The sequence below is a fragment of the Vibrio sp. CDRSL-10 TSBA genome, assembly GCA_039696685.1.
Taxonomy (GTDB): domain Bacteria; phylum Pseudomonadota; class Gammaproteobacteria; order Enterobacterales; family Vibrionaceae; genus Vibrio.
In genome coordinates, this window is the sequence record CP155565.1 from 1 (window position 1) to 57,671 (window position 57,671).

49 protein-coding genes and 13 pseudogenes (1 of these 62 running past the window's edge) are annotated in these 57,671 nt (G+C 48.7%); 29 read left to right on the forward strand and 33 right to left on the reverse strand.

Features of this window, described 5'->3' with window-relative positions; all coding sequences use genetic code 11:
• Entirely contained in the window at positions 1-1,008 is a 1,008-nt protein-coding gene (locus tag ABDK09_00005) for a substrate-binding domain-containing protein (protein XAW87902.1), read from the forward strand.
• A 4-nt stretch (positions 1,009-1,012) separates the two neighbouring features.
• Here the strand turns inward: ABDK09_00005 and ABDK09_00010 are convergent, their stop codons facing one another.
• Both ABDK09_00010 and ABDK09_00015 read right to left on the reverse strand, forming a co-directional pair.
• Positions 1,013-1,225, reverse strand: a complete 213-nt coding sequence (locus ABDK09_00010; GenBank protein XAW87903.1) for a hypothetical protein — start codon at positions 1,223-1,225, stop codon at positions 1,013-1,015.
• Positions 1,226-1,244: 19 nt separating this feature from the next.
• Positions 1,245-1,916 carry a LysR family transcriptional regulator gene (locus ABDK09_00015; GenBank protein ID XAW87904.1) on the reverse strand — a complete coding sequence of 224 codons (672 nt, stop codon included), beginning with the start codon at positions 1,914-1,916 and terminating at the stop codon, positions 1,245-1,247.
• Between the two features lie 108 nt (positions 1,917-2,024).
• Between ABDK09_00015 and xapA the strand changes: the two genes are divergently transcribed.
• Entirely contained in the window at positions 2,025-2,858 is an 834-nt protein-coding gene (gene xapA, locus ABDK09_00020) for a xanthosine phosphorylase (protein ID XAW87905.1), read from the forward strand.
• Between the two features lie 115 nt (positions 2,859-2,973).
• On the opposite strand, the pseudogene glpQ reads toward xapA, so the two are convergent.
• The 3 genes and pseudogenes from glpQ to ABDK09_00035 all read right to left on the reverse strand — a co-directional run bounded on the left by glpQ (position 2,974) and on the right by ABDK09_00035 (position 6,310).
• Positions 2,974-4,036 (reverse strand): annotated as a pseudogene (gene glpQ, locus ABDK09_00025) (glycerophosphodiester phosphodiesterase).
• Positions 4,037-4,184: 148 nt separating this feature from the next.
• Positions 4,185-5,556: pseudogene (glpT, locus tag ABDK09_00030) on the reverse strand (glycerol-3-phosphate transporter).
• 409 nt (positions 5,557-5,965) lie between these two features.
• Positions 5,966-6,310 (reverse strand): DUF3316 domain-containing protein, encoded by a 345-nt coding sequence (locus ABDK09_00035; protein XAW87906.1) that lies wholly within the window; start codon positions 6,308-6,310, stop codon positions 5,966-5,968.
• Between the two features lie 320 nt (positions 6,311-6,630).
• On the opposite strand from ABDK09_00035, the gene ABDK09_00040 reads away from it, so the two are divergent.
• The 3 genes from ABDK09_00040 (at position 6,631) to ABDK09_00050 (ending at position 8,587) form a co-directional block, all read left to right on the forward strand.
• Positions 6,631-6,846: a DUF3820 family protein gene (locus ABDK09_00040; GenBank protein ID XAW87907.1), complete on the forward strand. Its 216-nt coding sequence runs from the start codon at positions 6,631-6,633 to the stop codon at positions 6,844-6,846.
• A 39-nt stretch (positions 6,847-6,885) separates the two neighbouring features.
• On the forward strand, positions 6,886-7,131 hold the full coding sequence (locus ABDK09_00045; GenBank protein XAW87908.1) for a hypothetical protein: 246 nt from the start codon (positions 6,886-6,888) through the stop codon (positions 7,129-7,131).
• A 205-nt stretch (positions 7,132-7,336) separates the two neighbouring features.
• Positions 7,337-8,587, forward strand: coding sequence for a DEAD/DEAH box helicase (locus ABDK09_00050; GenBank protein ID XAW87909.1), 1,251 nt, complete (start codon positions 7,337-7,339; stop codon positions 8,585-8,587).
• 149 nt (positions 8,588-8,736) lie between these two features.
• Here the strand turns inward: ABDK09_00050 and ABDK09_00055 are convergent, their stop codons facing one another.
• From ABDK09_00055 to ABDK09_00100, 10 genes are all read right to left on the reverse strand, one after another.
• Positions 8,737-9,150: a VF530 family DNA-binding protein gene (locus tag ABDK09_00055; protein XAW87910.1), complete on the reverse strand. Its 414-nt coding sequence runs from the start codon at positions 9,148-9,150 to the stop codon at positions 8,737-8,739.
• A gap of 245 nt (positions 9,151-9,395) precedes the next feature.
• Positions 9,396-9,707 (reverse strand): hypothetical protein, encoded by a 312-nt coding sequence (locus tag ABDK09_00060; GenBank protein XAW87911.1) that lies wholly within the window; start codon positions 9,705-9,707, stop codon positions 9,396-9,398.
• Between the two features lie 58 nt (positions 9,708-9,765).
• On the reverse strand, positions 9,766-10,863 hold the full coding sequence (locus ABDK09_00065) for a subtype B tannase (protein ID XAW87912.1): 1,098 nt from the start codon (positions 10,861-10,863) through the stop codon (positions 9,766-9,768).
• Positions 10,864-11,025: 162 nt separating this feature from the next.
• Complete coding sequence (locus tag ABDK09_00070; protein ID XAW87913.1) at positions 11,026-11,886, reverse strand: NAD(P)-dependent oxidoreductase; 861 nt, start codon at positions 11,884-11,886, stop codon at positions 11,026-11,028.
• A gap of 130 nt (positions 11,887-12,016) precedes the next feature.
• Positions 12,017-12,409, reverse strand: coding sequence for a LysR substrate-binding domain-containing protein (locus tag ABDK09_00075; protein ID XAW87914.1), 393 nt, complete (start codon positions 12,407-12,409; stop codon positions 12,017-12,019).
• Entirely contained in the window at positions 12,372-12,920 is a 549-nt protein-coding gene (locus ABDK09_00080) for a LysR family transcriptional regulator (GenBank protein XAW87915.1), read from the reverse strand. The genes ABDK09_00075 and ABDK09_00080 overlap by 38 nt, the downstream gene beginning before the upstream one ends.
• 105 nt (positions 12,921-13,025) lie before the next feature.
• Positions 13,026-13,532, reverse strand: a complete 507-nt coding sequence (locus tag ABDK09_00085; GenBank protein ID XAW87916.1) for an SRPBCC domain-containing protein — start codon at positions 13,530-13,532, stop codon at positions 13,026-13,028.
• Positions 13,533-13,652: 120 nt separating this feature from the next.
• Positions 13,653-14,126: a zinc-binding dehydrogenase gene (locus ABDK09_00090; protein ID XAW88485.1), complete on the reverse strand. Its 474-nt coding sequence runs from the start codon at positions 14,124-14,126 to the stop codon at positions 13,653-13,655.
• A gap of 44 nt (positions 14,127-14,170) precedes the next feature.
• Entirely contained in the window at positions 14,171-14,539 is a 369-nt protein-coding gene (locus ABDK09_00095; protein XAW87917.1) for an alcohol dehydrogenase catalytic domain-containing protein, read from the reverse strand.
• 27 nt (positions 14,540-14,566) lie between these two features.
• A complete protein-coding gene (locus tag ABDK09_00100; protein ID XAW87918.1) occupies positions 14,567-15,076 on the reverse strand; it encodes a lactoylglutathione lyase family protein in 510 nt (169 codons plus the stop codon).
• A gap of 107 nt (positions 15,077-15,183) precedes the next feature.
• On the opposite strand from ABDK09_00100, the gene ABDK09_00105 reads away from it, so the two are divergent.
• The 11 genes and pseudogenes from ABDK09_00105 (at position 15,184) to ABDK09_00155 (ending at position 23,535) form a co-directional block, all read left to right on the forward strand.
• Complete coding sequence (locus tag ABDK09_00105; protein XAW87919.1) at positions 15,184-15,789, forward strand: LysR family transcriptional regulator; 606 nt, start codon at positions 15,184-15,186, stop codon at positions 15,787-15,789.
• Between the two features lie 363 nt (positions 15,790-16,152).
• Entirely contained in the window at positions 16,153-16,395 is a 243-nt protein-coding gene (locus tag ABDK09_00110) for a LysR family transcriptional regulator (GenBank protein ID XAW87920.1), read from the forward strand.
• Entirely contained in the window at positions 16,364-17,062 is a 699-nt protein-coding gene (locus tag ABDK09_00115; GenBank protein XAW87921.1) for a LysR substrate-binding domain-containing protein, read from the forward strand. Before ABDK09_00110 ends, ABDK09_00115 begins: the two co-directional genes overlap by 32 nt.
• Before the next feature lie 531 nt (positions 17,063-17,593).
• Positions 17,594-17,917: pseudogene (locus tag ABDK09_00120) on the forward strand (MFS transporter).
• Positions 17,918-17,969: 52 nt separating this feature from the next.
• Positions 17,970-19,016 carry an MFS transporter gene (locus ABDK09_00125; GenBank protein XAW87922.1) on the forward strand — a complete coding sequence of 349 codons (1,047 nt, stop codon included), beginning with the start codon at positions 17,970-17,972 and terminating at the stop codon, positions 19,014-19,016.
• 130 nt (positions 19,017-19,146) lie between these two features.
• Positions 19,147-19,929: a hypothetical protein gene (locus ABDK09_00130; GenBank protein ID XAW87923.1), complete on the forward strand. Its 783-nt coding sequence runs from the start codon at positions 19,147-19,149 to the stop codon at positions 19,927-19,929.
• Positions 19,916-20,254, forward strand: coding sequence for a hypothetical protein (locus ABDK09_00135; protein XAW87924.1), 339 nt, complete (start codon positions 19,916-19,918; stop codon positions 20,252-20,254). The genes ABDK09_00130 and ABDK09_00135 overlap by 14 nt, the downstream gene beginning before the upstream one ends.
• Positions 20,255-20,337: 83 nt before the next feature.
• A complete protein-coding gene (locus ABDK09_00140; GenBank protein ID XAW87925.1) occupies positions 20,338-21,030 on the forward strand; it encodes a type 1 glutamine amidotransferase domain-containing protein in 693 nt (230 codons plus the stop codon).
• An 82-nt stretch (positions 21,031-21,112) separates the two neighbouring features.
• Entirely contained in the window at positions 21,113-21,580 is a 468-nt protein-coding gene (locus ABDK09_00145; protein XAW87926.1) for a DMT family transporter, read from the forward strand.
• A 130-nt stretch (positions 21,581-21,710) separates the two neighbouring features.
• A complete protein-coding gene (locus ABDK09_00150) occupies positions 21,711-22,487 on the forward strand; it encodes an MBL fold metallo-hydrolase (protein ID XAW87927.1) in 777 nt (258 codons plus the stop codon).
• A gap of 238 nt (positions 22,488-22,725) precedes the next feature.
• On the forward strand, positions 22,726-23,535 hold the full coding sequence (locus ABDK09_00155) for a helix-turn-helix domain-containing protein (protein ID XAW87928.1): 810 nt from the start codon (positions 22,726-22,728) through the stop codon (positions 23,533-23,535).
• A 517-nt stretch (positions 23,536-24,052) separates the two neighbouring features.
• Here ABDK09_00155 and ABDK09_00160 read toward each other — a convergent pair.
• Positions 24,053-24,965: pseudogene (locus ABDK09_00160) on the reverse strand (DMT family transporter).
• A 213-nt stretch (positions 24,966-25,178) separates the two neighbouring features.
• On the opposite strand from ABDK09_00160, the gene ABDK09_00165 reads away from it, so the two are divergent.
• The gene (locus ABDK09_00165; GenBank protein ID XAW87929.1) at positions 25,179-25,967 is read left to right on the forward strand and encodes a helix-turn-helix transcriptional regulator; all 789 of its coding nucleotides are present in this window, start codon (positions 25,179-25,181) and stop codon (positions 25,965-25,967) included.
• Between the two features lie 117 nt (positions 25,968-26,084).
• Here the strand turns inward: ABDK09_00165 and ABDK09_00170 are convergent.
• Positions 26,085-27,003: pseudogene (locus tag ABDK09_00170) on the reverse strand (M14 family metallocarboxypeptidase).
• A gap of 182 nt (positions 27,004-27,185) precedes the next feature.
• Here ABDK09_00170 and ABDK09_00175 point away from each other — a divergent pair.
• Positions 27,186-28,094, forward strand: coding sequence for a DUF808 domain-containing protein (locus tag ABDK09_00175; GenBank protein XAW87930.1), 909 nt, complete (start codon positions 27,186-27,188; stop codon positions 28,092-28,094).
• A gap of 90 nt (positions 28,095-28,184) precedes the next feature.
• Positions 28,185-29,318 (forward strand): 23S rRNA (uracil(747)-C(5))-methyltransferase RlmC, encoded by a 1,134-nt coding sequence (gene rlmC, locus ABDK09_00180; GenBank protein ID XAW87931.1) that lies wholly within the window; start codon positions 28,185-28,187, stop codon positions 29,316-29,318.
• Positions 29,319-29,404: 86 nt separating this feature from the next.
• Here rlmC and pyrC read toward each other — a convergent pair whose 3' ends face one another.
• Entirely contained in the window at positions 29,405-30,433 is a 1,029-nt protein-coding gene (pyrC, locus tag ABDK09_00185) for a dihydroorotase (protein ID XAW87932.1), read from the reverse strand.
• A 308-nt stretch (positions 30,434-30,741) separates the two neighbouring features.
• Between pyrC and ABDK09_00190 the strand changes: the two are divergent.
• Positions 30,742-32,563: pseudogene (locus ABDK09_00190) on the forward strand (hybrid-cluster NAD(P)-dependent oxidoreductase).
• A 197-nt stretch (positions 32,564-32,760) separates the two neighbouring features.
• Here ABDK09_00190 and ABDK09_00195 read toward each other — a convergent pair.
• Positions 32,761-33,387, reverse strand: a complete 627-nt coding sequence (locus ABDK09_00195; protein ID XAW87933.1) for an AraC family transcriptional regulator — start codon at positions 33,385-33,387, stop codon at positions 32,761-32,763.
• Between the two features lie 243 nt (positions 33,388-33,630).
• Here ABDK09_00195 and ABDK09_00200 point away from each other — a divergent pair.
• Positions 33,631-34,738 (forward strand): annotated as a pseudogene (locus ABDK09_00200) (1-acyl-sn-glycerol-3-phosphate acyltransferase).
• 67 nt (positions 34,739-34,805) lie between these two features.
• Here the strand turns inward: ABDK09_00200 and ABDK09_00205 are convergent.
• Together ABDK09_00205 and ABDK09_00210 are read right to left on the reverse strand one after the other, a co-directional pair.
• Positions 34,806-35,405: a hypothetical protein gene (locus ABDK09_00205; protein ID XAW88486.1), complete on the reverse strand. Its 600-nt coding sequence runs from the start codon at positions 35,403-35,405 to the stop codon at positions 34,806-34,808.
• Positions 35,406-35,636: 231 nt separating this feature from the next.
• On the reverse strand, positions 35,637-35,939 hold the full coding sequence (locus ABDK09_00210; GenBank protein ID XAW87934.1) for a YfcZ/YiiS family protein: 303 nt from the start codon (positions 35,937-35,939) through the stop codon (positions 35,637-35,639).
• Between the two features lie 588 nt (positions 35,940-36,527).
• Between ABDK09_00210 and ABDK09_00215 the strand changes: the two genes are divergently transcribed.
• Entirely contained in the window at positions 36,528-36,989 is a 462-nt protein-coding gene (locus tag ABDK09_00215; GenBank protein ID XAW87935.1) for a TetR/AcrR family transcriptional regulator, read from the forward strand.
• A gap of 147 nt (positions 36,990-37,136) precedes the next feature.
• On the opposite strand, the gene ABDK09_00220 is transcribed toward ABDK09_00215, so the two are convergent.
• From ABDK09_00220 to ABDK09_00230, 3 genes and pseudogenes are all read right to left on the reverse strand, one after another.
• The gene (locus ABDK09_00220) at positions 37,137-37,922 is read right to left on the reverse strand and encodes a heme ABC transporter ATP-binding protein (GenBank protein ID XAW87936.1); all 786 of its coding nucleotides are present in this window, start codon (positions 37,920-37,922) and stop codon (positions 37,137-37,139) included.
• Positions 37,919-38,951 (reverse strand): annotated as a pseudogene (locus tag ABDK09_00225) (iron ABC transporter permease). Before ABDK09_00225 ends, ABDK09_00220 begins: the two are co-directional and overlap by 4 nt.
• A gap of 7 nt (positions 38,952-38,958) precedes the next feature.
• Positions 38,959-39,813, reverse strand: coding sequence for a helical backbone metal receptor (locus tag ABDK09_00230; protein ID XAW87937.1), 855 nt, complete (start codon positions 39,811-39,813; stop codon positions 38,959-38,961).
• A gap of 371 nt (positions 39,814-40,184) precedes the next feature.
• Between ABDK09_00230 and hutX the strand changes: the two genes are divergently transcribed.
• From hutX to ABDK09_00245, 3 genes and pseudogenes are all read left to right on the forward strand, one after another.
• Positions 40,185-40,682 carry a heme utilization cystosolic carrier protein HutX gene (hutX, locus tag ABDK09_00235; protein XAW88487.1) on the forward strand — a complete coding sequence of 166 codons (498 nt, stop codon included), beginning with the start codon at positions 40,185-40,187 and terminating at the stop codon, positions 40,680-40,682.
• 17 nt (positions 40,683-40,699) lie between these two features.
• Positions 40,700-41,231 (forward strand): annotated as a pseudogene (gene hutZ, locus ABDK09_00240) (heme utilization protein HutZ).
• Positions 41,232-41,657: 426 nt separating this feature from the next.
• Positions 41,658-43,783: pseudogene (locus ABDK09_00245) on the forward strand (methyl-accepting chemotaxis protein).
• Positions 43,784-43,876: 93 nt separating this feature from the next.
• Here ABDK09_00245 and yjeH read toward each other — a convergent pair.
• Positions 43,877-45,143: pseudogene (gene yjeH / locus ABDK09_00250) on the reverse strand (L-methionine/branched-chain amino acid transporter).
• A 308-nt stretch (positions 45,144-45,451) separates the two neighbouring features.
• Here yjeH and ABDK09_00255 point away from each other — a divergent pair.
• Complete coding sequence (locus tag ABDK09_00255) at positions 45,452-45,910, forward strand: Lrp/AsnC family transcriptional regulator (GenBank protein ID XAW87938.1); 459 nt, start codon at positions 45,452-45,454, stop codon at positions 45,908-45,910.
• Positions 45,911-46,025: 115 nt separating this feature from the next.
• Positions 46,026-46,664: a LysE family translocator gene (locus tag ABDK09_00260; protein ID XAW87939.1), complete on the forward strand. Its 639-nt coding sequence runs from the start codon at positions 46,026-46,028 to the stop codon at positions 46,662-46,664.
• Between the two features lie 13 nt (positions 46,665-46,677).
• Here ABDK09_00260 and ABDK09_00265 read toward each other — a convergent pair whose 3' ends face one another.
• The 8 genes and pseudogenes from ABDK09_00265 to ABDK09_00300 form a co-directional block, all read right to left on the reverse strand.
• Entirely contained in the window at positions 46,678-46,890 is a 213-nt protein-coding gene (locus ABDK09_00265; protein ID XAW87940.1) for a hypothetical protein, read from the reverse strand.
• Between the two features lie 104 nt (positions 46,891-46,994).
• Positions 46,995-48,591: pseudogene (locus ABDK09_00270) on the reverse strand (EAL domain-containing protein).
• Positions 48,592-49,000: 409 nt separating this feature from the next.
• Positions 49,001-49,570, reverse strand: a complete 570-nt coding sequence (locus ABDK09_00275) for a hypothetical protein (protein XAW87941.1) — start codon at positions 49,568-49,570, stop codon at positions 49,001-49,003.
• 16 nt (positions 49,571-49,586) lie between these two features.
• Positions 49,587-52,169 (reverse strand): DUF748 domain-containing protein, encoded by a 2,583-nt coding sequence (locus ABDK09_00280; GenBank protein ID XAW87942.1) that lies wholly within the window; start codon positions 52,167-52,169, stop codon positions 49,587-49,589.
• Between the two features lie 295 nt (positions 52,170-52,464).
• Positions 52,465-53,902 (reverse strand): annotated as a pseudogene (locus ABDK09_00285) (glyceraldehyde-3-phosphate dehydrogenase).
• A gap of 355 nt (positions 53,903-54,257) precedes the next feature.
• Entirely contained in the window at positions 54,258-54,476 is a 219-nt protein-coding gene (locus ABDK09_00290) for a hypothetical protein (protein XAW87943.1), read from the reverse strand.
• Complete coding sequence (locus ABDK09_00295; GenBank protein ID XAW87944.1) at positions 54,442-55,305, reverse strand: sulfate ABC transporter permease; 864 nt, start codon at positions 55,303-55,305, stop codon at positions 54,442-54,444. Before ABDK09_00295 ends, ABDK09_00290 begins: the two co-directional genes overlap by 35 nt.
• Positions 55,302-55,742 carry a hypothetical protein gene (locus ABDK09_00300; GenBank protein ID XAW87945.1) on the reverse strand — a complete coding sequence of 147 codons (441 nt, stop codon included), beginning with the start codon at positions 55,740-55,742 and terminating at the stop codon, positions 55,302-55,304. The genes ABDK09_00295 and ABDK09_00300 overlap by 4 nt, the downstream gene beginning before the upstream one ends.
• A 177-nt stretch (positions 55,743-55,919) precedes the next feature.
• Here ABDK09_00300 and ABDK09_00305 point away from each other — a divergent pair, with 177 nt between their 5' ends.
• Together ABDK09_00305 and ABDK09_00310 are read left to right on the forward strand one after the other, a co-directional pair.
• Entirely contained in the window at positions 55,920-57,128 is a 1,209-nt protein-coding gene (locus ABDK09_00305; protein XAW87946.1) for a histidine kinase dimerization/phospho-acceptor domain-containing protein, read from the forward strand.
• A protein-coding gene (locus tag ABDK09_00310) for an ATP-binding protein (GenBank protein ID XAW87947.1) crosses the window boundary here: on the forward strand, positions 57,118-57,671 show its 5' portion. Its footprint extends 739 nt past the window's final position; the window shows 554 of its 1,293 coding nt (coding positions 1-554); the start codon lies at positions 57,118-57,120; its stop codon lies beyond the right edge, outside the window. Before ABDK09_00305 ends, ABDK09_00310 begins: the two co-directional genes overlap by 11 nt.

Consider the following 57,671-nt stretch of genomic DNA (forward strand, 5'->3'; position numbering starts at 1 on the left):
ATGGCAACCATGAAAGATATTGCGCGACTGGCCGGTGTTTCGACATCGACCGTCAGCCATGTCATCAATAAAACCCGCTTTGTCAGCGATGAGATTGCCGAGCGGGTTAACCGGGCAGCCCAAGAGCTCAATTATGCGCCGTCGGCGCTTGCCCGCAGCCTGAAAATGAACCGTACCAAAACTATAGGCATGCTGGTGACGACCTCGACCAACCCGTTTTTTGGCGAGGTGGTAAAAGGGGTGGAGCGCAGTTGTTATCATCAGGGATATAACCTGATTTTGTGTAATACCGAAGGTGATCCGGAGCGGATGCATGCCTCGATTAACACCTTGCTGCAAAAGCGGGTAGATGGCGTCATCCTGATGTGTCCGACCCTGATCGGGCAGCGTATCGACATGTTCGAACGTTACCCTGATATTCCGGTTGTGGTGATGGACTGGGGGCCAATGCTGTTTGCTGCGGATAAAATTCAGGACAACTCGTTTCAGGGCGGCTATATGGCGACCCGGCATTTGGTTGAGTGCGGCCACAAACAGATCGGTTGTATCACCGGGCCGCTGATTGGCCAGCAGGCGCAGCAGCGTTATGAAGGCTACAAACGTGCCGTGCTCGAAGCGGGGCTGATTATCAATCCGGACTGGATCGTAGAGTCTGACTTTGAGTGTGAAGGCGGCTATGCTGCGTTTAACACCATGCAGAAACGCGGACCGTTACCGAGTGCGATCTTCGTCTCGAACGACATGATGGCAATGGGTGTCATTAACGCCGCCAGCGAACATGGCGTGATGATACCGCAGGATGTCTCTCTGATTGGTTACGATGACATCCACATCGCAAAATTTATGACACCGCCTTTGACCACTATCCATCAGCCTAAGTACCGCTTAGGCAAAGCCGCGGTTGAAACCTTACTCGATAAACTCGCGCACCAGGATCGCACTCCTCAGGCCGTGCAGCTTGAGCCGGAGCTGGTGGTGCGCAGCAGTATTAAACAGTTAAACAGTTAAACAGTTAAAGCTTTAACGCCTGACTAAGCTCACTCAGAATGCGTCGGGTCAGCGGGTGAGACTGCGGTGCGGACAGGGCGCAGATATCGGCACTAATCGGCTCCTGGAGCGGCACAAACCGCACATGAGGCCAGCTCAGGTTGGCATAACTGGCGGGTACAATGGACAGCAAACCGCGAGTGGAAATCACGGCCAGCAGAGTATTAGGCTCAACCACTTGCTGCAATATCTTCAGATCAAACCCGGCACTCAGGCAGTGCTGGCGAATCCATTGGGTAGAGGCAGAGTTTCTCTTGTTTCAGCATGACAAATTCTTGCTGGCGCAGCTGCCTGAGGGTGAGAGTAGGTTGGTTAGCCAGCGAGTGACTGGCCGGGATGGAGACCACCATCTTTTCATCGTACAGGGTATCGCTATTGAGCGGGGCGGTATTAATACTGTCGGCATAGCGTACCAGGCCGATATCGAGCTGATGCTGGTGCAGCGCCTGCTTTTGCTTTTCCGGCGGCATCTCCAGTAGGTTAATCGTCACTTGCGGGTTGGCCTGTTGCAACTGGTGCAGTGCATCGCCGAAGCCAGCCCAGAAAATCGAGCTCATCAGGCCGATGTTAACGGTCTGCTTTTCCTGGCGGTTGGACTGCATTACCCGGCTGAGTGAACTTTCCAGCACATCAAAAATTCGTTCACACTCCTGCTGCAGTTGCTGGCCCGCCCGGGTCAGGGCCACATTGCGCGTGTCACGCTCAAATAACGTCACATCCAGGATGTTTTCCAGCTCTTTGATCTGTGCGCTGAGCGGAGATTTGGTGATATTGAGTTGTTGTGCCGCCTGACTGAACTGCTGGCACTGCGCGACCTGGTAGAAGTAACGTAACATTTTCAATGTGATACGGGGATCGAGTTCGGTCATAAGGCATCTAATTGTGCTGGTAAAGAGCATAATTGTGCCAAATTTTGAGATTTTGTCAGTACGGTTATTGGGATAAAGTGAACCAAACAACACAATGAGGTGATGATCATGTCCTGTGATCCGGTAAACCAAGCACTGGAAACCATATACGCGCACAAAGCAGACTTTAAACCACAAGCCGCCTTTATTCTCGGCTCAGGCCTGGGCGTGATCGCCGATGAGCTGGAAGATAAAGTGGTGATTCCTTACGAGCAACTGCCGGGCTTTCCGGTCAGTACCGTAGAAGGCCATTCCGGTGAACTGGTGATGGGGACGCTGTTTGGTATTGAAGTGGTGTGCATGAAAGGGCGTGGCCACTATTACGAACATCAGAGCATGAAAGTGATGACCAATCCGGTTCGCACCTTCAAGCGCTTGGGCTGTGAGTTTATGCTGGTGACTAACGCGGCGGGTTCACTGCGTCCGGAGCGTATTGATGTGGGTTCGCTGGTGGTGTTTAACGATCACATTAACACCATGCCGGAATCACCCATGACCGGACCCAATGATGACGCTTACGGCCCGAGATTCTTCAGCCTGGCGAATGCCTACGATAAGACGCTGCGTGAAGAAGCTCTGAAAGTAGCCCGGGATCAGAACATCCACCTCAATGAAGGCGTGTTTGTCTCTTACACCGGCCCGAACTTTGAAACTGCGGCCGAGATCCGCATGATGCAAATAATCGGCGGTGATGTGGTTGGTATGTCTGTGGTGCCGGAAGTGATTTCTGCCGCCCATTGCGGCCTGCCGGTACTGGCGGTGTGTGCGATTACCAACATGGCAGAGGGCCTGGGTGATGTTGAGCTGTCACATGAACAGACACTGCGCTGCGCCAAACTGGCGGAGAAAGATTTTATCCAGTTGATTAAATCCTTTATCCGCAACCATTTTGCTGTGGCCTGAGTTTATAACCGGTCAAGCGATGAAAAAGGGACGCGTATGCGTCCCTTTCTCTATCTATATCCCTTTCTCTATCTATGTGGTGCCCCTTTGGGGAAGAGGTTGCATAAACGCACAGCTACATGGAGTTGTGGTGTAAAAACGAGACCGCTTTGTCAGGAAAATCGGTGAATACCCCATCCACTTTGACCTGATTGATAAACACATCAAGCATGTCATTAAAGTCGGTCGCGTAAGGCGCAATGCGGCCCGGATCTGCGCGGAAAGTGTAAGGATGCACCACCAGGCCCGCTTGTTTGGCGTATTTCATCAGTGGTTTAATCATCAGATGATCACGGGTTGATTTCTCATCAACCAGCATAGGTTTCCAGGGGCCGATGCCATCGGCATACTGCGCGACTTTCTCCATTCCGTCTGCGGCAAACATCCAGTTATAGTCGTACGGCTTGGCTTGCCCGTTTCTGATAAACCATGGTTTCGTTCCAGTCGGTATAGGCCATGAGCTGAACCAGGTTGAGATCCATGTTCATTTGCGGCAGTAATTCATCATTGATGCGTTTCAGCTCGTTGGCATCAAAGCATTGCAGATAGATTTTGTCGTCCTTACTGTCATAGCCGTATTGCTTAAGCGTCGTTAACACCGCTTTAGAAATATCTTTGCCCTCGTGGCGATGAAACCAGGGCGCTTTGATTTCAGGGTAAATACCAATGTCATACCCCAGGCTCTTGTTAAGGCCCTGAATCAGCTCAATCTCTTCGGCCAGCGTCGGCACACGGAAATCAGACTGCCACATCGGAAAGCGCTGCGGGAATCCGGCGATTTTATTGCCGTCCTCATCCAGCTTGAACCCTTCAGTAACACGCAGGCTTTTGATTTCGGCGAGGGTAAAGTCGATGGCGTAATAGCGCCCATCGCTGCGGGCGCGGTCTGGGAAGCGTTCGGCAACATCGGTGACCCGGTCAAGATAGTGATCGTGCAGTACGACAAGTTGATCGTCTTTGGTCATGACGACATCTTGTTCGATGTAATCCGGCTTCATCGCGTAAGCCATCGCTTTGGCCGCTAAGGTATGCTCCGGCAGGTATCCGGATGCGCCGCGGTGGGCAATGACCAGAGGGTTGGCAAACGCAGCGCTGCTGCAAGCCAAGGCAAGCAGAGACAAACTGATGGTTTTAAACATAAATAAATTCCTGTAACTCAATCAATGTCACGTGACCGGTTGTTGAATAACGGGTCCGTTGAGGAGAGTACTCCAACATAAGCAGGTTGAAAGATAATGACACTCCGCTGAGGATGCGCAGAGTGTCACATCAATTCGTGTTGCCGGATTAACCCGTTACGTGCTCAGCCTGCCGGGCCTGTTTGGCTTTATGATGCGCATGCTCGCCAACCAGCGCATAAATTAAGCATACGATAGCTGCGATACACGAGCCGACCAGAATGGTGAATCCGCCGTCCCAGCCGAAATGATCCACGGTATAACCAAGGATCGCATTGGCTGCCACTGCGCCGCCGAGATAACCAAACAAACCCGTCAGGCCAGCGGCAGTGCCGGCTGCTTTCTTTGGTGCCAGTTCCAGTGCATACAGACCGATGAGCATCACCGGACCATAAATTAAGAAGCCAATGGCGATCAGGGCTGCCATGTCCACCGCCGGATGGCCGGCCGGGTTAAACCAGTACACCAGCACGGCTGCCAGGACCAGGATCATAAACAGAATACCCGCTGGTGCGCGGCGACCTTTAAACACCTTATCGGAAATCCAGCCACACAGCAGGGTGCCGGGAATGCCGGCCCACTCATATAAGAAATAGGCCCAGGAAGATTTATCCACCGAGAAATCTTTTGCTTCTTTGAGGTATACCGGTGCCCAGTCCAGAAACGCCATAACGAATCAGGTAAACAAAGGCGTTGGCAATCGCGATAGACCACAGCAACTTATTGGCAAACACGTACTTAAAGAAGATCTCTTTGGCGCTCATCTCCTTTTCGTGTGACGTATCGTAATCGTCCGGATAATCATTTTTATATTCTTCAATCGGCGGTAAGCCGCACGATTGCGGAGTATCGCGCAGGGTGAACCAGATAAAGACCGCGACCAGAGTGGCAAAGAAAGCGGGAACATAAAAAGCAGTGCGCCAGTCGTCATTAAACAGCCACAGGCCGAGCAGGAAAATAGGGCCGATTAAGCCGCCACCGACGTTATGGGCAACGTTCCAGACGGATACGGTCTCTCCGCGCTCTTTGCGTGACCACCAGTGCACCATGGTGCGTCCGCAGGCCGGCCATCCCATACCCTGGAACCAGCCATTAAGAAACAGCAGAACAAACATGGCGCTGATACTGCCGGTTGCCCAAGGCATGAAACCGAAGCAGAACATCACTAACGCTGAACAGAGTAGCCCGGCACTGAGAAAGTAGCGGGGGTTGGACCGGTCAGACACACTGCCCATTAAAAATTTAGACAACCCATAAGCGATGGAGACCGCGGCGAGTGCGACACCGAGGTCGCCACGGCTGAAGCCCTGCTCAATCAGATACGGCATGGCCAGGCTGAAGTTTTTACGCACCAGGTAGTAGCCGGCATAACCGACGAAAATACCAATAAAAAGTTGCCAGCGTAAGCGTGTATACGTGCTGTTGATTTTGCTGTCAGGCAGCCGCTCGATATGAGCATCGGGTTTGAATAATCCAAACATTGTGACCTCGTTCATGCGATGGTAATGGTAAAAGTTCGAACGCTAAAAATGTTTCGTTCGAAAGAGGTCGGATTGTTGTTCGAATATTGTTACATTTCTGTGATAAAGGTTTGATATGAATTTATTTGGACATAAAAACAAATAGGAGAGTTACAAAGTTGTTGAATAGCTTCCAACTTTCTCTGTTAGCTGTGGTGATTTATCCGCCATGTTCGTTTCCGAAGGTTTTTGTGGCTGCTTCGCTAAGGGTATGAGTTTTCACCACGGTTACAAGTTTTCACCAAGGGTATGAGTTTTCGTCAAAGGCATAAGATCAGGCCGGACACAGGTTTGTTTTCGCATAAATAAAAAACAGAGGGTAAAGTTCCCCTTTACCCTCTGCTCGCAGACGTTTCTGACAACGGTGAGATTAGCTCTGACCTTCACGCACCGTGTATTGGTAGTCGACATCAACCAGTGCACGGTATTGAACATGGCCATCTTTGGGCGCAAATGGTTCCACTTTGACTTCTGCATCGGTCACTTTCAAACTTTCTGTTGCAATCTGGGCGTCAAAGATATTCAGTTCCTGCGCCAGTTCGTCGCCCGGCAGCTGATTGAGGTGATCGACCATTTGAAAGCCAGCGTCATACGCCAACTGTTGCGACTGATACGCACCAGTGGCGATGGTGGTTTCTTTCTCTGCCGTACTTATCGCTGCGAAAGCGCCAGCGCTCAGGGACATAGTAGTTAAGATCACAAGTGCTTTCTTCATAACTTTTCTCCTCATCTCAGTGCGACGTGCACCATGACATACTAGCCAGGACCATATGCGCTTTTGTTAATATCAGGTCAGCTTAAGTCAGGTTTATGATAGTGTTTTGTGAGTAAATTTTATACACATGCGATTGCGCATGGATTTGCTGACAGTGTGAATTTACTGACCAAATCCTTGAGCTTTTCTGCTCAGTGACTGACATGGTGAAGCTCGCAAGCCGGGTAAAGTATCCTTGATATTAAAAGCAGGGTAGACTTCAGGTTTGACTAAGCTTACGCGATGATAATGCGTTGATATCGAAGTAAGGCACGTAACTTATGCTGGAAAAAGAAAACCTGATTAAACTGGCCCGAATGCCAATGCCATTTGGCAAATACGCTGGCCGTGCACTCATCGACCTGCCGGAAGAGTACCTGCTGTGGTTCGATAAAAAGGGCTGGCCAAGCGGTGAACTCGGTGATTTGCTCAAACTGTGCCTGGCACTGAAAATTGAAGGACTGGACAGCGTAGTGAAACCGTTGAAGCGAATGTAACCTGCCACAAACTCCCTATTTTTAATGAAAAGACTGATTATGAAATTTGATATCGATGCACTGAAACACCACCAATTGATCGAAGATGGCAAACTAGAAGGATGTTACATTCATCAGCCTGCACAGGGCAGTCAGCAAGATGACCAAGCTGTTCAGGCAGAACGCCAGGCGTTGGAAAAGATGGGGTATAAGGTCATGCAGGTTCAAGCTAAAGGTGGGGTAACGACCTTTGCCGAGGCGATGCAAAAGCTTGCCAAGCAGACGGGTCACCAGCCCAAGGAGTAAGTGAGCAGTCACCACTGCCAGCATCATTGATGTTTGATCAGGAGGGGGATGAAAGAATATCAGGTAAAGGAAGCCCCTGAGCCCATTGCTCTGCTCCCAACCGCTCTGCTGCAAACCTGGCCAGTTTGGCGCATTATCGCTAACACCCCGCTGCCAAATAGCATAAGATACACGGCCTTTACCCAGTACTGAGCCACACATCGTAATGACAGACAAAACACAGCCAACGACATTTGCCGATCTTGGCCTGATTCCAACCTTAGTCGAGCGACTAGCAGCGTTAGAATATAGCCAACCAACCCCTATTCAATCTCGTGCCATCCCTCATGTGCTTGATGGCCGGGATATGGTCGGCGGGGCCAATACAGGATCAGGTAAAACGGCCGCTTTCTCGCTGCCCATTTTGCAGAAAATTCTTCAGCAAGGGGAATCCAATGATCGTCGTGGCAACTTCGTTTCTCATCTGATTCTGGTTCCGACTCGTGAACTGGCCTCGCAGGTGGCTTACAGCGTTAAATCCTACTCATATCATCTGAGAGATAAAATCAAAACGGTTGCCGTATTTGGTGGTGTATCGGTGAACCCGCAAATGCTGGCCCTGCGCGGTGGCTGTGACATCATTGTTGCTACGCCGGGGCGGCTGCTTGATCTGGTATCAAGTAACGCGATTAAGCTCGACCAGGTAAAAACGCTCGTGCTCGATGAAGCCGACCGTATGTTGAGCTTAGGATTTACCGAAGAACTCAATAAGATCCTTGCTTTACTGCCCGAGAAGAAACAGACACTGCTATTCTCTGCAACCTTCCCTGACAAAGTCACCACTTTGGCTCAGCATTTACTGAACGACCCTGTTGAAGTCCAGCTCCAGAGCGCAGAAGCCAGCACTTTGGTGCAGCGCGTGTTTAGTGTCAATAAAGGTGAGAAGACGGCGGTACTGGCACACCTCATCAAACAGCATCAATGGCGACAGACTTTAATCTTTGTGAACGCTAAGAATGCCTGTAACCACTTAGCGCAAAAACTGTCAAAACGCGGCATCACAGCGGAAGTTTTCCACGGTGACAAAGGGCAGGGCGCTCGTACCCGTGTGCTTGAGGGCTTTAAGTCGGGTGAAATTCAAGTCCTGATCGCTACCGATATCGCCGCGCGCGGTCTTGATATTGAAAAACTGCCCGTGGTGATTAACTTTGATCTTCCGCGTAGTCCTGCCGACTATATGCACCGAATCGGGCGCAGTGGCCGTGCGGGTGAAGTGGGCCTCGGTCTGTCTCTGATCGATTACGATGACTACCACCACTTTAAAGTGATAGAAAAGAAAAATAAGTTCCAGCTTGAACGCGAGCAGGTTAAGGGCTTTGAAGTCGAAGACGATCAAAGTGAAGCCTACTTTGCACCCATGAAACCACGGGCAAAGCCAGCCGGTACAGGTAAAAACAAGAAAACGCGTAATCAGTAGCAGATGTAAACTACAACTTGGTAGAATTTCGGACGTTGTTTGGCGGCGGTGAACCCGTTAGGTGAGTCGCTGTCGTTGGCCCGTTGAAACAGCAATAAAGCCCTGCTGGATCTGTCAGCAGGGCTTTATTGCTTTGCAAGCAAGCGGGACTAGCGACGTGGCGAACGTCCGCGAGCTGAGCGTTTCTTAAATGTAGATGCGGCTTTCGCTTGTGAGTTGAGAATGGATTCAACGGTGAGCGGCATCGGCTCTTTAGGTTCAAGACCATGAGGGAACGTACGTGCTCTCGGTGGTAAATTGTATTCTTCTTCGCTCGCGCGTGGCATGCGCTTAAAGCGATACAGGTAAAAGTTTTCTAACTTTTCTCGCGCCCAATCGGTTTTCTTTAAATACTTCACGCTACTTGCAATGGAAGGCTTGGTATTGAAGCAGTTAAAGCGCATGGCTGTATCGAGAATCTCCCAGCCATAAAAATCTACCAACTCTTGCAACATCGTCTCTAGCTTTAACCCGTGCAGCGGGTTGTTTTGTTGTAGTTCGATTCTCTCTTCGTCAGTCATCATTTCAGGGGCCTTGCTCATCAAAGGGCGGAGTTTAGCAAAGTATAGAGTACAGAGATATCGATAGTTAGGCCGCATCAGCATTGCACGCCTGATTGCTCAGCCTGGGTACTCGGCGTAACTTGTTTCTGCCCCTTTCCAAGCTAGCGCATTTATCCGTCAGACTTTACGGATAAGTATTTGACCTACTTTTTCTAATCAGTGTAGTGTCTAGTGTACCGGGGTCTTATCAGATAAAGACGTAAACTTTAGTTTTGACTGATACTATCAATCCAGCTAAACAGCTCATCCAGATTGTAGTCACCGCTATGAGGGCGATCCCAGGCAAGCTTATAATCGACATCGTAATCAGCATTTTCAAGTCGAGTCGCTAAGATAGCTGAAATGGCTAGCGAGGTGTCGCGGTCATTGGTACCGACACGAATTCTCCAGTGTGGCGCAATACCTTGCTGATCTGGTTGAATAAAACTCAGGGGATTCATCATAGAAACAACATCTTCCGGAGCCGTCGCCGAGTTATCTGTTGAGCTATGTTCGGAGGAATAAGCGGTAAAATGCATGGCATTGCTCGATGCATTACCAAATAGTTCATTCTCTCCTGCACTGAGATCTAACGCATCAAAGGCGGGAGGAAGTTTGGCGCGAATAGCGTAAGAGCGATATTTGTCGAAATCGACGTGCGTTACTTTTCCTTTGGTGATTGTTAGCCAGTTGAATGGGCTTAAATCTGTGTTGTTGTCCAAAGCTGACTGAGCCGAGTTTCTGAATGATAGAGATAACATACTGCTTGAAACTGCCATTACCATTATCATCCAGAGTCAATGGGTTACCATTTGAGTCATGCAGCTTCAATCCATTCAGGTAGCCTGGAAATTGCCTGGCCAGAGCGTCCGATAAGGCTTGCTGACCTTTGGTCAGTGTACCCTTGGTTTCTTGTCGTTGGATATGATAATCCAACATAGAAATATCCATTTTTTTATAATCGTTGTAGCCGTTGAACTGCCATTCATAGGCGGCATCGGCATGGTCAAGGTCGGTAATCGGACAGAATGCAGAGACGGCGTAAATCTTATCCGAAGCCGGAGCTGCTCCTAATTTGTCTAAATATCTGTCATAGATGTCTTGGTCGCCACTTGCGCCCAATAATGCAGATAGCGCACCGCCCGCACTGGTACCGTTAGATACGATTTTATTGGCATCCCCGGGGATATATTTATCGTTGTAATGCAGATAACGAACGGCGGCTTTTAAATCAACGATGGCGGCAGGGGCTTTCCCTGTGTACACACTCTGTGAATTTTGGCTGGTTCGTCCACGTGCGCCTGGTGACGCCACCACATAGCCGTGTTGGAGTGCAAGCAACAAAGCATTCGCTGAATGGGAATTCTCATCAGCCTCTGGGATCAGTGGTTTACTCGGCATATAACCACCAACACCGTTAGGTAAGAAGATTGGTGCGGTTTGTATGGTATAACCTGAAATAATTTGGTCTTTGAAGTAGCCTTTTGGAACATAAATATTGAGTGTCTGTAACTCACTATCTACTGGGTTTTTGACGTATGGAATGCCTTCGTAAGCACGAAATTCAACCGTTTGACCATTAACTTCGGTAGAGTTTTCAGTGTAGATATGCTGGTTAAATGTTAAATCACTTTGGGCACTGACAGAGAGAGAAACCGCGATAGCAGATAGTGTAACTAACGTATTTATTTTCATATAAATTCTTCTGTTTAAAGCAGGAGTAGTGTGAGTATGTGTTGGCTATACAGCTTAAAGAATAGTGTAGCTCTAAGGTCAGTTTTGCTGACCACTTTTGTCAGAGAAAGTTACAAGTTCAGGCAGAGCCAATGACACACCGGCTCTGCCTGAATGAGTTTTTTAAGATTGGTACAATTTGATAACTGCAGTCATGTTCTCATCACCAATCCCATCTTCTATCCCTTTTCTGAATACATCACGCACAGCTTCAATGACAGGCGTTGTGTGTCCGGTTGTTTCCAGAGTGTAAGAGAAATCTTTTTCTATCAGCTCAACGGGGAACATTGGAGCAAACATCTGGTTAAGCATCATTGTCGATATAGCGTTTGCCGAAGCACTCCACGGAGCGGTTGAAGATAGTGCTGAAATGATCTTTTCAACGTCCGCACCTTGTTGACGTTGTAAGGTTGAAATCAGCTCAGCTAACGTGGCGACTTGCATCCCCAAAAGCGTATTAGTACAAAGTTTTGCTAATGCACCATTGCCCACTTCGCCAGTGTAGTTAATGACAGAGCCCATGGTTTCCAGTAACGCTTTACTGTTTTCATAAGCTTCTTGCGTGCCGCCAACAAGATAGATCAATTGTCCGGATTCCGCTTGTGGTCTGGTGCCGGAAACTGGCGCTTCAATAAAGGGAATATTTCGCTCGGAAGCATGCTGATTGAGCTCTTTTACCCAGTTAACCGAGAGTGTTGAGCTGTCTATAGCGATTGCGCCTTTTTTCATGCTACTAAAAGCGCCGGTATCAGGATCCAGCCAAACTTCCTTGGATGCGTGGTCGTCACGAACCATTGCGATAACAAAGTCCGCATCCTGAGCGGCTTCACGTGGTGTTTGTGCAAACTTGGCACCGTTAATAACGAGTTCTTCCGCTTTGGAAGTGGTTCTGTTCCAAACAGTAACCTGATGGCCAGCTTTGAGAATGTTAGCGGCCATGCGAACGCCCATTGCACCTAAACCCAGAAAAGCAACGTTTTTCATATTTCAAATCTTGTCATGTTGGTAGAAGAGCGAGCAGTACTTATCGGGTTAAATCATGACCGATCGAATGTTATCACTCTAATCGTATTTTGTTATTGTCGTCATCAGTGAATCCAATATCTGGAGCCATTCAAATCTCATTACACGTCTTAACAATTGCATCTCGAATCCATCGATGTGCATCGCTGTCATGTGTTCTTTCATGCCACGCCATGATTTTGGTAAATCCGGGCACTTCAAACGGAAGATTTACTGTCGTGAGTCCCTGTACGTTCTTGATGAGACGTTTTGGTACGACGGCACACAGGTCGCTGGTTTTTAAAATGTCGACCAGTGATAAGAAGCTCGGGACGGATAGCACGACACGACGCTGTTTGCCCAGTGAGCGCAATACTTGATCTGTCATTCCCTCAAATGCACCGCCAACATAAGAGACAATCGCATGATCGATACTACAAAATTGCTCAAGTGTTAAAGTGTTATCTTCAAGCAGCGGGTGCCTGTCTCTGAGAAACGCAAACATAGGTCTCCTCAAATAAGGTTTTGGCTCGTAAATCCACAGGAGACGCTTCGGGCGTCGTTAATGCGAGGTCAATGATCCCGCGTTCCATCTGTTCGAAAAGTTCATGCTCATTAATCCAGCGAACCGAGACTTTGATGTTGGGTGCCTGGTCTCTTAATTTAAGCAAAAACGGCTCAACAATGGCACTCAGAGAATAATCCGTGGCCGCGATAGAGAGGGTGAGTTCAGCTGTCTGCGGCTCAAATAGGGTAGGTTCTAAAACCGCATCCAGTTCTCTAAGTAGTTTTTTTATTGGTCCCGATAGCTCTTGTGCACGAATGGTTGGCACAATGCCATGTTGACTGCGAATAAATAACTGATCGTCCAGGCTGTGTCGCAGGCGTGTCATCATGCCACTGACCGCCGGCTGGCTGACCGAGAGTTTTTCAGCCGCTCTGGAGACGTTTTTCTCATCCATCAGAGTGTCAAAGACGCGAAGAAGATTCAGATCAAGGTTTTTAATATTTGCCATAATCAGAGCTTATTGTTTTGTAACGTTATTTTTAATATAGAGCAAAAAAGCCGCTCTCAAGGACCTTGAGAGCGGCTTTCTGAATTTAGTGGAGCAAAGTCATTGTTATTTTGCTTTACGGGCTGCTTCAACCAGACCGTCTAACCATTCCTGATGACCATTAATCATTGGGTTTGGTTTAGTTGCCGCTAATTCTTTAGCAGGGTTACCATTTTGGGTTTCCTGAGTCAGGATGCGAACTCGATTGCCAGAAAGATCTTCAATTAACCAGGCATGGTGTACATCTAAACGAGTGTCACCTTCGCCTGACCAGCCATGCCATGCAACACGTGCAGGTTGACCTTCTACCGGTGCAACATGTTCAACACATTGCGACTCAACCGGGAAACCGAAAGTTTCGAAATAGAATCGAACATTATTTTCTAGCTCAGGGCCTTTTTCGTCATAAAAACGAGGATTAGCAGAGTTAGCATAGTAAGTTGGCCATAATGCAGGCGTGTTAAGTAGAGGCCAGATATCTTTTGTCGAAAGACCAGCGACAATCACTTCATTTGAACAGTAGTTGTCAGTAAAACCGGGTAAAAAGCCTTCAGGCCAGATGATGTCACTCATAATGAATTCCTTATGTTTGAATAGTGAAACATGTTGTTTCGTTGATGGTGATATCATCCGATTTTTGAGCTTATCACTCCAATCACAAAAAAGGATATGGGGTATAACGCTCACTTATATCTAAATCTTTGCGACGTATTTTCCCCGGGAATGCCCTTGCCTGATTTGGTTAAGAATTTCCGGGATATCGCTTAAGGTAATTGTGTTGGTTTGCGGAGAAGCAATGATGTTCTGCTCAAGAAGGGTATTCATGGCAATACCTGCTTGAGTGATCGATTTCATGCCCATTTTGCCATTAACGTGACCGGCTCCCAGACTTAACTGATGCATAGTTAACCCGCGATCAAATGCATTTTGATGTTGTGTAGAATCAATGGTGCTTACCAATTCCACCAATTGCCCGTCAAAGCCAAGTATTGAGGAAGTCAGTGCCTGTGCCGGACCTCCGATACAATCCAGTGCACATTCAACCGCCTGATTTTCGACGATGGCGTTCACCTTGGTGAGAAGTCGCAGATCCCTATAATCGAGGCAGTGCGTTGCACCTAATGATGTAGCGTAATCAAAGTTATGTTCGGAGCAGACAGCAATGATGGTATCAAGCTGAAAATAGCGGCTGAGTTGGAGTGCATAGCTTCCTACGCCGCCGCTTCAATATCGGATAGGTCAGGATGTTTCGTTAATGTACGAGAGTCATGAACGGAAAATGAAGCAAAACCACCCTGACGGCGGCGCATATTGCCGTGATAGAGAACACGATCACCGATATTCCAATCGCTGACCTGGCTACCTTTAGCAACAATCACACCAGAGACATCAAGCCCGCCAACCATGTCACGATTACCAGCTTCAGTGATTCCAAACCAGTAATTAATTTTCGCATCAACCGGATTAAGACCAACCGCATGGACTTCGACGATAACGTCGAAGGGTGTTTCTAACTCTGACTCTGCGATATTCGTGACCGCAAAGCGGTCCGATTCCGGGTGATAGGTGACAGCTTTCATTTTCCGTTCCTTTAACATTGGGTGGGCTTAGTTATACGCACCGCTCGAATAAGTTAATTCGTAGCTATGGCTGTAAATCTCTAAGATATTACCGAAAGGGTCTTCCATGTAGACCATACGGTATGGTTTCTCACCCGGGTAGTAAAAACGAGGTGCTTTCATACGTTTTTTACCGCCGGCGGCAACAATTTTTTCAGCCAGCTCTTCTACGTTTGGATCTTGCACGCAGAAGTGGAAAACGCCGGTTTTCCAGTATTCGAAGTTGTTTTCCGGATTTTTCGCATTTTCAAATTGGAATATCTCAACCCCAATTCGATCACCAGTTGAGAGGTGAGCAATCTTAAAACTTGACCAACCCTGACCAAAAACATCGGTGCACATTTCACCGATAGGACTGTCGTCTTCTACAATAGTTGTTGGTTCCATGATCAGGTACCAACCAAGCACTTCGGTATAAAACTTCACGGCCTTTTTCAGATCCGGTACTGAGATACCGATATGGGAGAAGGTTCTTGGGTATGTGTTTGTGGCTGACATTAAGCAGTTCCTTATTGAATTCAAGTCATGTTATGCCATTTTAGAATTTGCCTTATGAAATAAAAAATTATTAAATATTCTCATTATGATAAATTAAGGTTATTAAAGTGCTGAATCCTATCTGGCTTAATACTTTTAAAACTCTGGTTGAAATGGGACATTTCACCCGTACTGCCGAAGTGCTCAATATGACCCAGCCTGGTGTTAGTCAGCATATAAATAAATTGGAATCTGCGTGTGGGTATCAGTTAATACGACGATTCAACAAACAGTTTGAGTTAACAGTTTATGGCGACAAAGTGTATCAATATGCTCTCAAACGAATGGAAGACGAAGCCGAGTTATTACAAGACTTAGGAAGAGATGAACCTTTTAGTGGTCGTTGCACCATTGGTTGTTCAGGGACTTTTGCCTGGTTGATATACCCGGAATTGCTTTCATTGCAATCTGAATATCCCAATCTTTCAATTGAACTTGAAGCTACACCCAATCATCGAGTGTTTGAGCAAATACAAAACGGAACACTTGATATTGGTTTAGTGACTAAAAAGCCTAATCCCAAGTATTTCGATAGCAAGGTAGTTGGTACCGAGTCTTTGGTTTTCGTTGTTCCTAAATTTGTAAATACCGCATTACCACTTGATGAAGTGCTGTCGGAAACTTGGCGTTATACGCCATCCGGATCTATCGCATTATTTTCAAACTTATGTTGAGAAGTCTGATTTATCACTACTATCAAAGTTGGACCTCGATGGTATCTCAACGCAAAGTTACATTAATCAAATTCACCAAATTTTGGTGCCAATTTCAAAAGGAATCGGTTTTACGGTGGTGCCGAAATGTTGTGTCAGTTTATTTCCCGAACGGGATGAATTGCAGGTATTGGACATTGAAAAAAATGTCAAAGAGCCAGTCTATCTGGTTAGTAAACGTCATTCCCAACTTGCGCGGCGCTATGATCAAGTAGTCAAAGTCATTGAAGATACGTTAAAACAATGCGAATGAAGCGTGTATGAAAGGTTGGAATGTTAGTATCGTTTAAGAAGAGATGATTATTTTAGGAGTATTTAACTGACGTGAATAATGACATCCGAAATTTAGATTTAAATCTGCTCAAAGCATTCGATGCATTGATGGATGAAGGCAGTGTCACTCGAGCCGCTCAACGTTTAGTACTGACGCAACCAGCAGTGAGTGCGATGCTGACACGTTTGAGAGATTATTTCGACGATCCGCTTTTTGTTCGTTTCTCAGCGTGGAATGGTTCCGACAGAGCGAGCGCTAACCTTGGCTGGGCCAATAAAACAGGTTCTGGCTGATATCAACCTACTGTTACAGCCGATACATTTTGAACCTCAAACCGCCCAAATGACTTATACGATAGCGGCTACAGATTATGCTCTGAAGGCTGTCATTGTTCCATTAATGGCTGAGCTTAAAAAGCAAGCGCCAGGAGTCAGAGTGGCAGTCATTGCTGTGAATCAAGACAGCCTTTTAAGGCAGATGGAACAAGGCGAAGTGGATTTGGCATTAGTGACGCCAGAGACTACGCCCGAAGAGTTACACGGTCGTGCGTTATACGAAGAGCAATATGTATGCATGATGCGAGCTGATCATCCTACGGCTGTTTCTGGTCACATAACATTGGAGCAATTTTGCTCTTTAGAACATATTCTGGTGTCCAGCAAAGGTGGTTTTTGGGGGCCGACAGATGATGCACTTGCTACAATGAAGCTCAACCGCCATATCGGACTATCAGTAAATAGCTTTTTGGTACTGCCTGAAATTTTAAGAATTACCGATATGATTGCCGTGGTACCAAGGCGTTTAGCTTGCCGTCACGATAATCTGGTTATCATGGATACGCCGTTAGAAGTCCTTGGTTTTACTAAAAGTATGGCGTGGCATGAACGTTCACATCGGGATCCTGCTCACCGCTGGATTCGGTCGCTCTGCCTGGAAGTCAGCCAGTTACCTCATTTCTGATATAAATTTCATTTATATTCATAATAAATGAATCGATATTTCATCAATAACATCCGTTTTATAACATAGCACTGGTATTTATAGCAGTGCTGTTATTTTTGACCAAATAACAGCAGCTACAGTCAGCCATTAATCAATAGATGGACAAAATCACAGCTAACGTTTGGGAGCTACATTAGAAAGTAATCTTAGGTGTTGAGTCTCGAAGTTAATTCATTGGGCAGGGTGATATGATTCTGATTTTCTATTCAAATAAAGCTAGAGATCATACCTTTCCTATTGATCATGAAGATATTAACGCAGACTCTGAAAACATTCCTTACATCCCGCCCTACTTGCAGTTACAATAAAACAAATTATATATAACTTATTGATAATAATGCTTTAAGTTAGGCGATTGTCCTATATGAAGGAGCTTAAAGAGCCTTGAAAACAACAGATATAAAGATTTCTGATAAATCATTCGAAGATGGGAGCGAAAAAGTATCCCCCAAAGCATTACGTCCGATTTTTGCCGGGTTGATGTTAGCAATGTCTCTTGGGTCTCTCGATCAGAGTATCGTTAATACGGCTCTACCGGCTATGGCCAGCGATCTGGGAGGGTTGGCTCATCTATCTTGGGTGGTGACTGCGTTTATGCTCAGTTCAACGGTCGCGACACCGATCTTCGGTAAACTTAGTGATATGTATGGTCGCAGAGGACTACTTCTATTGGCTATCACCTTGTTTATGATGATGTCGATTTTGTGTGGTGTTGCTCAGTCGATGACGCAACTAATTATTTTCCGGTTGGTTCAGGGTATCGGTGCCGGAGGCGTCATGACCCTGTGTCAGACGACGATCAGTGATGTAGTCACACCGAAGGAAACGCATACGTTACCAAGGCTTATTCACTGGTACTTTTGCGATGTCTGCTGTTGCAGGCCCTATTCTCGGTGGAGCGCTGACAACAGCACTGTCGTGGCGGTGGATTTTCTACATAAATGTACCTATCGCTCTAATTGCTATATTTATTCTGTGGAACTCATTACCTACGCTAAAAGCACGTAAGAAGCATGTTATTGATGTTTGCGGAGCAGTTACGATGGCGTGTGGAGCCACAAGTATTCTGTTGTTGTTCAGCCTTGGTGGGACACTCTTTCCCTGGCAGTCTTTTACTGCGGGAGTGATTGCAACAATTGCATTGATTTCTATTGTCTTATTCATCCATGTCGAGAGTAGAGCCGTAGAGCCGATCGTGACATTAAGTTTGTTCCGGATACGCAATTTTACGATTGGTTCTGTCACCACGGGTTGTATGGGATTTGCGATGATGAGTGCGATGGTATTTTTGCCGCTCTACTTCCAACTAGTGCTGGGTCTGAGTGCTGCACAGTCCGGATCAATGTTGCTGGCACAGATTATCGCTATGCTTTTAACCTCAGTTTTTGGTGGCCAAATTTCGTCAAAGCTGAATCGACCTAAACTGTTCATGATGGCGGGAATTGCCCTGGAAGCGTTGGGGTTAAGCATTTTTGCTGTACTAGCTTACCTTCAAAAAGATACCTATTGGTTTCTCATTGGCCTAGCAATCCTTGGTTTGGGTATGGGGATTGCCATGCCGCATGCTACCGTGATCGTTCAGAATGCAGCGCCCAAAAACGCTTTGGGTGAAGCAACATCAAGTATGGCATTTATCCGCTCGTTGGGAGGGGCTTTAGGGGTTGCTGTATCTGGAGGCGTGATGACAACCAGGCTTCATGATGGTTTGAGTGAAATCAGTCCAGATATTGATGTTCAGGGAATCATCAACGGGGGAATGGACGCTGTAGCAGGGTTACCAGCAGGACTTAGACCTAGTATTGAACTTGCTTTCAGTCATGCTATTACCGCTTCTTTCGTGATTGGTGGCAGCGTTATGCTTCTTGCTCTATTGCTGTCACTTCTACTGGAAAATAAACAGTTACGAAACTAAAAAGTTACTCTGTTTCTGATATAAATTTCATTTATATTCCTAATAAACAAATCGCTATTCCATTAATAGTACACGTTCTCTAGCATGGCACTGTTATCTTACTCTTTTGCAAACTAAGGAGAAAAATCGAATGACAGTGCTTTTCGATGATTATGTGTTAAATGGCAAAACGTTAAAAAATCGAGCCGTTGTTGCTCCGATGACTCGGGCCAGAGCACCAGGCAATGTACCTAATGACAGCACGGTTCGATATTACGGTCAGCGCTCAGATGCAGGGCTGATTGTAACCGAAGGTACGCCAATCAGTCAGCAAGGGACTGGCTTCGTCGATTGTCCTGGGATCTGGAATCAGTCTCAAATAGATGCCTGGAGTAAAGTGACGGCCCACGCACATGCTCTTGGCAGCCTTATTTTTACCCAGATATGGCATGTGGGTCGTATTAGTCATACATCATTGCAAAAAGAGGGTGCTTCTCCGGTCAGTTCAACGGATCAGCAAGCCACTAATAGTAGCGCGTTTGGCTATGATGCGGATGGAAAACCAAGTTTTGTCCCAGCAAGTAAACCCCATCGTCTTACCACAGAAGAAGTTAAGAATGTGATCGCTGATTTCGCTCAGGCAGCAGAAAATGCAGTTGCAGCAGGTTTTGATGGTGTAGAAATTCACGGTGCAAATGGCTATCTCGTCGAGCAGTTTATTAATGCTGCCGTTAATGATCGTCAGGATCAGTATGGCAGTGAAACGGTTGAAAACCGCGTGCGTTTTGCTCTTGAAGTGGTGGACGCCTGTATTGAACGCATTGGTGTTGAACGTGTCGGTATCCGCCTTTCTCCATTTGGTCGCTTACATGACCTGGATGATTTTGAAGGGGAAGAAGAGACTTTCCTGCATTTGGCACATGAAACTGAATGACCGTGGCGTTGTTTACGTTCACATAATGGACCAGGCTAGCCGTGGTGCTCCTTCTATGCCTGACGGATTCTTAGAAAAATTCCGTGAAGCCTATAAGGGAACATTGATCCTGGCTGGCGGGATGGATTTACATAAAGCGAACCAGTTACTCAATGATGGAACTATTGATTTGGCAGCGTTCGGAGCGAAATATATCTCCAATCCTGATTTAGTTGAACGCTATCGTCACGGATGGCCAATTAAAGAACCGGATCAGTCTCTCTACTACGGTGGGGACGAACATGGCTATACTGATTATCTACCGTACAGTGGAGTTACTCGCTAATTCATTTCTCTGGCTTTATCTTACCTTATCCCTAACTAACTGAAGGGTAGGGTAATCTTTCTATTTAATTTTTGAGGTTATTCATGTCTTCATCATCTCATTCAATCAAACCTGTTCTTTTTGTTCTGACGAGCCACAAAGACTTAGGACAAGGTCACGAAGACTCCGGCTTCTATTTACCTGAATTAACTCATCCACTGCATGTTTTGGAAGAGGCCAACATCTCGACTGAGTTTGCGTCTATTAAAGGTGGCCTTCCTCCTGTTTATGGAGTGGATTTAACAGACCCTATTAATGCTCATTACTGGAATGATGAATCATTTCAGGAAAAATTGCAGGGTTGCCCTGCGCTAGCTGACGCTAACTCGAGCGATTACAGTGCAGTCATGTACGTCGGTGGTCATGGCACTATGTGGGATTTTCCACAAAGCTCCGCCGTACAAAGTATCACTCGCGAAATGTATGAGCAGGGCCAAGTGGTCGCTGCGGTATGCCATGGCCCTGCGGCGCTGGTGAATGTAACACTGAGTGATGGTTCGTATTTAGTTGCTGGCAAGAATGTGGCGGCATTCACCGATTCTGAAGAACATGCGGTCGGCATGGTCGATGCGGTACCATTTCTATTAGAAAGTACTCTGAAAGAGCGAGGTGCTCTACATCAGGCTGCTGAAGACTGGACAAGCAACGTTGTTATTGATGGCTCTTTAATCACTGGGCAAAACCCACAATCAGCGGCAGGTGTCGGTGAAGCAATACGAGATGCGTTACTGAGTTAAAACAGTCGCTTCATTAGCATTGTAAAACAATAAAAAGGCTGAAATCTAAATTGATTTCGGCCTTTTGTAGGTTCATTTAAATATGCATATTATATATTTTCTGATGGCACTAGCTGGCGGTGCGGGGTTATCTGTTCAGGCTGCGGTTAACAGTCGTTTGAGTTCAGGAGTCGGTGGACAACCATTGATTGCAGCGTTTATTTCCTTTGGTGTCGGTGCATTATGTCTTGGCCTGGCGGCTTCTGTTTATGCCAATTGGAGTGGCTTTGCTGTTAATATCGTTCAGCAATCTCCCTGGAAATGGCTTGGGGGGTTAATCGGTGCGGCTTTTGTCTTCACAACGATATTCCTTGCCCCAAAAATTGGTATTACCAATTTGATGTTCTTATTCATTATTGGTCAATTGGTAGCTGGTCTGTGCATCGATAGTTTCGGCTTGATTGAGATGCCTATAAGACCGGTTCATTGGTGGCATTTCATTGGACTCGGTATCATGCTGATTGGACTTATCTGTTATATGTACGGTAATCGTATTTTCCCGAAATTATGAAGTGTGAATACTTTTTGGAAGAGTAATATCATTTTGTCCCGATAGTATCCATATGTGTCCATATAGCCACTTTTTTGGCTATATCATCATGCATAAAATAGCTCCACAAAAACAATTCTGGAGCAATATTATGAAAATCACTCAAATTCGTAACGCAACGCAAGTTATTGACTATGCAGGGAAGAGATTCCTTGTTGATCCAATGTTGGCACCAAAAGGCACTTACCCAGGATTTGGCGGTACAGTAAACGCTGAGGTGCGTAACCCAACGGTTGAGTTGCCATTGTCCATTGAAGAGATTATTGATGTTGATGCTGTGTTGTTGACACACACTCACCCAGATCACTGGGACGAAACAGCAGTCAATGTGATCCCTAAAGACAAGCTGGTTTTTGTTCAACACGAAGGTGATGAACAAATTCTACGTTCACAAGGTTTTACTAATGTTCAGATTTTCTCTGAAGAGACCGACTACAATGGCATTTCTATTACTCGTACTGCTTGTCAACATGGCTCTGACGCAGCCTACGAAAATAAGGAACTGGGAGAAATGCTTGCTGAAGTAACTGGCGTTATATTGTCTCATGCCGATGAAGAAAAGCTCTATCTGGCCGGAGATACTATCTGGACACAGGCGGTAGAAGAAACGATGAAACGTGAACAGCCAGACGTGGTCATTCTGAATACTGGCTGGGCACATGTGATTGGCTATGGATCGATCATCATGGGTAAAGAAGATGTATTAAAAACGCACGTTGTTCTTCCTCAGGCAAAGATTGTTGCTACTCATATGGGCGCAGTAAACCACGCACTTGTGACGAGACAGGAGCTTCGTGCTTATGTTGAAATCAATTTACTCAATGATTTCGTGTATATCCCAGAAGATGGTGAGACTGTTACTCTATAGTTTCCAATTGTAATATGTAGAGCTACCATCATCGGTAGCTCTACAATCAGGCTTAAGCAAATGTCTTCGAGAACTCTGTCTCCCAAAACAATGCAGCACATACCTAATGTTTCGGTCATCGTCTTTAATGGATTCAGCCCATTTCATATTTCTGTCCCAAGCATAGTGTTTCGGGCGTGATACTCTGCATGAAACTTTCTTTAACATACAATTTATTGCGGGAGAGGACGGCCCAATTTTGTCTGGTATAGGGATGGAGATTCATACAAAAGCAAAACTCGACTCGCTTGAGAATGCGGATATCATCATCGTTCCTTATTGGCGTACCGTTGATGAAAGGCCTAATGTGCAGCTTGTTGAGGCGTTACGCCTTGCTAATGCGAGAGGTGCATTAATCGTCGGTCTGTGTCTTGGTGGCTATGTTCTGGCTTATGCCGGGTTATTAGCAGGAAAGCGTGCTGCAACTCATTGGGAACTGGAGCAAGATTTCACTCAACGTTTTCCGGAAACTTCACTCGATACCAATGCGCTATATGTTGAAGATAGTGGAGTTATTACATCCGCAGGCACCGCAGCCGGTATTGATTGCTGTTTGTATGTTTTCCGCAAATATTACAGCAGCACAATTGCCAACCGTATCGCCAGAAGAATGGTGGTTTCTCCTTATCGAGACGGCGGACAGGCACAATTCATTGAACAACCCATACCGATAACAACTTCAGATTCACGTATCAATGAGTTAATGGATCGAATCAGAAACGATATTGGTCATAAATATACTCTAGATGAACTCGCGGAGTCAGTGATGATGACCCGCCGTACCTTTACCCGAAAATTTCATAAGGCAACAGGGATGGCGTTTGGAGAATGGTTAGCTTCTGAGCGACTCAATTTGGCTCAGGATTTGCTCGAGTCTACTGATCTATCCATTGAACAAATCGTGGCTAAAACAGGATTTAGTTCGGTGTTGGTCTTCCGTGATAAATTCAAAGAACGTTATGCGGTTACTCCAAACCGTTGGAGAAAAACATTCCATGAGCAGAACTAAGCATTGGTTCAGTTGTTATCATGCGATTCGTATTGATTTGATACAAATTCAACAATTGCCGCTTCTACCCACCGTCTTAATACTTACTTATGTGAGTTTTGCAATACTATAAGTAATTCGCTTGGTACTAATTTAGTAAAGTCACTGACAAGGTTTTGTCCAGAAATGTGTTTCAGTGAATGGTCGAGACATGTGATGAAAGTAACTTTCTTTCTTGTAATGTTGTAGTAAATCGTCGGATTCACAAAAATATCAACTTATGGTTGTTATTATGGTAAGTTGCTGATTATACTTGAATCATAAATATCAAGTTATGGTTGTTTCAACAATTTGAACGCGTCTTTGCCACACTGTGCGCAAGACTTCATGCACGTATGTCTAACTAATAACGAATCTGTAACCTTTGCGCAATGTTTTGTTTTTGTTTGCTCTGAGTTGGCAATAAAAAACGCGCCTTAATGCGCGTTTTTATCAAATTCCCAGTCCGGCCAGCGGGTTATTATATTATCGGTGAGCTTTAAGGCCGCGGTGAAGTAAGCGGCAAGGCAGTGGCTGGTGCAGTGCTGCGCTGCGGACGTTTGATCTGAGCCAGAATCACCCCGCTCAGCACCATGATACCGCCCAGCAGATGATAAACGTGGATCTGTTCATCCAGCAGCCATGCCGCCAGTGCTACCGATACCACGGGCAGCAGGTTCATAAATATAGCGGTCGAGTCAGCCCCGAGTACGTCGATGGCTTTAACCCACATCCATGGCGCCAGTAAGGAGGCAGCAATACCTGCGTAGGCGATCAATGGCAACGACCCTTGCGGTGGTAGTAAGTGCTCGCTGGTCAGCCAGAGTGGTGCCAGCATGACCACCGCCAGAGAGCCTTGCAGATAGATCAGTGTCCAGTTGCTAAATGGCATTTTCCAGCGCTTGAGCAACACGCAGTACAGGGCGTAGACAGAAGCCGACAGGACCATCAGACCATCACCTTGGGTGATGTCCTGATCGATAAAAAACAGCAGATCACCCTGACCCAGCATAAAGGCCAACCCGGCCAGCGACAGCACAGCACCGATGACACTGAGTGCAGAGAGACGTTTGCCCAGCAGCGGCACACTGAAGAAGATACTCAGCAGCGGGATCAGTGAAGTGATTAATGACATATTTGAGGCGCTGGTGGTGAGACCGGCGTAATAACCAAGCGATTGGTTTAGCGCCATGCCCAACAAGGACAGGAACGCGAGTTTAGCCAGGTAGGGACGAATAATCGCCCATTGCCGCAGAAACGCCGGGTAAACAGAACGGAGTCAGAATCACCATCGCCAGCAGCCAGCGGTAAAAGCTCATAGCGCTGGGTTCGATAATGTGCGAGGCCAGTTTATTGACCAAGGTGTTGGCACCCCAGATCAGCACTGTAAACATAGGTAAGAGATAGATCATGTCAGCCTCAACGTTCTGAAGTAAATCGATAAAGACAATGTATGAGTTGCGATTGCGCACTGCTACCGAATTGATGTGACACCTGCTGGTCGGGATAGCCAATGACCGGATGCCAGGCGATTTCGATATCAAGTAGTATTGGCGTTAAGTGTGACAGGTCTATATAATTATATATATCTCCAAAAAGACATTGCGAGCGATAGGAAGACAACTTTGAGAAAACGCGCCAGAAACCTTCACCCCTCTTTATCGATTGAGCAGGCACCCTCCGATGTATTTATGAATTTTGAAGCCTTTCTGTCCAACACAGAAACCCGTGAGCACAGTCATGCCTGGGGCCAGGTGCAACTGATATCCGGTGGTATTCTGGAGATGGAAGCGCAGGACACCCGTTTTCTTGCACCGCCTCATCTGGCGATTTGGGTACCGGCGGGTATCCGGCACAAAAGTTTTAACCGTAAGCCGATCGAGTACTGTTCGCTGAACATTGCGGCCGATATGACTACGGCGTTTCCGAGCCGGACCTGCCTAATCAAAGTGACCCCGATCGTGTCAGCGATTATTGATGATTTTCGTCGCCGCCAGATAAGCGTGGCAGAATCACTGCAGGATAAACGTCTGGTTCAGGTGCTGCTTGATCAACTGGCGACTCAGGAAAGCCAGCACCATTTTCTGCCATCGAGTAATAATAAGTATCTGGCACCAATTCTGGCGGCCGTGGAAGAGAGCCCCACCGATGACACCAGTCTGCAGCAGTGGGCGGAAAAAGTGCATGCAACGGAACGAACTCTGGCACGCCATTGTCAGGCTGAATTGGGGATGAGCTTTACCGAGTGGCGTCTGCGGGTTCGTTATCTGTATTCAATGGAACTGCTGCGCAGCGGCCATTCAGTGAAAGAAGTCGCACTGACCTTAGGCTACAACCAGGCCAGCCCGTTTATCTCGATGTTTAAAAAATACTCCGGGCAGACCCCGGAGCAATACAAAAACCGTCTGCTTTAGTACTTACGCGTTTAGTACTTATGCGTTTAGTACTGACGAGTGCAGTAGCGACGAGTTCTAGTGCCGACCCGTGTTATCCATGGCGAGCCATTATCCGCGGCGCGCCATGCATCATGTTTAGCGCTGCGCCAGCACATACTCCAGCGCGCCAACCACTGCTGCGACCTGCGCGTCATTGCATTCCTGAGCTGTCACCTGCGGGCTGTCCGGATAGACTTCGGTGGTTGAACCGTATACACAATCGGTGGCGCCGCCACACAAGCCCAGTTTTTTCATCGGATAGAGAATCACGCCTTCCTGAACCGCATCGGAGCCAATCAGCTGACCGTTCTCGTCGGCCGGTGCAATGTGGGTTACCTTGCGCACCGCCTCGATGATAGCGGCCTGAAAGGCCAGTTGTGGTTTATCGCTGTCGCCGACCGTGTAGAAGCCATCCGGAATCGAACCGGCGACATAGTCAATGCCATCACGTGCGGCCAGCGCCGGGCGGAACTCGCTTTCATCGGTGTCGGTGGTTTCGTGCAGATCAATATGCAGCAGAATGTCCGGCAGTTCAGCCACCAGTGCCATCAATGCGGCAGACTCTTCCGCCGGGCTGCCCGGATAAAACGAACGGTTCGGGTCGAGGGCATTCGGGTTCCAGCGGTTGATGGTCTCATAACCCCAAGGGCTGACACATGGCGCTACCACGAGATTGACCTCGCTTTCAAAGCGGCTTGCCTCAGTGGCCAGAAACTGCAGCGCACCATGCACGCCGCTGGTTTCGTAACCGTGCACACCGCCAGTGACCAGCACCGTCGGTTTGTCATCCTGCCAGGCACGGGTTTTGACACACCATAGCGGATAGCGTGCCGGGTCATAAGAGAGCACGCCATACTGGATCACATCAAACCGAGCGCGCAAGGCTTCGATTTCAGGCACCACCAGCTGCTGATATTCGCGTTTGATACTGGTTTGAGCACGCCAGGCCTGGCGTTTCTTCATCACCCCATTTCTGACCCGGGGTTCCGATTGGATAAGTGTAAGCACTTTGCATGACTTTCCCTGTGACTAAGGAGAAAAAACAAAGAGTAATCCCAGTTATCTGTGGATACAAGTTCCGGGCGTTACGAAGGGCAAGCGGCACGAGAAAAAAGCAGGCTTTGTTTCGCGCACAGGCCCGGATGATGTTACATTTCGTTGCGTATTGTTTGATTAAACCGAGATGAAGAGACGAGAATGGCTGGTGCAAGCTTATTAACCCTGTTAGATGATATCGCGACTGTGCTGGATGATGTTGCAGTGATGTCCAAGATGGCCGCCAAAAAGACAGCCGGTGTGTTGGGCGATGATTTGGCGCTCAATGCACAGCAGGTGTCAGGCGTTGCTGCTGAACGGGAAATTCCTGTGGTCTGGGCGGTTGCCAAAGGTTCATTTCGTAATAAATGCATTCTGGTGCCTGCGGCGCTGATCATCAGCTCTGTTGCGCCCTGGCTTATCATGCCTTTATTGCTGCTGGGCGGATTGTTTCTCTGTTATGAGGGGGCAGAGAAAGTGCTGGAGAAGCTGTTTCATCCGCAGCCCAAGAAACAGCCTGAGCAGGCGATGGAAGAGCTCAGTCAGGTCAGTATTGAGGAGTATGAAACCAAGAAGGTCCAGGGGGCGATCCGTACCGATTTTATTCTGTCTGCTGAGATCATTGTGATTGCCTTGGGCACCGTACAGGGGCATGCGATGCTGACCCAGATTGCGGTGGTCAGCCTGATTGCGGTGATCATGACGGCCGGTGTGTATGGCCTGGTGGCCGGGATCGTCAAACTCGACGATCTTGGTTTTTATCTGGAGCGTAAATCTCAGGGCAAAGGCGGTATGGCAGTGGTAGGGTCAGCATTAGTTGCGTTTGCACCTAAGTTAATGAAAACACTGACCGTTGTCGGAACAGCTGCGATGTTTCTGGTGGGCGGTGGTATTGTGGTGCACAACGTACCGGTTATTCATCACTGGATTGAGCCTGTGATCATGCGTGTTCCGGAGCTTACCCTGGTCTCAGACCTGGTTCCGGCGTTGCTGAACGGACTGATTGGTGTCGTGGCTGGCCTGCTTGTGGTGGCGGTGATGGAAGTCGTACATAAAGTACGCGGTCACTAAGTTTTTGTTATCGACAAGATAAAACATCTCAATGGTGATTTGCCAGTGAATGAATAGACTAACGCTTTTCTTCTCTGGCAGTCACCATTTATGCATTGTGAATTCTTTGAACAGCAGCGCTGTACCTCCTGCAGCCACTGCCAACTCCCTTATTCCGTCCAGATTGAAAGCAAAGACCGCCAGCTTAAAACTCTGCTTGGTGCGCACGCGCCCCGGCAGTGGTTAGCCCCGGTTGAAAGCGCCGAGAGCGGATTTCGTAATAAGGCCAAAATGGTGGTTATGGGCGCGGCTCACGCTCCTGTGCTGGGGATTGAGAGTCAGACGGATCACTCGCCACTTTCTCTGACCCAGTGCGCGCTTTATCCGCAGCCGACCCGGCAACTGCTCGACTACTTGCAGTACTGGATTCGTATCGCTGGGATCCCGCCTTACAACAAGGTGAAGAAAAAGGGTGAGCTGAAATACATTCTGCTTACCCGCAGCGAATTTAACGGCCAGTTTATGCTGCGTTTTGTCAGCCGCAGTAAAGAGGTATTGCCTCGCATTGAGCGCAATTTACCGCTTCTGCTGGCTGCGTTTCCCGCGCTGGAAGTGGTGTCCGTCAATATCCAGCCGGTGCACATGGCGCGGTTGGAAGGGGAAGAAGAGATCTTCCTGACCGAGAGTCAGGTGCTGATGGAACAGTTTAATCAGGTCCCTATGGTTATTCGTCCGAAAAGCTTTTTTCAGACGAATCCGCAGGTGGCGGCTGCCCTGTATGCCACGGCGCGGCAATGGGTACGGGAAATTGCACCAGCGCGGATGTGGGATCTGTTTTGCGGTGTCGGCGGATTCGCACTGCACTGCGCCTCAGAGCAGACAGCCGTCACCGGCATTGAGATTGAACCGGAAGCGATCGCCAGTGCCAAGCGTTCGGCGCAGGCGATGGGTATCGATAACCTGAGTTTTGCCGCACTTGATTCAGCACAGTTCTCGCTTGGTCAGAGCCAGGCAGCCGATTTGGTGTTGGTTAACCCGCCACGGCGTGGACTGGGTGCGATACTGACTGACCAACTGATGGCTCTGGCGCCGCAACATATTCTCTATTCAAGTTGCAACCCGCAGTCGATGCTGCGCGATCTGGAGCAACTGACCAACTACCAAAGCGTTAAACTGCAGTGGTTCGATATGTTTCCGCATACCGATCATGCCGAAGTGTTACTGCTGCTGCAGCGACGCAATTAAACGCCGCAGGGCAATAAAAAAGGAGAGGCGAAGCCTCTCCTTTGCGTTTGTCTCCGGCCGTCAGGCTAGTGACTCAGTGGTCACGGTTATTTTACCGTCCACAGCACCTGTTCGCCGCCACGAATCGGCACCACGGTTTCGCCGCCAAACGGCATTTCCGCCGGTACGTCCCAGGCTTGTTTGGTCAGGGTAACGGTATCGCTGTTACGCGGCTGACCGTAAAAATCCGGGCCATTGTGGCTTGCGAATGCTTCCAGTTGGTCCAGTTTGCCTTCCTGCTCAAATACTTCTGCATACAGCTCAAGCGCTGCGTGTGCGGTGTACGAACCTGCACAGCCGCACGCGGTCTCTTTTTTACCTTTGGAGTGCGGCGCTGAGTCGGTGCCAAGGAAAAATTTTTTGCTGCCAGAGGTCGCCGCTGCAACCAAAGCGTGCTGGTGGGTCGCGCGTTTCAGGATTGGCAGGCAGTAAAAGTGCGGGCGGATACCGCCAACCAGCATGTGGTTACGGTTGTACATCAGGTGATGAGCGGTAATTGTTGCCGCGACATTGTCACCGGCTTTGTTGACGAACTCGACGGCATCGGCAGTGGTGATGTGCTCGAGGACAATTTTCAGATTCGGGAAATCGTTCACGATTGGAGCCAGTACGGTGTCGAGGAAGGTTTTCTCACGGTCGAAAATGTCGATATCGTGAGTGGTCACTTCGCCGTGAACCAGCAGCAGCATGCCTTCTTCCTGCATCGCTTGCAGGACAGGGTAAATATTTTTCGCTGAGGTGACACCAGAGTCTGAGTTGGTGGTGGCGCCCGCCGGGTAAAGCTTGGCAGCGACAACGGCGCCGGATGCCTTGGCGCTGCGAATATCGTCTGCGCTGGTGTTGTCAGTCAGGTACAGTGACATCAGAGGTTCAAACTGGCCTTGTGGCAGCGCGTTCATGATTCGTTCGCGGTAGGCCAGCGCCATTTCGGTATTAATCACAGGTGGGACAGTGTTAGGCATGATTAGCGCGCGTCCGTTGTAGCGGCTGATATCACGTACTGTATCGGTCAGAACCTCGCCATCGCGCAGGTGAACGTGCCAGTCGTCAGGACGAGTGATCGTAAGTGTTGTCATGTATTGCTCCCACCATGAAGTCGTTGAGTGATTGGAGCCTAAACTGTCTGCCTGACCGCAAAAAATGCGGATTTCCGTATGACGCAAACGCTTCCGTTTAGGCGACAGGATGATAGAGGAAAAGGGGGGCAATTTCACCCCTTAATTTGATCTCGGCCTGAAAGCGGCATTTTTCTCACTTTTGATCGCCATATCTGCTCATTATGCAAGCAGGTTAGTCGTCAGGGTGAAATTGTTTTATTATCACCACCAATATCTAATTATTATCACCGCATAACATCTCATTCTTATTGCGCTAAGGAAATGCCATGTCGTCCGCTCATCTCTCTCAAATCAATGTTTATCCGGTCAAGTCTGTCGCCGGCATCGCCTTGTCTACTGCCTGGGTAGAAAAACAGGGCCTGATGTTTGACCGCCGTTTTATGGTGGCGCTGGCCGATGGCAGCATGGTGACGGCGCGCAAGTATCCGGCGATGGTGAAAGTTCGTTCCACGCTGACCCCGGATGGCTTGATCTTCACCGCGCAAGGCAAGCCGCCGCTGACACTGCGTTACGCGGACTTCAAGCTGCAGGAAGCGCCCGCCACAGTGTGGAAAGATAACTTTGTTGCCTACACTACGACGGATGAAGCGGATGACTGGTTCAGTGAGGTGCTGGGCCAGCGGGTCGAGTTGCTGTTTAGTGGCCAGCAGTCCAACCGGGTACGGGAAAAAGTCGGCAGTAACGTCAGTTTTGCCGACGGTTACCCGCTGTTGGTGATCAGTGAAGGTTCCCTCGAAGAGCTCAACCGTCGCAGCCCGGAGCGTCACAGTATGGATCAGTTTCGCACCAACCTGGTGGTATCCGGTACGCAGCCGTTTGCCGAGGACGGCTGGAAACGGATTAGAATTGGCGAAGTGGAGTTTGAAGCCGTCAAACCGTGTGAACGCTGTATCCTGACCACAGTTGATGTGGAAACGGGCACATTTCGCCCGACCCAGGAGCCGCTGCGCACCTTATCGCAGTTTCGCGCCAACGAGCGCGGCGGAGTGTTCTTTGGCCAGAACCTGGTGGCGAAAAATGAAGGTATGATTCGCGCCGGTGATGAGGTGCAAGTACTGGAATACAAAGAAAAAGAAGCGTATCAGGATCAGGGGTTGCGCCATTACCGCATGACCTGCGTGGAGCGGGAAGAGATCGCGCGTGATTTTGTCACGTTCTGGCTGGAGCCGCAGCAGGATGAGTTGCCAGGCTATCAGCCAGGGCAGCATCTGCCGATTGAGCTGGTGATCGAGGGGGAGCGGGTAACACGCCGTTATACCTTGTCATCGAGTCCGTCTCGTCCCGGCCGGTTGGCGATTTCGGTCAAGCGTATTAACGGTGGCCGGGTTTCAAACTGGCTGATCAGCCATCTGCAGGTCGGCGATGCACTGACCACAGAAGCGCCGGATGGCAGTTTTCATCTTGATGGCACGCAATCCGGTCAGCCACTGCTGTTGTTGTCGGCTGGCAGCGGAGTGACCCCGATGCTGTCGATGCTGCGCTATCTGGCCGATCACGATCAGATCGACGATGTGGTCTTTTACCATCAGTGCCGCTCAGTTGAAGATATCCCGGTTCATGATGAATTGCAGCAACTGGAGCGTCAGTTCACTAGTCTTAAAGTCTTTATTTCTCTTACCCAGGCACCGCTGGACTGGTTTGGTCTGAAGGGCCGTTTTTCGCTCTCTCATCTCAAGCAAATCAAAGATGTGACTCAGCGTCAGGTGTTTGTGTGCGGGCCGGATGGTTTTATGCAGAAAGCGAAAAATCTGTTGCTGAAACAGGGATTACCGCAAACGGCTTATCATCAGGAAGCTTTTGGTGTCGCGCTGACGGCGCCAAAAGAGCTGAAAACCGTTCAGCTTAACATCAATGGGAAAGTGTTCAGCGGCAATAATCAGGTGCCGTTGCTCGATCAGGCCGAAGAGGCTGGTATTCACATCGAAAGCAGTTGCCGCGCTGGTTTGTGCGGTGCCTGTAAAGTGACGGTGCAATCGGGCAAGGTGCATCAACCTCAAGTGCCGGCGCTGCCGGAGCACGAACGTCATATGGGCGTGGTGCTGGCGTGTTGTTGTGTTTCCGGAGACAGACGTCGACATCGTTGGTTAGCAATTTGAGGCTGGGAACCAGGTTTTTAACAGACTGGTCTTCAACTGACGGGGCTTCAACATTGTAGCTTAATCGAATCAACCGGCGTGTGGGTCATGCCGGTTGACCGCTGTCCTGACTTATTATCCAGCGCAGTTGCCTGCCGGGATTCGTGCTTGGATCTTAGAGCCCAGCTCCCAGATTCTAGAGGATACAGCTTAAAGCGTTTTACCTAATACGATCTGACACATCTGCTGATACTGACTGTTGTTGTCAGCAAACAGCTCGGCAACGATTTGCGCTTCTTTTCCGCCTGACAGGCGACGTTTCATCGCTTCACGTACCAGCAACACTAAATGCTGCTCTTTGCTTAATCCGTTGTGTGCCTGCGGCGACCACGCGGCTAAAGACTGATTAAATGTCGAATGAGGCAGCTTAGGTTCAAAGTTTTTTACTTCGCTTTTTATCACTTGCAGCAAATGCAGATACACTTCGTCTTCACGACTGGCTTGCTGAGCACTATCAAGTTGTCGCAGACGGTTAAGTACAGCCCAGCTAAGTTCGGTATGTTTAACCAGACCCGCCTGATGCGGAAAGGTATCATGCAGTCGAACCGAAAAATCGATACGCTGAATTTGCGTGTTGGGGAAAAACGTCAGCGCACTCAGGCAGTCGATAGGGATCCACAGCGCTTGATCAGCTTCAATGGCGTATTCCTGCTTGCCGAGTTTGACCAGCACTAAACCACGCTCCACATGAATCAGGCTGTGCTTAACGGCGCGCTTGCGCGACGTGGCTTCAAGATAGGGAAACAAGCACGTTTCAGATTGGATAGCGTAGTTCATGAATAGCCTCGAGCAATAGAAGGGCGCTAAGGGTAACGCTTTCCCTGAAAAAAGCCAAATACCCAGTGAAGTGGCATGAAATAAGCTTACTGAGAGTTGTGACAGGCGGAAATATTTCTGTCACTTTTAAGAAACCTTTATCACGCGTTCTGGTCTGACCTTGTGAATTATGTGGTAACGATAGCTGCGACTGATGGTGACTACGCGTAGAATAGGCCAGCTTTTTATTTGATGTAAAATAATATGACTTCAACAAACGATCCTTATGTAGACATTCGTCCTTACAATGACGAAGAGATTCCTGCCGCCATTAATCGTCTGATTAATGACGAAGAGTTTATCGCTGCCATTTTGCAGCACCGTTTTGAGCGCCAGCCGGCTTGGCTGCAATCTCTGATGGGACCTTTTGTTAAAGCCTATCTGAAATTCAAGTGGGCTAAACTGAAGTCCGTTGATGTTATTCAGCGGGAAGTGAAAAAGTACCTTGATCAAACGCTTGAGCACACCACTCATGGCGTGACTTACAGTGGTCTCGACAAGCTGGATAAAAGTACCTCGTACCTGTTTATCTCTAACCACCGCGATATCGCGATGGATCCGGCGCTGGTTAACTATGGTCTGTATGTCTCCGGCCATCGTACTGTGCGTATCGCGATCGGCGATAATCTGCTGAAGAAACCGTGTGCCACGGAAACTGATGAAGCTGAACAAGAGTTTTATCGTCAAACGTTCCGCCAAAGGCCCGCGTGAAATGATGAAAGCGCTGGGCACCTTGTCAGCCTACATTAAGCATTCACTGGAGACAGGTAACTCAATCTGGATTGCACAGAAAGAAGGTCGTGCTAAAGATGGCAACGATTATACCGATCCGGCGATCCTGAAAATGTTCCATGTTGAAGGACGTAAACAGAAAGCCGAGTTTGCTGATTACATTCAGTCACTGAAAATCGTGCCGGTGTCTATCTCTTATGAGAATGACCCGTGTGATATCGCCAAAGCGCGCGAACTGTATGAGAAGGCCACACACGGCAAGTACGAAAAATCAGAGTTTGAAGATATCGAAAGTATCATTCAAGGTATTGTCGGAGAGAAAGGTCGTATCCATGTTGCGTTTGGCGATGTGATCGATCAGCCGTATGAGACGCCTGAGGCGCTGGCGCAAGAGATTGACCGCCAGATCCACATGCACTACAAGCTGTATCCGATAAACCTGCTGGCCGCAGGTGAAGAACATGAAGATATTACGCCGGCGGTGCGCGCTAAGCTGCAGGAGAAACTAACCCATCTGCCTGAAGATGCGCATCCTTACTTGCTTGATAGTTATGCCAACCCGGTGCGTAACCGCAAGTAACACCTGATAATAAAGGATAAAAAGAGAAGCAGCCGCTTCTCTTTTTTTGTGCCCGAATGATACCGGCTCAGCGGGCGACAGCGCCGCCCAGCGTCAGATTGGTTGGCCAATGGCTAATACGGTTACCGCCCAGATAGATATTGCCGTTAACGGTTAAGTTATCCGGAAAGGCGCTTATTTGGGAGCCGCCAATAAACAGGTTCCCTTCTACCACTAGCCCATCCGGCAGCTCGGTTAAAGGAGTGCGCATGACACTCAGGTCGCCTTTCACTCTTAAACGTGGTGGCAGTCCAACCAGCGGCGTGTCAGTCAGATTGAGATAACCGCCAAGGTTAATTCCCGCCGGCCAGCGCTGGATTTGTGAACCGAGTAAGTTGGCATAGCCGCGGATAAATGTACCGCGTGGTACTTGTGCCAGTTGACTGTTGGCTGCATCCAGGCTTCCTTCAATTTTCAGTCCGCGAGGCAGTTTAGTGATACCTGTTTTGGCGATACTCAGGTTGCCCTTGAGTTCCATGTTGTCTGGCAGCGTGGTGAAAGGCTTATTGCGTAAGTCCAGATTGCCGTAGTTATCCAGATAATTCAGGATTTGATAGCGGTCGAGCGGTTCGGCCGATACAGAGAGGGCGGTCAGTAATGTGAGCAGAGCGATGAGCGGGTAGTGCATGCCGATGTCCGCAATCCAGACAAGTGTGATGGATTGAGTATCGCCAGCGCGGCGAGTGGCTGCAATGAAAGAGGCGAAGTAATCATCATCAAAGCGCACAATGTCACAAAACTGGTCACAAATGCGTTTACAAAAACAGTGACAACAAAGCGAGCTTTTGCGGCCCGCTTTGTCTTTCAAGCTCGGTATTTGGCTGCGGGCTGACGTTAACCATCGCTGATAATTGGGTGATTAACGTGCCAGTGAGCGGGATCTGAGCTCGAAAATTAATTTTTCCGCACTGACTTCAAATTTGAAGCGCACGTGCATCTCTTTGGCGTCGTCGGCTAACGGCATAACTTCGTGTTCAACGTTTTTGTTCACTTGCTGAGCCAGAGTGAGGTACTTGTCCAGTTCTGCGCGCATTTGCGGCTCTGAGTCGGCAAAAATAGTCACTTCAGCGACATCATCCCCTTCGCGGATAATGAAGCCCATTTCACCGGCTACACCACATGCTTCACACACTTCCGGCTCTCGGTAGGTTTGGTTACTCATCTTACCATCCTCTTACAAATTATGAGGATATCTTACTCTGCTCTTTCCGGCCCGGCTATGGTTGTTTTAAGCAAAAATGCGTGAAAGTTTGCGTCTGATCAAGGATGAGTGATATGCACGATTTTCTGCTGCCGCATCTCTTAGTTTGTGAAAGTTGATCAGACTCTCACTCAGACCGAAGACGAAGTGAGTGAACTGTTTTTGTTGATCAAATCGCTATGGATGTCACTTTTATGACAGCTTTAGGTGTGAGTTTAGTCAATTTTTTGTAAGGTTAAGTGTCATTATTTTGTCGTGACTTACTAAAACTCATTGCCTTAACTAAAGGTTTATTAGATGATTCACGGGTCGGAAATATAGATGTGTCGAATTTTATCGGTAACTCACCGATGTTTAAGCGGGTGTTTTCATCCATTCAATGAGTGCATTGGTCACTGTGGAGGTTGGCTGGTGTACGTCCTCAGGTGGTTCGAGCCGTTGATGCCACCACGTTGTGCAAGGCATTGATAAAACGTAATCAATGATATCTATCATTGGAAACCAACATTGTATGGAACTACATAAAAGTACATAAGAAGAGCCTTAACCATGCCAAAGCGTAGTAAAGAAGATACCGAAATCACCATCCAGACCATCATGGATGCGGTCGTCGATCAGTTATTGACCCTCGGCTATGACAAAATGTCATACACCACTCTGAGCCAGCAGACCGGGGTGTCACGTACCGGAATCAGCCACCATTTTCCCAAGAAAACCGATTTTGCTTCAGCACTGGACGGCCGGATGTTCAGCCTGTTTGTTGAGCATCTTGATTTTGATAATGGCCATGAATCCTTTGTTTCAAGCTGGATGAAAGCGCTGGACAACTCAGAATTCGTCGCCATTCTGCGTCTGGTATTTCAGCACGTCGTGATTGCTGAGCGTGCCCAGGAGTTCGCCTACAACGGCCTGGAACGTCTGTACAAACTGGCTGACGAAAAACTCGGTTCAGGCAGTGATGAAAAAGTCGAATGGTTGATTGGTAAATCTCTTATTACCATGAGTAAGTAATGACCACGAGAAAGTAATCGAAAAGGCCAGCATGATGAATGCTGGCCTTTTGATTTTTATGCAGACGGATTTTTATCCAACACGGACTGTTTATCTAAAACAGGTGGCTTATATAAAGTAAATCTCATATTTAAAGCAGATAAACAGTTACTCGGCCGGATAGACGACCGGAAAGGCCAGCGTCGGATGCGCAGCGATAACGGCGCGGAAACCATAAACCTGTTGTATGGTCTGTGTGGTGAGCGCCTGCCAGGGCGGGGCATCACACACCAGTTCACCATCACTCAGCAGCAGCATACGATCAGCATATTGTGCCGCGAGGTTGAGATCATGCAGTACCACAATCACGGCGCACTGCTCTTGGGTTGCCAGTTGACGGGCGATTTGCAGCGTGTTGTGCTGATGAGCCAAATCCAGTGCTGAAGTGGGCTCGTCGAGCATTAAAATTTTCTGCGAGCCGGCTTGATGAAGCTGGGTCAGTACCCGGGCTAGATGCAGACGCTGTTTCTCCCCTCCGGACAAGGATGGATACAGCCTGTGTGCGAGGTGGGCAACATCGGTGACATGCATATAGTGCCTTGCCAGTTCGCTCACTTGTTGACGACTGACACTGAGCGGAATCGCCCCCAGTTCCACCACTTCCTGTGCGGTGAAGGCAAAGCTAAGACTGCTCGACTGCGGCAGCAGACCGACATGGCGTGCCAGCTCACTCTTATCCCACTGTTGGCGGGGTTTACCAAATACCCGAATCTCTGCTTCGCTGGTAATCTCGCCACTCAGCAGTTTTAGCAAGGTACTTTTTCCGGCGCCGTTGGGGCCCAGCAGTGCAATGACCTGGCCACAGTCAATATCGACATTAAGATTATCCAGAATAACACGTTGTCCGAATTGAACGTGCAGCCCGCGAGCCTGAATGGCCGGAGTGCTTATCACGACAGTTTTCCTTTTTGTTGAAACAGCAGATAAAGAAAGAAGGGGGCACCGATCAACGCGGTGACAATGCCAATTGGCAGCTCAGCCGGAGCGATAATCTGGCGTGACACCATATCCGCGATGGTTAAGAGCAAAGCGCCGAGTAAGGCCGAAACCGGGACAAGATTACGGTGATCCGGGCCAACCAGCATACGCCCCAGATGAGGCACGACCAGGCCGACAAAACCTATCATGCCGACGGCACTGACGGTGACGCCGACACCAAGGGCAGACAGGACAATCATACTGCGTTTAAGACGTTCAACCTCAATCCCCAGATGACGAGCTTCTGATTCACCCAGCAGCAGCGCATTCAGCGCCAGGGTGTGGCGTGAGACATAACTCAGCAACAACAGCAGTGTCACCGCGCACAGCGCGATATTAGGCCAATTGGCCGCTGCAAATGAGCCCATCGACCAGAGCGAGAGATCACGTAGCATTTGATCGTCGGCGACAAAGTTGAGATAGCCCACGCCTGCACCTGACAGCGCACTGATAGCGACACCTGCCAGCAGCATCATAGTGACCGAGGTGCCGAGGGAACTGGTGCCAAGGCGATAGACCAGAATGGTCGTCACAGCTCCGCCGGCAAATGCGAACAGAGGCAGACCTAAGGTGTTGAGCCAGGCGGGACTGATGTCCAGATTCGCCAGCATGACAATCGCGATGGCAGCCCCAAGCATAGCTCCCGCCGACACACCGATAATACCAGGTTTCTGCCAATGGATTGCGGAATAAGCCCTGCATAACGGTGCCGCACAGGGCGAGAATAGCACCGACCAGCATACACAACACAGTGCGCGGAAAGCGGATCTGATGGATCACCATCTGCACATGATTGGCCACGTCACTGGAACTGAGCAGCAGGCTTTTCAGGCTATCGCTGAAACTGATGGCCATCGGTCCGACCGTAATCGAATAGACCGCGCTGAATGTCACCAGCAATGTCAGCACCAGCGAGGTCCAAGCAAGCGGGATCTGCCTTAACATCGTTGTGCTACTCCTGAGGGTACAAAATAGTTTGCAGACGCTGGGCTTCTTTCAGGCTGTTGAGGCCCAATCCGCCGACCAGTGCGTGCCCGTCGAGGGTAATGATCTGTTTGTTCTGGCCGGCTGGTGTTGCCGCCAGCAGAGGCAAAGATTGCAGAATCGCGTCCGGTCCGCCCAGCTTGTCATAGCTGCGCCCGCTGACCAGGATGACATCGGGCTGCATCTGAACCAGAGCTTCCATCGACAGCGGTTTATAACTGCTCACTTCTCCGGCTGCCGGATTGGTCGCGCCCGCAAGGTTAATTATTTCGTCCGGTACGGTTGCGCTGCCGGCGACATTGGCGGCCCGCCCTTCATGAATCAGCAAAAACAGGACTTTTTTACGTGCAGATTGTTGCGGCTGGTGGCTGGTCAGCTGGTTGAGCGTTTGTTGCACCGTCTGTTTCAGGGCTGCAGCGTTAGCGGATTGTCCGGTCAGACGGGCAATTTGATCGATACGCTGTAACAGCCCCTGTGTTGTCACATCGCTGTTAATCACGTCCACTTCAACACCGGCGGCGCGTAATTTGTCTAACGTCGCCGGCGGCCCCATTTCATCTGAACCAATCAGACGGGTTGGCGCTAAAGATAGAATACCTTCGGCAGATAACTGGCGATGATAACCGATTTTTGGCAGCGTCAGCGTGTCCGGCAGAGAGCTGGTGACATCAACCGCTACCAGCTCTTGCTGGGCGTTGAGAGCCAGCAGCAGTTCCGTAACGCTGGCACCAGCGCTGATAATACGTTGTTCGGCCTGTACGCTATAGGAAAGCAGGGAAAACAGAGTGGCGGTCAGCCAGGCTAAACGTGTGGTGACTTTCATGGTATATCTCATTTGTCTGATTTTGATAGTGAAACTCGGGTTATGTACCCGTAGCACGACCGGTTGAAGCACCTGTTGCTGCACAGCACGTCTGGCGTGTTTTACGGCGCGATGGTTCACTTTTACCGGCACAGTGCAAGTATTTAACAAAATGCAAATAAGATCAATTATCAATTGCATTCTCATTTGTGTCGATTTATCCTTTTGCCACTTCTGTATAGTACCTGGTACTCGGTACCTGGTGCTTTGTGCGTAATGTGCAGGCACCAAGCAGGCAAAATGCAGATGGTCAGTTCTGGCCTGTGCATCAGGCAAACATCAAGGTCTTGGTTGGTAAGCATCACAAGATCGTCATCACAGCGGAAACCAACATGGAATCTTTAGCACAGCAAGTAGCTCACCTGCTCGAGAGTGAGCCCTCTTTGTTGCCTGCGGCAATCGCCCAACAACTGAATGTCTCTGAGTATGAGGTGGTGAGTGCATTACCGTCCGGCATGGCGACCATTTTGGATGGCGCACAAGCCGAGTCGGTTCTCACCGATTTGGCCGATTGGGGCCCGGTGACCACAATAGTTCATTCATTTGGATCTATTTTTGAGGTCAAAGCACCGTTACCAAAAGGGAAAACGGCGCGCGGGTACTACAATTTAATGGGACGGGAAGGGCAACTGCACGGCCATCTGAAGCTGGACTTGATCGCGCACATTGCTTTGGTCAGCAAGCCGTTTAACGGACGCGAAAGCCATTATTTCGGCTTTTTCACCCAGCAGGGTGACAGCGTATTTAAAGTGTATCTCGGCCGTGACGAGCAACGTCAACTGCTTGCGGACCAGGTTGCACGGTTTAAAGCATTACAACAAAAACAGTGATAGGTTCGGAGAAATATATGAATCAGCAAGTTAAGCAAGAAAGGTTGCAAGGAAGACTGGAGCCGGAAATCCAGGAGTTCCGGCATGAACGCTGTACTTTGCAGCTGGCAACCGTGGATGGTGAGGGGAGACCCAATGTCAGTTATGCGCCATTCGTGCAGAATCAGGAAGGTTACTTTATTTTAATTTCTCATATTGCCCGTCACGCACGAAATCTGGATATCAACCCTCAGGTCTCAATCATGATGATTGAAGATGAAGCGACAGCCAAACAGCTGTTTGCCCGCAAACGTCTTACGTTTGATGCTGTGGCTCAGGTGGTAGAAACGCAACAGCGATTTGTGGCTGCAGGTGATTGGTCAGATGGCCGACCGTTTCGGTGACATTATTGATAACCTCAAGCAGCTTGAAGATTTCACCCTCTACTGCCTGAAACCGGAAAAAGGCCTATTTGTGAAAGGCTTTGGTCAGGCTTATCAGGTATCCGGCGATGATTTGGTGGATTTTGTTCACCTTGAGCAGGGGCACCGTAAAATCGTTAACCAGTAAACTGGGGTATGCAAGGTGAAAGGCTGCGTTGGCAGCCTTTTTTGTGCCAGCGAGATCAGAGCAACGCCTTTACATGGACAGTGTAGATACAGGTTGAAGCGCTGTATTATGTGTGCAACAGCAGTGTGCAGTTGTGTTGCAAAATGGCGATTGGTTTATTTTTGTTCGAATTTTCAGTGTATTGCGTCATCTGTTGTGCACGAAAATGGTGCGAAATTTTGTATTTTTGTGCTTTTTAGCCCGGTTTTGGTGCATTGGTACGGAGTGTAAAATAGAGCATGCCAGACGAAATGACTGCAAGAAGTGTCGTTTCATAGAGACCTGTTTTGCTTCAAAGTGTTATTAAGGAACAGTGTAACGAAGTCTCATTTTTGGAACAAGGTTTGCATTACTCAGGTGAATAACAATAAACATGGATGGTGAATTATGCAGTTAACGTCAGAGGAAAAGCGCTGGCTTCCCTGGTTTGGATCTACCGGTAAGTTGGCGATGCGCAAGGCATGCTTTCTTAACCGCAGTCGTGTCTCCTCTCTGCAACAAACCTTTGAAAATATAGCTAACACACGAGTACAGATACTCACCACCTGGGCCGATAATGAATGGTCTTTTTTACAAGATGCTGCTTTATATTTAGCTGCTAAACCGCAACACGAATATCATGCTGCACTGCAGCGACTGCTTAAACGCAGCAGTGATTTTTCTGAACTCTTCTTCGTTTCTCCTCAGGGTATCATTCTTGACTCAACCTATCCGGCTCAGAAGGGAAAACGGAGTGTTTCTGCTGCAGCGCTTGAAGTGGGATTACAGCAATCTTTTCTGCACGGGCCTTATTGTGATGACGTCACGCTGACTATCGGCGCTTCAAGCTCTTCGTTTCATGATGAAGTGACACTGATGTTTTATCAGCCGGTAAAGAATGATGGCGAGTTGCTTGGCTGTCTGTGTGGTCGAGTACCGAATGATGTAATCGGCGATCTGATTCAGCGCGAAGCAGGGCATATCTACAGCGAATCGGGAGACAACTACCTGTTTATGGTGCAGTCTCACTTTGATAAATCGATAGCGCCGGGTGTTGCCTTGTCCCGCTCCCGTTTTGAAGATAACCGCTTCTCCCACGGTGAAAACCTAAAAGACGGGGTACATACGCAGTGGGGAAACGGTGCAGGTACAGCGCCATACTGAATTTGAAATCGTATTTAACGATCCGTCCACCAAGCAGCTTCATCCAGGGGTGCGTGAAACCATTCGCAACGGCCAAAACCTGTATGTGGAATACCCGGGCTACTCTGATTACCGTCATATTCCGGTAATCGGGAAAGGGGTAACGTTCAGCATGCCGGGCTCAAAAGATCGCTGGGGCATGATGTGCGAGTCCGATCTGGAAGAGGTGTATCGGCATCGATCTCTGGCCCAAAAGTTAGATCAGCAGTTCGCACTCTGTATCTTTGCGTCTTTGTTGCTTCCTTTTGTGGTTAGCTCTTGGTATCCGCTGGTGGAGTGGCAACTGCTGATGCTTTCGCTACTAACAGGGAGCATTGCGGTTAGCCTGTTTCACCGCATGACCTCACGGCCTATCGCCGATAATCTGCAAAGCATGACTCAGGTGATGCAAATTCTGGCCGAAGGGGATGGCAATCTGACCCGGCGTCTTGATGCGAACCAGTTTAAGGCCGATGAAACCGGTGATCTCGGGCGCTGGACCAACAGCTTTATCGATAGTCTGGAGGGCATGATCAAGGAACTGGTCTTTGCCAGTCGCGAAGTACAAAGTGTTTCTGAATCTATGCTGCGCCGCAGCCAGTTGTTGTTGTCGAGCAGTGACAGTACCGCGACTTCGATTACCGATATGCTGGCCTTGGCCGGGATCCAAAGTCAGGAGATCAATAGTGCTAACGATACCGCGACTGAAATGAATGTGTTGATGCAAGAGACAGTGGAAGCAGCGCAGCGAGATTACCAGCAGGCAACAGCCAGTGCGCAGGATATCAAAACCATAGTCCAGTCATCGGCTCAGACGGTCAACGAAGTCAATGACGAGATGCAGAAAATTGGCGGTATTGTTGATTTGATTACTGAAATCACTGCGCAGACCAACTTACTGGCTCTCAACGCGGCGATTGAAGCGGCGCGGGCTGGTGAGCATGGGCGTGGATTTTCTGTGGTGGCGGATGAAGTGCGCACACTGGCTAATAAAACTTCTCAGGCCGCCAATAACATCGGTGAACTGATGAAAGCATTGCACAGCCAGTCTGAGCGTGCGGTGTTGTCTATGCAGGAAGGAATCACCAATGTCGAGAAACAGTACCCAGATAGTGGATGATTCCTCACGCAGCGAACGGCTACACAGTTCGGCCACCGGTCTGTTTACCCTTATTCAGGGCATTGCCCGTAACAGTGAGGAGCACCGTCAGACAGCAGACTCGGCCCAGCATACGGTGATACAGCTTCAGGAAGCTTCATCGCAGCTTTCGCGTCGTACGACCTTGATGCAAAACTCGCTGCAGCGTTTAGATCAGTTGGTCGGACGCTTTGAGGTCAGCAAAGCCTCCTAGAGCGTAAAAACTGAGAATCCGGATGATGACATCCGGATTCTTGTACCTAATCGTTTACATTCCCTGCTTATTTGGCTCTATGGCAATGCTGTACTATTGCTCGTCATAGCTTTGCTGAGGCGTTTTGGCGGCTTTTTTCCACGGCATTGCAAGCAAGGTAAAAATACCCAGTGCGTAGAGCATCGACCAGCCCAGGCAGATAAACACCGCGGTGCACAAGATAAGCGCGACAGTCGCCAGCACCTTGGCAAAACCGCTGAGCAGCTTAAATGCCGCAAACATCGCCAGCAGATAGACCAGCACAAAAATGCCGTTAGCCAGTTTCAGGAACAGCTCCAACTCCAAGCCGGATAATTCACGCACAAAACAAAAGACCAGCAGCACTAAGCCGACTATCCAGGTGGCTGTCGCTGGTACTCCGCGTGAGGAGAGACGCGCCAGCGCGCTCTCGGGACGATAGTCACGCGCTTGCGCCCACACCATGCGTGACAGGCTTTGGGTGTAGAGGTTGATGCTGGCGAAGCAGGCAAGGAAGCCAATCACACTGATGACGCTGGCCATCTGGCTGCCAAACAGCTTATCGCTCAGCCAGGGAATAGACGCGCTGTCGAATTGCGGGCTGCCGTAGGCACCAAACTTCAGGATTACTGCCGAGCAGGCCCAGTAGGTGGCTCCGGCGACGAAACAACCGACCAGAATGGCCAGAGGAAAATCCCGCTGCGGATTCTTAAACTCTTCCCCCATATGGGCAAAGGCTTCGATGCCGACGAAACACCAGAACATCACGCCCAGAGCGGCGCCGATGGGCCAGATTGCCGAAGCGTTCAGTACTGGCATGGTCAGATCCTCGCTGCCCACATCACCAACCCAGAAAAATGCTGCGACGAGAGCAAAAATGCTCAGCGCAATCAGGGTTTGCAGGCGGCCTGAGGATTTGCTGCCTGCCAGATTCACGCCAACCAATAATGCTACGGTCAGAGTTTGTGCGATCAGAGGAACATCGAGCGGAGCCGGCAGGACCGGTTGCAAAAAGCCGGCAGCCAGGGCAATAGCCGGCGGTACACCGACCGGGATAACGCTGACAAACAGCCAGGCTACCGCTCGTTCCAGGCGCGGGTTAAATGCCTGACGGACAAAGTAGGCGGTGCCGCCGGCATTCGGATAGCGTTTGCCTAATGCTGCGAAACGTGAGAGCAATCGGGCAAATTGCCACGAATAAAATCAGCCACGCCCAGAGTGAAAGATGTCCGGCAATGCCCGCTGCGATGGCCGGGATCATAAACAGGCCGGTGCCCATTAATGTGGTGGAGAGTTGTCCGATACCGGACAGTAGCGTGATTTCTTGTCTGAGTTGTTGCACCGTGTCATTTCCTGTTCTTTTTGTTATACCCAAATAACCTGTTCACCTAACTGCGCAAATGCCGGGCAAGTCACTTGGGTATAAGCCGCTAGAATACTCTGTTCATCAACAGGATGCAGCAGACAAAGCGCTCGGCTTGACCGTCAAAATGACGGTTTTTCGCGTCGGCAAAGTCACTTTGACGGTTCACTTTGCAAAAGGGGAAAAGCAACGGGTGGCCGGATGACGAAAATTGTGTCAAATTAACCACTAATCAACGGGATAAGTTGGCGGCGGCCTGTGGGCCGACCCAAGCGGAAATAATAACAATGGATAAATTTGATAACCAGATCATCGCGTTACTGCAGCGCGATGCGCGTATGTCAGTCAGTGATATCGCACGAGAAGTGAGTCTGTCCCGATCTGCGGTGACAGCCAGAATTAAGAAGCTCGAACAGGACAATATTATTCTGGGTTATCATGCCCAGATCGCCCATCCCGAACAGCATAACAATGTCAGTGCTTACTTTGCGTTGAAATTTGATATGGCAGCCGATCTTTATTCCTGTGAAAAATATGCGGAACAGCTGTATCGGATTCCGGGGGTAAAGTGGTGTCATGCGATCAGCGGCGAAACGGATCTGATGATTTATGTCGAAGCGCAAAGCATGGCACAGCTGAATGCGATTCGTGACGAGTTGCAACAGAATCCGCAACTGCGCAATCTCAGAACCCATACGGTGCTGAAAGAGCTTTTTAACACCACTAAGCAGACTGAATTGCCTTAAGTGCTGGCAAGCGGTTAGATGGCATACCTGGCGCTATGCCTGAACGGATGCCGACACTTATGTTGGTAATGATGCTGATACTTTCCACTGATTCATATTGATAAGGAATTTTTATATGACCTTCACGGTTTGGCTTTCACTGTTTACCATTTGTATTTTAGGCGCGATGTCTCCAGGGCCAAGCCTGGCGATGGTGGCGAAACACAGTCTGGCCGGCGGTCGAAAAAATGGTCTGGCTACGGCCTGGGCACATGCATTTGGGATTGGGGTCTATGCGTTGCTGACGATTGTGGGGTTGGCGGTGGTATTGCACCAGTCGCCGCTGGTGTTTAAAGCCATCAGCTATGCCGGTGCCTTCTATCTGGCTTATCTGGGGTTCAATGCATTACGTTCGAAAGGCGGCGTGGCGGCCAAACTGGAATCGGGTCAATCGGTTAGCGCCTGGCAGTCAGCCAAAGAAGGGTTGATGATTTCGTTACTGAGTCCGAAAATTGCGCTGTTTTTCATTGCGTTGTTCAGTCAGTTTGTTGCGGTCGGCAATGAACCGGGCAGCAAAGCGATAATAGTGGCAACACCGCTCATTGTGGACGGCTTGTGGTACACCTTTATCACTTTCCTGCTTTCCAGCCCGCGTGTACTCGATAAATTACGCGCCAGAGCCGTGTTGATTGACCGTTTGTCCGGCCTGGTTCTCATTGCTCTGGCGGTGCGCGTCGTTTCTGACGGTGTAAATCAGCACGCTGAGATAACATAGCCTGGCAGCGCAATTAGCGCTGCTTGCCGGTGACTTCTTCGAATTCGCCTTCAATCACATTGGCGTTGTTTTGCGCCTGATAAAACGGGCGGCGTTTGAGCTGTTTCTCAATACGCTTGCCGGTAATAATCGCAACCAGAGTCAGCGGAATAGCCAATAACAGGCCAAACATCACGGCAAAAAAACCGGTCACCAGCGTGAGTGTGGTAACAATAAATCGCGACATAAGTGGCTCCTCTTTATTCATGAGTCGTCAGCTTAACTCAGCCAAGATGAATTAAACATGAACGCCGATGATAATCTTATATTGCGATGCTAGTGCGGGTAAGACTAGTGCGAATAAGCGAGCTCGGCTGATTCTTGTTCTTCTTTTGCCGCACAATGGCTCAGGTAGTCCAGCCATTGAGCTTGCGGCAGCGGTTTCGAGAACAAATAGCCCTGGATATAATCCACACCCAGTTGATTAAGAATCGCCAGCTGTTCCTGAGTCTCTACACCTTCGACAATCACTCGCATTCGCAGGCTCGCGGCCAGTTGCAGCATCGAAATCAGCACGTTGTTTAAATGGGGCTCATGGCCGAGGTTTTTCACAAACACCTGGTCAATCTTTAAAGTATCGAAATGGAACTGGCGTACAAAGTTGAGGCCAGAATAACCGGTACCGAAATCGTCGACAAACAGACGCATGCCCGAGTGGCTTAACAGACGGAAATTACGCTCGACCATCTTTTGTTCACTGTCGCTGAAATCACCATCTTCAGTAATTTCAAACGCAATGTTCTGCGAGAAGGCGGGATGGTTAATACAGCGGGCGATAATCTTATCGGTAAAGGCCGTTGAACACATCAGTTTCGCGGGCAATGTTGACGCTGACATATTTACCCTGCATTAATTGCGGATGGTGCTCATAGAGAGCACAGGCCTCATCAATCACAAAGTCAGTCAGCTGTTCGATAAATCCCAGTCGTTCAGCAAGCGGAATAAAAATATTGGGTGGAATAAAGCCCTGTGTCGGATGGTTCCAGCGCAGAAGTGCTTCACAGCCCGCAACGGAACGGTCAGAACTCTGTACGATCGGCTGAAAGTAGACTTCGAACTGTTTGGCTTCCAGAGCATGCAGGATGGAGCTTTCCAGGCTTTTCTTCTGAATAACGATTTTACGTTTGTACAGGTAACAAGAAAGCAGGGAGAAATAAATACACAGCAATACCCAGATCTTACTGAGTAAATAGCTAATATAAGTCTCGGCGGTCAGGTAAAATTCTACTTGCAGTGGAAAAACGTCTGAGTTGAAGACCATAGATTTAATATAGTCTTGATGGTCCTGGCCTAAAATGTGGTACTGGTAGACTTTAATATCGAATATCAGGTGTTCCTGATTAATGATGCCGTTAATCAACCGGGTCAGGTAACGCGGCGGAATCACCATACTGACGCCATTCAGTTGACTGTCGGAGTAGATATATAAAATCGAATTCTGCTTGGTAATGGCGGTTCTGGTAAACGCGAGCGTTTCATGGGTAGGCGAATGGGCAACTCTATCGAATATGGTTGAATATATCTCAACCTTGGAATTGCCTTCGGTACTGGTGCAATATATCGTCCGTGAGCCTTTGAAAACGCCAATCTCTTTCGCGTAGTCAGACATAAATACGGTTTGTCTGAGTTGTGGCGCGAGTTGCGTACAGCTTTGATCGGCGCTGATTTGATTTAAGATGTGTTTGGTTTCTGAGCGGGTTTGTTCCAGCGCATTTTCGATATCTGCGATTGATTGCTTACCCAGATGAGTGAACAGCCGTTCGCTGTTGTAGAGGCAGAATATAGCAAAGATGACCAGGGAAAGGCTGATCATTATAATCTGGTGTCGTAAGGGCTGGTTATTTAACTTGCCCAGTAACGAATCGAACTTTGTTTGTGCTGAAAACATAGAGTTAAGAAATCCATCACTACGAACTCTGTTTATGTGAAGAGTTATGCTGATATTGGCTAACAATGGATGTCAGTCAACAAATTGTCATTGCTGGAATATTGACAGGCCATAGAATATGCATCGTGATGATCTTATATCACTGAAACGCTGTCAATATGTAAAGCCATTTTCTCACCTAAGTTGTTTTTCAAGTGTTGTCAGCGTAATTAAACAGTATTCAATACCCTCTTTTAATCTTTATGAATAAGCAGTGAGGTGTTTGTCAAATCACTTATTTTCAACATGATTCGGTATTTGTTCTTATTACCGGACTTGTTTCAATCAGGGGTAACTGAGTGCAATAAAATAAAATGCCCCGATGAAACGGGGCGTATGGTTATTAATAATGACTGAACTTTTACTGCTGTTATTTGGCATCCAGAGTAAGGTCTGCGCCGTTATCTTCCGTACGCAACCGGGTTTTGCTGTCAAGCAGGAAAACCCGTTCCGGCGCAACCATTGCTTCATCCACTAGATAGGTCTTAATTGACTTTGCTCGCTCTTCGGCCAGGTTCTCTAACTGGTCACGGCTGATATTGACCGAGTTCACCAACTGGTTGTACAAGCCCAGCATCAATGTCGTGTCAACTTGCTCATCAGACGGTGCATCGGTTTTCCCTTGCTTGAGTTGCTGAACGACCTTATCACGTTCATCGCCAAAATTGAGATTGAGGTCAGATTCAGCCAGTGTAGTGACGGCATCCGCCAAAGGTTCAGACTGAGCGATATAACTCGGGCTGAAATCCGCTGGCAGAGCATTGAGTCCGCTCTGTTCCAGCATGCGCTGTTGGATACGCAGTTCAGCCATCGCGCGACTGTCATCCTGCTTATTTACGGCTGCGGCAATACTCAGCGTCAGTTGCGGACGTGAGGCCAGTGCCTGTGCCAGTTTATCCAGGCGCTGTTGCTCATCAGTGCTCAGAGAGGCGTCTCCCAAGGCAAAGGTGACATGATCAAGTTTCTTCGTCTGAGCCGACCAGATTGGCCAGCAGAGAGAAAGGTGCAGTAACTGCTTTAACAACGATGTTGGACAAGGCTTTGAAAATAATGCTGCCAAAACTGAAGTCCGGATCATTGACGTCTCCTGAAACCTGAACGCCAAGATCGATGACGCCGTTTCGGTCCTGCAACATGGCGATCGCCAGTGAAACCGGCAGACTGGTGGCCAGCTTAGATTCGCTTGGTTTACCGAGCTTGAGTTGATCGATGACTAAATGGTTGTCACCTTGAAGCTGATTCTCTTCAAGCTGATAATTAAGCGCCAGCGACAGCTGTCCCTTATCGATGTAGTAACCGGCGTAGGTCCCTGAGTAAGGGTTGACCGAGGTCAGCTCGACGCTTTTAAAGTTCAGGTCTAAATCCAGGTAAGGATTTGGAATCAATGGGTTAATTTCACCTTTGAGTGATACGGGAGCATATTTGTCGATTTTACCGGCAATATCAACCTGAGCTTTTGTTCCGGGTGTGGACGACAGGTTGCGGACAGAGCCATGCAGCAGCTCAATACCTGAGGCAAAATTCGGAGTCAGTGAGTTGTCAGCAAAATAGGCCGAGCCGTTGCTGAAGGTAATGGCCTTAACATCAACCGCAAAGGCTGAGGAGTCCTGCTTAGCTGCCGTTGATGGATCTGGACTGCCCGTTGATGACTTGGCAGGCTCAGAGCGGCTGTCAGCGTCACTCTGGACCACAATGTCGCCAATGTTAGTGCGTTTATCTTTCGCGATCATCACCTTAGCATAGGGCGCATCAAATGCGATGGTATCGATTTTCAATGACTGCTGCTGAGCATTGAATATCATGCTATTGATGTTCATTTTTTGCCACTTAACCAGCGGCTGATTATTCAGGGTATCTTTGACCAACAGATTGCTGATATCGGCGCTGCCTTGGTAGGTGGCACGGCCTTGGTTATCGGCACTGTAGTGGCCCTGAGTTGCCAGTTGCCCTTTGGTGAGATGCAGATTGACATACGGCGCCAGGTAAGGCTGAACCTGGGTCAAATCCAGTCCGTTAACCGAGAGGTCACCTTCTGCGCTGAGTTTAGCAGCGTCGACCTTACCTTTGGTGCTGAGCTCTCCGCGCGCTTTCTGCGGGGCAGCACTGTCGCCTGAGCTGACAGCCAGTGCGATGTCGTAATCGATAGGTTTAGCCAGATCACTTTGGATTGGGCCAGTTGTGACAGCAAGCGGATAGATCCGCCAGAAAATGCCTTTGCTCTGCACACTTTCTTTAATATTTATATCGGTATCCGTCATGGCAAAGCCTGCCAGTCTGACCAACCAGGGTGCAGAAGTGGTGCTGGTGTCCGTGGCCGGTTGTTGTTCCGCGCGGGTCTGAACCGGTTCACTTTGGGCTGGCGGAGAAGCGGCTGTCTTCTTAGTGTCTGTCTTTTTAGTGGCTGTCTTCTTAGAGGTAAATAGCTGTGCGAGATCCAGACCTTGTGCTGACACTTCACCTTCAACCCACAGTCCTTTGAGCTTAATCGCATCAACATCAACCTGTTGACGATCGCCACTGACCCGTACGTTTTGCACATCAAGGCTTGGCAGTTTGATTTTAGCCTGGCTTTGATCGCTCACTACCAGATGTCTGAGCTGGAGTTGGCCTTGCGTGACCTGATAGTGGAAGCTGTCATCTCGTTCGCCGGCACTGAACTGAGCGGACAGGTTGATTGCTCCGTCAGTAACGGCGGCCTGCATCTGGTCGGCGGTAAACGGCCAGAATGGCTTAAGTGTGACGGATTTCAGTTGCAGGATTCCGTCGACGTTAAATGGTGCTAACTGGAATTGTCCCTTGAGGGCCAACTGGCCTTGGTCTGCCCCTTCAATCATCAGTGAATATTGGTTATTGACTACAGTGCCTGCTTGACCAGATTCAGAGTCAGAAGCAACTGTTTGGCTGACAGCACGGCTGTCGAAATGGTTCAGATTGAGGTTAAGATCGGCATAGCTGAGCTCGGCACCAGTAACCTTATCGTGAAAACGGACCTGACCGTCTGAAATATCCAGACGTTGTACCCGGATAGCCGGGATAGTATCAATATCAGCATCTGGCTGTTGAGGGGCATCCGCTGCAACCGGCTCTGCACTGGCATGGTTTGCCAGCGTATCGAGTATATCACTGAAATTGAAGCGTGTTTGACCGTCACTTACCATGCGTTGCAGCGCAACCTGCGGCGCGGTCAACGTGATGTGATCAACCGTCGGCGTTAAAGCGAACAGGCTTTGCCAGAAATTGAATTCAAGCTCGAGTTTGTCAAAGCGGGTAAACGTATCGCTGCCGTTGGCTTCCTGAATGACAAACCCTTCGATGCGTGCTCTGAGCACGAAAGGGTTAATGCTCACCTTGGGCACACTCACATTGCGTCCAAGCTGTTCACTTAACAGCTCGGGAGCTTTAGCTTCAATCAGCGCCGGGATGACTGCACCCAAGGTGACAGCGTAGAAGGCGTAAGCAGACAAAGCATAGGTTGAATAACGCAATAAGCGCGGGGCTTTTTTAAAACGTTGTAAAGCAGGTGACAGTGGATTTGGCATGGCAGGCTAAGGTCCGGTTAAACATCAATGCGAATACTCAATGTTATACGGATGGCTATCATCATGCCACTCAAGGTACTTAATTTAGACGGGAAAATCTCAATAAAAAGCAGATTTTACAGCTGGTTAACCAGTGAGGCTGACATAAAAAAAAGCCGCCCACATCAGGAAGGGCGGCAAGTACGGGGGATACCGTGAGAGGAGAGTAAGCCGGAGGTATTTACCGGCTCACCGTCATCCTCAGGATGAATTGTTATTATGTTGTGGAGACGAATATGTTGTGCAGACCCCCAGTCTACACTTGAGGGTAAGTTTTGTAGCGCACACCCATCATCTGTTCCATGCAGTGAACAACCTGACAGCTGTAGCCAAATTCGTTGTCGTACCAAACGTACAGTACACAGCGGTTACCCTGGGCAATGGTTGCCGCGCCGTCAACAACGCCGGCGTAGCGAGAACCCACCAGGTCCGTTGACACAATTTCAGTCGACTCAGTGTAGTCAATTTGCGCAGCCAGCTTAGAGTTCAGGGCGACATCACGCAGATAAGCGTTCAATTGCTCTTTGTCGGTTTCTTTCTCAAGGTTCAGATTTGCGACCGCCATTGATACGTTCGGAGTCGGAACACGGATAGAGTTACCGGTCAGTTTACCCGCCAGCTCCGGCAGGGCTTTAGCCACGGCTTTTGCTGCCCCGGTTGAGGTCAGTACCATGTTCAGCGATGCTGAGCGGCCACGACGCTCGCCTTTGTGGAAGTTATCAATCAGGTTCTGATCGTTGGTAAATGAGTGAACGGTTTCGATATGGCCGGATACCACACCATACTTGTCATTCATTGCTTTCAGCACTGGTGTAATGGCATTGGTGGTGCAGCTGGCCGCAGAGATAATGGTATCTTGCGGGTCAATGACCGATTCATTAACGCCAAATACGATATTCTTGATGTCGCCTTTACCCGGCGCAGTCAGCAGCACTTTTGCCGCGCCTTGTGAGCCAAGATGCTGGCTAAGACCTTCGGAATCACGCCATACACCTGTGTTATCAACCACCAGAGCGTTGCTGATTCCATAGGCGGTGTAATCAACGTCTGCCGGAGAATTGGCGTAGATAACCTGGATGTAGTTGCCGTTGACGATCAGTGCTTTATTCTCATCGTCGATAATGATGCTGCCGTTGAACTGGCCGTGTACGGAGTCGCGGCGCAGCAGACTGGCTCGTTTTTCCAGGTCACCCTCTTTACCACCACGTACCACGATCGCACGCAGACGCAGCGGATAACCCGGACCACTTTTTTCGATCAGCAAACGGGCCAACAGGCGGCCGATGCGGCCAAAACCGTACAGAAACGACATCTTTCGGCTCGTTCATCGCAGCACCGGTAAGCGTTTCCTGCAGGGCAGTTGTCAGGAAATCGTCCAAGCCGTGCACGTCGCTATGTTTTTGCCAGAACTGGTGTGCCAGCTGACCGATGTCAATACGACAAGGAGACAGCCCCATTTGGTTCAACTGTTCAACAATAGGCATGGTCTGTTGCAGAGATAATGTTTCTCCGGTGTAGCGACGAGCAATTCGGTGAGTTTTGATGATATCGATGGTGGCGGCGTTAATCAGGGTTTTTCCAAACAGGATGATTTCCACCCCTTTGTTACGATAAAGCTGAGCAATCAGGGGGGACATTGATTCAGCAATCGTCTGGCTGGTCTGCCAGTCTTGGAGGTGTTTCTCTGGACTCATTTTTACTCAGGACCTTTTCACGTTTTGTTGAGCTTTACGTTGGCCGGTAGGGGGACAAACGCAAGCGGTTTATACCCACAGTTTTTACTGTGTTTGGTATCGGGGGAACTTGTTGTTTTTATGTGGTCAGAGTGTAAAGGGCGAAGGGTTATTCTGCTAGTAAAAATAATGGCCAGATTTTAAGCTTATATTTATACATAAATTAGTGATTTTAGTTGCCTTGATCGGTATTTGTGCGTATTGACTTTAACAAAACTCATAACTTATTTTGTGATAATTCAGTTTCATATCTACTCTTTTTGATCTTATTGCAGTCTTTGTTTCATAAAACTGTAATTTATATCGTGTAACCCCCTTAAAAAGTAAACGAGATAGCGGCTGAAAAAACCTGTACCTCGGTTTCTATGTTATCCATTGGATTCTGGATGCGGGTAAAGTGACCATTGATCATATTTTCTTGACTGGTGATGTATTGCCACTCCGCGTTAAGTGCCACATTGGCGGTAATGTTGTAGCGTAACCCGAGCAGATAGGATTCATTATGGTTGAGTTTGCGCCGCTGTCCGTACTGCACATAGGGCTGCCATGGGCCGAAACTGGCGCGCGATGCCCACATACCAGTTGGCATAGAGTGTGCGATCGTAAATGAACTCTGAGAATACGTGATAGCGTGCGAGTGAGTAATTGATGCCGAATGCGATCAGGTCGAGATCATAATGGTCAATGTTCGTATTGTCGGCAGTAAGATTGGCTTCGCTGGTGATGTAGGCGAGACGATACTGGTTTTCGTCTTGATACCAGTCTGCGGTAAGCCCAAAAGCAGCATCGGCAGCCAGGGTATAATTGGTGTCATATAAGTGGTAATCGTTATCACCGGGGACGGCCATAAAGGTCGACAGGCGCAATTGCGACGCGTCGCTGACCGCTTTATTCCATTCAAATGATGCTCCGTCATAGTGGGTGATACCGAGCAGGCTGTCATAGACATCATGCGCCGGACGAATCCACGGATACGCGACGGAAACGTAGTTGTATTCAGACATCATGAACAACGGCAGCCTCAGCCGCCCGACTTTAGCGCTGTATGCTCCCCATGCCGACTCAAGATAAGCCCATTCCAGCTCCGGATCGGACAGATGATCCTGTGGACGCTTAACCGCCTGCACTGAAGCTCGCCAGCGATCATTGATTAACCAGTCCAGCTGTAAGCCTAGTGTGGTATCGCAGTCAAAGCACCAGTCATTATCTATCTCACGATGGACAAAAACCGGTACCTCACTGTCTGAGCGAGTGGCTGATAATGTGCCAAATCCACTGAGTCGTAAGTTGTCACCAAGGTGAATCTGTGCTGAGACTACGGGTGACAAAAGAATTAAGCCGAGGAGTGTTGACGCTGTTTTCATAGTGGTTCCTCACTATCAAAGACATAGAGGACAGACAGATCTTCCCTAAGCCAGGAAACAGGAATATAGGCAATGCCATTTTTATTATGATTAAGCCAGTTAGTCACAGCCTGCGGGTTATTCTCCGCCACTTCAAACGGAGCTCGGCTGCGCCCGGAGAACGTCTGACGGGCCCAGATAGCCTGCATCTGAGCCGGGCTTTTGCCTAGTAAGGTGTAATAAAAGCGATTGCGCAGAGCTGAGCCTTGAGTCAGATCAAGCAATACAAGATTGAAATTATCGATATGGCTGACATGACCGCGATAGATCATTTTGACCTGGCTGCCTTTCAGCTTTGGGAGGGCGTTATTCAGCGTGACGATTGCATAGCTCTCGGCAAGTGCGGTGGCACTGCATAGCAGCAAACAACACGACAGAAGAAATCGGATTCGCTTCACTAAAATGTCTTTCCTTGACCTAACTGACTCAACTTTATTGAAATTATCGGCGCAAACGCAGTGAAGAGTGACTATGTTTAACTGTAGGCTAGGTCTTCTCGTTATCAAGGTGCGGCAATGTTTATTGTTAATCGCTTCTCAATAAAAGCGCGATTGGTGCTTTTGTGCTTATTACCTATGTTGGTAATAGCTTGGGGAACGTGGACGTTATTTAGTCAGTTTCAGTCCCAGTTATTGTCTTATCAAAGTTCGACCCAGAAAGTGACTGCGCTCAACTACGTTGCCAATGCCACTCACTCGTTTTATCACATATTAAGTCGCCGGCTGAACGATGATCCGCTGGATTTCTATATTGAACAGCTGGAGTCTGAGCTGAATCAACTGAATGAATTTTTTGCTCCTTCAGTGACCCGGCTGGTTGCGGAAAATTCCGATTTGTTAATTCGCAATAATATTGCAGAGCTGAGAAGTCTGGCACAGGAAGTCCGCACGGCCTCATTCGACGATGTCAGGCAATATGGTACCTGGGCTTTTGACTTAATTTATGAGCTCAACCTCGAAATTCAGAAAACCAGTAATCACGACGCTCCGGCAGAGATCCATCATTTAGACACCATTTATGATGAACTCAGTTGGTTTCTGTACTGGATGCAACGTGAAGCCTGGTTTTTACGCGATTTAGCGCAGTCTGAAACTCTGAACAAGCAGCAGGTCGGGCAATACTTACGTATTGCTGAGAATGAACAATTGTATCTGGAGCGCTTTATCGACTCCGGGGCCAGTTCAGTGCAGCTGGAACAGATAGTCAAACTGTTTGCGCAGCAGGACTTCAGACAAGGGGCATTAGTGCGGGAAAAAATTCTGCAGCAGGATGTCTCCCCGGCAGAGCTGGCCGGTTATGTACAAACACTGGATAATCGCCAGACATCAATCCAGAAGCTGTTTGTCGGTTTCTCCGATCATCTCGCCGGGCAGATCGCTCATCGCTCTCAGCAGGATCAGCAGCGTATCATTCTGGTCAGCGTGGTGGTATTTCTGGTGTTTATGCTGCTGCTGTTCCTTGGGCTCGGAACCTTCTATCGTATTTCTACCAAGCTGAATCGTATCCTCGATACGATGTGGCGGATGCAGGACAAACGGGATCAGGTTCAGCTGATTGAGATTGATGGCAATGACGAGTTCTCCGACTTTGCCACCAATCTCAATCACATCATTGAAGAAGTTCAAGTGCATGAAGCTTCTCTGATTCAGGCCAAAGAAGAAGCGGTTGCCGCTAACCGGGCGAAAAGTTCCTTTCTGGCGAACATGTCCCATGAAATCCGTACTCCGCTCAACGGTATTATTGGTATGACTGAAGTGTTGGGAAACGTCAGGGTTGACGGCTAACCAGCAAGATATTTTATCCGACATTGACAGTTCTTCTCAGGCGCTGCTGATATTGCTGAATGATATCCTCGATTTGTCCAAGATTGAGGCCGGGAGTCTGACGCTCACCCCTAACCCGTTTAACTTTGCTGAGCTGGTGTATGACACGGTGAACTTGGTGAATCTGCGTGCTGTGACGCAACACGATGAACTGTCTATACAGCTCGATCCTGCCTTGCCTTTGTTGGTCGTCGCAGATGAATTCAGGGTGAAGCAGATCCTGATGAACCTGCTGTCTAATGCGGTGAAATTTACCAAAGATGGTGAAATAAACGTTGAAGTCAATTTTCTTGCTGAGGATACGCCGCAAATCCGCTGCAGTGTTACGGACAGTGGGCGTGGCATAGCGAAAGACAAACTGACGACCATTTTTGCTCCGTTCACGCAGGAAGATGACAGCATTACCCGCCATTTTGGTGGCACGGGGCTGGGCCTGGCGATCTGCCAGCAGTTGATAGAAATGATGCGGGGGACCTTATCGGTCAACTCAACCAAAGGGTTGGG

What these genes read in the sequence shown, in the direction of transcription:
- ABDK09_00005 (XAW87902.1), top strand. Translation starts at nt 1, where the DNA reads ATGGCAACCATGAAAGATATTGCGCGACTGGCCGGTGTTTCGACATCG.
- ABDK09_00015 (XAW87904.1), bottom strand. Translation starts at nt 1,916, where the DNA reads ATGACCGAACTCGATCCCCGTATCACATTGAAAATGTTACGTTACTTC.
- xapA (XAW87905.1), top strand. Translation starts at nt 2,025, where the DNA reads ATGTCCTGTGATCCGGTAAACCAAGCACTGGAAACCATATACGCGCAC.
- ABDK09_00035 (XAW87906.1), bottom strand. Translation starts at nt 6,310, where the DNA reads ATGAAGAAAGCACTTGTGATCTTAACTACTATGTCCCTGAGCGCTGGC.
- ABDK09_00040 (XAW87907.1), top strand. Translation starts at nt 6,631, where the DNA reads ATGCTGGAAAAAGAAAACCTGATTAAACTGGCCCGAATGCCAATGCCA.
- ABDK09_00045 (XAW87908.1), top strand. Translation starts at nt 6,886, where the DNA reads ATGAAATTTGATATCGATGCACTGAAACACCACCAATTGATCGAAGAT.
- ABDK09_00050 (XAW87909.1), top strand. Translation starts at nt 7,337, where the DNA reads ATGACAGACAAAACACAGCCAACGACATTTGCCGATCTTGGCCTGATT.
- ABDK09_00055 (XAW87910.1), bottom strand. Translation starts at nt 9,150, where the DNA reads ATGATGACTGACGAAGAGAGAATCGAACTACAACAAAACAACCCGCTG.
- ABDK09_00060 (XAW87911.1), bottom strand. Translation starts at nt 9,707, where the DNA reads ATGCATTTTACCGCTTATTCCTCCGAACATAGCTCAACAGATAACTCG.
- ABDK09_00065 (XAW87912.1), bottom strand. Translation starts at nt 10,863, where the DNA reads ATGAAAATAAATACGTTAGTTACACTATCTGCTATCGCGGTTTCTCTC.
- ABDK09_00070 (XAW87913.1), bottom strand. Translation starts at nt 11,886, where the DNA reads ATGAAAAACGTTGCTTTTCTGGGTTTAGGTGCAATGGGCGTTCGCATG.
- ABDK09_00075 (XAW87914.1), bottom strand. Translation starts at nt 12,409, where the DNA reads ATGTTTGCGTTTCTCAGAGACAGGCACCCGCTGCTTGAAGATAACACT.
- ABDK09_00080 (XAW87915.1), bottom strand. Translation starts at nt 12,920, where the DNA reads ATGGCAAATATTAAAAACCTTGATCTGAATCTTCTTCGCGTCTTTGAC.
- ABDK09_00085 (XAW87916.1), bottom strand. Translation starts at nt 13,532, where the DNA reads ATGAGTGACATCATCTGGCCTGAAGGCTTTTTACCCGGTTTTACTGAC.
- ABDK09_00095 (XAW87917.1), bottom strand. Translation starts at nt 14,539, where the DNA reads ATGAAAGCTGTCACCTATCACCCGGAATCGGACCGCTTTGCGGTCACG.
- ABDK09_00100 (XAW87918.1), bottom strand. Translation starts at nt 15,076, where the DNA reads ATGTCAGCCACAAACACATACCCAAGAACCTTCTCCCATATCGGTATC.
- ABDK09_00125 (XAW87922.1), top strand. Translation starts at nt 17,970, where the DNA reads ATGTCTGCTGTTGCAGGCCCTATTCTCGGTGGAGCGCTGACAACAGCA.
- ABDK09_00130 (XAW87923.1), top strand. Translation starts at nt 19,147, where the DNA reads ATGACAGTGCTTTTCGATGATTATGTGTTAAATGGCAAAACGTTAAAA.
- ABDK09_00135 (XAW87924.1), top strand. Translation starts at nt 19,916, where the DNA reads ATGAAACTGAATGACCGTGGCGTTGTTTACGTTCACATAATGGACCAG.
- ABDK09_00140 (XAW87925.1), top strand. Translation starts at nt 20,338, where the DNA reads ATGTCTTCATCATCTCATTCAATCAAACCTGTTCTTTTTGTTCTGACG.
- ABDK09_00145 (XAW87926.1), top strand. Translation starts at nt 21,113, where the DNA reads ATGCATATTATATATTTTCTGATGGCACTAGCTGGCGGTGCGGGGTTA.
- ABDK09_00150 (XAW87927.1), top strand. Translation starts at nt 21,711, where the DNA reads ATGAAAATCACTCAAATTCGTAACGCAACGCAAGTTATTGACTATGCA.
- ABDK09_00175 (XAW87930.1), top strand. Translation starts at nt 27,186, where the DNA reads ATGGCTGGTGCAAGCTTATTAACCCTGTTAGATGATATCGCGACTGTG.
- rlmC (XAW87931.1), top strand. Translation starts at nt 28,185, where the DNA reads ATGCATTGTGAATTCTTTGAACAGCAGCGCTGTACCTCCTGCAGCCAC.
- pyrC (XAW87932.1), bottom strand. Translation starts at nt 30,433, where the DNA reads ATGACAACACTTACGATCACTCGTCCTGACGACTGGCACGTTCACCTG.
- ABDK09_00195 (XAW87933.1), bottom strand. Translation starts at nt 33,387, where the DNA reads ATGAACTACGCTATCCAATCTGAAACGTGCTTGTTTCCCTATCTTGAA.
- ABDK09_00205 (XAW88486.1), bottom strand. Translation starts at nt 35,405, where the DNA reads ATGCACTACCCGCTCATCGCTCTGCTCACATTACTGACCGCCCTCTCT.
- ABDK09_00210 (XAW87934.1), bottom strand. Translation starts at nt 35,939, where the DNA reads ATGAGTAACCAAACCTACCGAGAGCCGGAAGTGTGTGAAGCATGTGGT.
- ABDK09_00215 (XAW87935.1), top strand. Translation starts at nt 36,528, where the DNA reads ATGCCAAAGCGTAGTAAAGAAGATACCGAAATCACCATCCAGACCATC.
- ABDK09_00230 (XAW87937.1), bottom strand. Translation starts at nt 39,813, where the DNA reads ATGAAAGTCACCACACGTTTAGCCTGGCTGACCGCCACTCTGTTTTCC.
- hutX (XAW88487.1), top strand. Translation starts at nt 40,185, where the DNA reads ATGGAATCTTTAGCACAGCAAGTAGCTCACCTGCTCGAGAGTGAGCCC.
- ABDK09_00255 (XAW87938.1), top strand. Translation starts at nt 45,452, where the DNA reads ATGGATAAATTTGATAACCAGATCATCGCGTTACTGCAGCGCGATGCG.
- ABDK09_00260 (XAW87939.1), top strand. Translation starts at nt 46,026, where the DNA reads ATGACCTTCACGGTTTGGCTTTCACTGTTTACCATTTGTATTTTAGGC.
- ABDK09_00265 (XAW87940.1), bottom strand. Translation starts at nt 46,890, where the DNA reads ATGTCGCGATTTATTGTTACCACACTCACGCTGGTGACCGGTTTTTTT.
- ABDK09_00280 (XAW87942.1), bottom strand. Translation starts at nt 52,169, where the DNA reads ATGCCAAATCCACTGTCACCTGCTTTACAACGTTTTAAAAAAGCCCCG.
- ABDK09_00295 (XAW87944.1), bottom strand. Translation starts at nt 55,305, where the DNA reads ATGAAAACAGCGTCAACACTCCTCGGCTTAATTCTTTTGTCACCCGTA.
- ABDK09_00305 (XAW87946.1), top strand. Translation starts at nt 55,920, where the DNA reads ATGTTGGTAATAGCTTGGGGAACGTGGACGTTATTTAGTCAGTTTCAG.